The following is a 56,846-nucleotide window of genomic DNA, read 5'->3' as shown; positions in this document are numbered from 1 at the left end:
ACCTCGCCGCAGGCAACCCTGCTGCTGCAGGGCCCGTGCAACGCCGGACAATTCATCGCCCGCACCGACGACGACCGGTTTGAAGACCTCTAGTCCTACGTCCTCCGCCTGGCGGCGTGCGAGTTCCTTCATGCCGCCGGCGGGAGCCCGCTCTCCGAACAAGGGTAGACCGAGATACACCTTCACCGCGGGCACATCATCGAGCGGCAACGCCTCCATCATGGCCGCCTCGCTCGCCGGTGGTCCGAAGCCATGCCAGAGAAGAATGGGCGGCCTGCTCACATGTGCGGGTATGCGAACGATCGCGGGAACGCCGGCCAAGGTTGTTCGCCGGGTTTCCGCCCTGCCAGGGTCGGATGAGGGAGCGCAGAGTCGCGATGCATCGCCTGCCGATGCCACGGTCATAGGCATCAAACCCACAAGAAGCATCAGGAGCATCGCGAAGCTCGCGACCCAGGCTTTCGTTCGTACCAACATGAGTGGCGCGACTCGCATCGAATGACCTGCCTTGGAACGACGTCGGCCCGACGCTACAACGCCTTGCGGTACACCACAAATCCCGACTTCTCGGCCATCTTGTCGTAAAGCTGCATCGCGACGGTGCTGTTGAGGTACGGCTCGCCCCCAATCGCGAGACACGCAGCCTCCTTACCCTGCCGCTGCAGGGTCACTGATCGACGCCTGGCCCGTCTCCATCCGACCGGCGAATCGGTATTCAAATCCTTCAACCCGCGCGGTGAAGTCATACCAGTTCCCATGTTGACCTACGGCCCATTGCAGCCGCTGTTCGTCTCTGGACTCGACCAAGAGCTGCCACTCTCCACCGTCCATGTAAGCATTGGGAACCACCTTGACCACAAGCTTTTCTGCGCTGCCGTTGCGTACGCATAAGAGGAGTCGCTCATTGACCTCGTCATAAGCCACCTCCATGTCCAGGTCACGGCGCTTTGCGGCTCTCAGGTTGCCATGGAATGAGCGGAAGAAGCCGTTCGGTCCATGAATATCCAGTTCGAATCGTCCTTCGTCTTCAGCGGTTGGCTGCCAGTAATCGTCTTCGAGAGACGCACCGGCGGTAACCGTGTAGCGCCTGGGCAGGCGATCGAGATGACGTCGATCGTAGACATGAAACACTGCGCCCTGTGAGCCGGTATTGCCAAACTTCAGCACTAGGCGGTCTTCGGCGGTCCGCGCGCTTACGTGCAAGGCATAGGGCAATGCGTGTGATTTGCGGGTACCCGGCTCCTGGTAAAGCGGTTGGGGCGTCTTTGGCGCAACGGCCATGGGTAACTTTTTCGAGCGACTTTCGATGTCCGCATAGTCCTTCATGTTAGGTAGCGCGATGCGTTCAGAGTCGTTTGGCGTGAGGAAGTCGAACGCAGAGGTCAAGTCGCCGCTGACCGCCCGGTGCCAGGGGCTGATCGCATCAATCCGGATACCGAAACGCTTCTCCAGGAACATGCCAACCGAGGTGTGATCAAACACCTGGGAGTTGACCCAGCCACCACGGCTCCAAGGTGAAATCACGTACAGGGGGACCCGCGGACCCATGCCCCAGGGTCGAAGTTCGCGATAGTCCTTGTCCTCCGGCAACAGATATCTGCCTTCGCCTCCGGAGAAGTACATGCCATTGACGTCGATCGTCGATTTGCCAGCCAGCACACCATTGGCGTCGTATGACGGAACAGCCGGAGGCGGCACATGGTCAAAGAAACCATCGTTCTCGTCGAATGCTAGAAAGAGCGCAGTCTTACTCCAAACCTCAGGATTCGAGGTGAGTGCCTGCAGCACCTGTTCGACGAAGTTGCCGCCCTGCGCTGCGCTTGACGGTGCGCCCGGATGTTCAGACTTGAGCGGCGACGGCAGAATCCACGACACAGAGGGTAGTGTGTCCGCGGATACATCCTTCTTCAGGTCGTCGACGGAGTAATTCGTCATGCCCCTGTCGTAGTAGGGAGAACCTGGTTTCGCGTCGCGAAAAGCACGAAATGCCAGTCCGCCGTGCATCAGGCCGCTCCAATTGTCGTTTGGATCCTGATAGACCTTCCAGCTCACACCCGCCTCTTCGAGAAGCTCTGGAATACTCCGCCAAGGCAAAGGAGGTCCGTTGTACGCGTAACCAGGCATGGGCATGCTCCCGGAAACGCTGGTGCGTAGGTTTATCACCTCGGCCGAACGGTCATCGCTGTTGAGTCCATTACGACGCAAGTCAGGGTCGCTATTGGTACCTGACCAGAACATGATGCGATTTGGTCCTGTCGCCGCCTGCAGCGAACAGTGATAGGCGTCGCAGAGCGTGAATGCATCCGCCAGGGCGTACTGGAATGGAGCCTCCATCCGTGTGTAGTAACCCATTGAAGCGTCCGTCTTGAATTTCGGCCATGCGCTCAGGCGGCCTTGTTCCCAAGCGGCTTGTGCGTCGGGAAACGTATGCGGCATCGACGCGACCAATGCCGCGTTCATGACGCTCCCGTCCAGTCTGAACGGCAATACCTCCTTCTCACCGTTCCACTGATGCCATACCGGTCTGCCACGGCTCGTTGGAATGGGAAATCGGTCTTTGAAGCCACGCACGCCCCTCAACGCACCAAAGTAGTGGTCGAAGGACCGATTTTCCTGCATGAGGATCACGACATGCTGGACATCTTCGATGGTGCCGGTTCGAACGTTGGCGCCAATGGTAAGTGCATGGCGGAGAGTAGACGGTAGTGCCGCGAATCCCGCAGTTGCGGCGGTCAGGCCGCCCATCATCTTGATGAAGTCACGCCGTTTCATCTCGTCGCCCAGCTCCATGGTTGTTGCAATCTCCATCCATCATCGGCGGTCCACTTAACCAGCCGGTGACAATGGCGCAACCATCGACGGCGTCCTGGGTGCAGCGGCTGCCTTGCTGGCGTTCGAATGCGAAAAGCGCTGTTCATTCGGCCGAGTCGAAGACAATACGACTGATCACTTGCACAAGACTGACGACTGACTCGGCTACGCCACCACCCATTGGGCGGTAGATCTGAGTTCGCATACGCCGTTTTGACCAATAAGCGACTGTTTCCTTGCACAGCAGCCCGTCCAGCGTGAGGAGCCTCTCGGCCGGTGGCTGTCCCCGTTGCTTGTCTTGCTTGAATGAGGCTGGAGATGGACTAGGTCGGGCCGCTGCTCGCGACGCCTGACAGCGCGCGCCTAGATCGGTTTGCCATCAAGGAAGTCGTGCCTTGTGGGGTAATGAACCGACCTGTTGTTGCCTGGTGCACGCGCGCGTATGCCTGACAGTCGGCGGCCCATGGGTGCGATACGCCCTGCAGCTACCCCCTGGGTTACCTGCAATCCGATCGCAACGCTGCGACTCGCATCGAATGACCTGCCTTGGAACGACGTCGGTTCGACGCTACAACGGCTTGCGGTACACCACAAATCCCGACTTCTCGGCCACCTTGTCGTACAGCTGCATCGCGGTTGCGTTGCTCTCGTGGGTCTGCCAGTACACGCGCGAGGCGCCGGCCAGTCGTGCGCGTTCGTACACGGCCTCGATCAACGCACGCCCCACGCCCATCCCGCGTGCGGCTTGCACCGTGTACAGATCCTGCAGGTAACAGCTGTTTCCGATGCTGGTGGTGCTGCGGTGGTACAGGTAGTGCGTGAGGCCTAGCAATTGACCATCACGTTCCGCCACCAGCGCATGCACCGGTTCACCCGGATCGAAGAAGCGCGCCCAGGTGGAAAGCGTGATGGCCTCGGGCAAGGCGGTCTCCCCGCTGCGTCCATAGAAGGCGTTGTAGCCATCCCACAGCGGTTTCCATACCTCGAAATCGTCGGCGGTAATGTCGCGTACCACCAACGCGGTCATCAGCGCTGCACCATCAGCGCGAACCAGCGCCACCCACGCACGCGCTCGGCCACGAGCTTGGCGCTGGTAAGCATCGGCACCGCCAGCAACGCGCCGGGAATGCCCCACAACCAGCCCCAGATCAGCAGCCACAGCAGGATGGCGATCGGGCTCAGGCGCATGCGGCGCCCCTGGATCATCGGCGTGATGAGGTTGCCTTCGAAAGCGGTGATACCCGCGAAGGTCAGTGCCGGCAGCAGGGCGGAACCCGCATCATTGAAGTTGATCAGGCCGACCAGCGCGAGCACCGTGGTGGTGGTGATCGCGCCCACGTAGGGAATGAAGTTGGCCAGCATGGCCACCGCACCCCACAGCAGCGGATCGGGCATGTGATAGAGCCACAGCATGCCTGCGGTGATCGTACCCAGCATGAGGTTGATCAGGAACGTGGTGAGGATGTAGCGCGACACCTCGGTCTGGATGCTGCGCACGACCGATACCGCATGCCGCTTGTAGCTGAAGCTGGGTGCTGCCTCCACCAGGCGGCGCAACAGGTGGTCGCCGTAGACGAGGAAGAAGAACACCAGCAGCACCACCGTCAGCACGGCCGCGAGCACCTTGGGCGTGGTGGCGACCACGTCCCACGCATTGATGGCGAGCGAGGCCTGGTTGGGTGCCGGCGCACGCGACCCCTGCACCGCCACCAGGCTCTGCGTAGCGCGGCTGGCAGCTTCCAGCGGCTGCATGAAGGCCTTCATCTTGGGCACGAAGCTGCGGATCGCCGCCGGTGCCTCATGGAACCAGCCCAGTGCGGGCTGCGTGAGCATGCTCAACCCCGAGCCGATGCCGGCGATCAGGCCGATCATCAACACGCTTGCGCACAGCCAGCGCGGCAGTCCGAGGCGGGCGCCGCTCGCTACGATGGGATTGAGCGCGAGGCCGATGAAGGCCGCCAGCACCAGTGGGATCAGCAAAGCCTTGGTGATCGTGACGGTGTAAGCCAGCGCCAGCACCAGCAACAGGTTCAGTGTGATGCGGATGCCGCGCAGGTGGCGGCGTGCGCTGCGCGCGCGCATCAACCGATGCGCCATGAGGCGCGGCTCGTGTGGCGGGGATGCTTCTATGCGCGCCGCGTCACCGGAAGTGGCGGGCGTGCCGGAGGACGGATGCGCGTTCATGAGAAGTCGAAGTTGTCCTGCGCAAACTCGGCCAGCAGCCGCGTCGCTTGCCCGACCAGTTCGGCGGCGGTGCCGCTGAGCAGGGCGCCCAGGCCAGGCACGCGCAGCGGATGCACGTTGAGCTCTCCCAGCACAAAGCCCGCACCGGCGGCCATGCCGACCGTGGTCAGCGGGTAGCGTCGCCCGCGCGACAGCAGGGCCTGCGCCGGCACGGCCAGCTCGTGGCGTGCCTGCTGCGAACGTGCTTGCGCGTTACGTACGGCCTGCAGCTGCTTGAAGAGGCTCATGGCGCATCCTCCGGGCGGGACTCACCCTGCGAATCGGGACGATGCAGGACCTCATGCATCATCGCATTCCATTCGCCTCGCGTCGCGGGCAGGGACATCCAGTGCATGCAGCGCCGGAACAACACGATGGCGCCGGACAGGAAAGCCAGCTCCAGGAACGCCAGCGCGACCAGTGCCCAGGTCCATGAACCGAACCATTGGGCCAGCAGCCAGCCGGCCAACCCCAGCAGGGTGATGCCCAGGCCGACGGCCGCCACGGTAGCGACCAGCGCGGCGGCCAGCAGCCAGTGGACGGCGCTGCGCGCCAGGCCAAGTTCTGCCGCCAGCAGTCTCAGCTGGGCCCCGAACAAAGTGTGGAGGGCGCGGCCAAGCCGCCCCAGATCATCCAGCAGACCGGGCGGCGGTGGCGGCGCCGGTGTTTCCTCGGGTGCCGCAGGTGCACTGCCGCTATCGGTCTGACTCATCCCTCGCCCTCGCCGCTATCAGCGACGAAGTATGCGACCAAGCAGCCAACCGGCGCCAAGCGCGATGGCCACGGACTGTACAGGCTTCTCACGCACATACTCGCGCGCCCGGTCCAGCCACTCATCGGCGCGGTCGACCGCGTCGTCATACGCATCGCGCCCGCGCTGGCGGTATTCGTCGGCCTTGTCGCTGGCACGCGTAGCGGCGCCGGCGGCCTTGTCCGTCGCGCGATGCAAGCTTTCCTCAACATGGTCAGCAGCGCGCTCCACCGCTTCCTTGGTGCTCGATACCGCACTGGAGGTGGCCTGCTTGATGCGCTCGGCACGATCTTCAATGCGTTCGGCGGCGGTGCCGCCGCTTTCCTCGTGCGCCTGGACCTGCTTGTTCATGACGTTCTCCGGTGAGGCGGTAATGCAATGTCACCAGACTGGCATCGAGCGTATCGGGGCCGGCGAGCCCCGATACGCCGTCGATCAGCTGGCGCGGCGAAAGAAGGCAATCACGGCAAGGATCAGGAAGATGATGAACAGGATCTTCGCAATGCCGGCGGCCGTGCCGGCAATACCCGTGAAGCCGAACAAGGCGGCGATGATGGCAATGACCAGAAATACCAGGGCGTAATGCAGCATGGTGCTTTCCTCTAGACAGGGGCAATACTTCGCCCCGCGGTCATTCACCCACAGCGCATGCCTTGTGAGCGTGAAAATCAACGACAGCTTCGGCCGCGTTGGTTCCCGTTCACGCTGTTCAGGCCAGTGCGGGATTGAGTGTATACGTGCCCATCAGCTCCGTTTCGGCCAGCACGTGGCCGTCCATCGCGGCCCTCAGCTCCGCCACGGTGAAGCCGTCGGCGAGCTTCAGGTGCTCCACATCCAGCGCGTACAGGCGGAAGTGATAGTGGTGCACCAGTGAATCGTTCCATGGCGGGCACGGGCCGTCATAGCCCAGGTATTCGCCCTTCATGTCCGCGTCACCGGCGAACCAGCCGGTGTAGTCATTGATGCCCTGCACGCTGCCGGGTGGGCCGTAGGGCGCGCGCTTGCCGCGCGCGACGATGCCGTCGCTGCACGCGCCTTCGGCCAGCTCGCCGCACTCCACCGGGATATTGGCCATCAGCCAGTGCACGAACTCCACGCGCGGAAGGTCGGCCGGCACGGTGCGGCCCTCCTTGTTCACGTCATCGGGCTTGCTGGGCACGTCGAAGTCGATGCAGGTGAGCACGAACGAACGCGTGGCGAGCGGCGCTTCCTTCCATGCCAGGTGCGGGCTCAGGTTGTCCGAGAGCGCCACCGGCTGCCCGATCCGGCAGAACGCGTTGGCCGGCGGGATCGGTTGCCCATGAGTGAAATTGTCGCTGCGCAGTTGCACGGTGGTTCTCCTGCAGATGTTTCGTAAGGTCACATGCCGCGTCCCGTGGGGCGCGGCCTTGCATCAGGGCTGGTAGGTCACGCGATAGACCGCGCCGGCGAGATCGTCACTCACCAGCAGGCTGCCGTCGGGCAGCGGCTGCACGTCGGCCGGACGGCCCCAGGCCGTCTCGTTCTGCTGGAAGCCTTCGATCAGCGGTTCGTAGGACGCCACCTTGTCGCCATTGAGGCGCACCGTCATCACGCGATAGCCGGATTTCTTGGTGCGATTCCACGAACCGTGTTCGGCAATGATGATCGCGCCCTTGTAGCTGGCGGGAAACTGCTTGCCTTCATAGAAGCGCATGCCCAGCGAGGCAACGTGCGCGCCAAGCTTCAGCACGGGCGGCGTGTAGTCCTTGCAGTTCTTGCCCTTGCCGAACTCCGGATCGAGGGTGTCGCCCTGGTGGCAATAGGGATATCCGAAGTGCTCGCCGACGTGCGACAGACGGTTGAGCTCGTCGCTGGGCATGTCGTCGCCCATCAGGTCGCGCCCGTTGTCGGTGAACCACAGCTGCTTCGTGCCCGGCTGCCAGTCGAAGCCGACGGTGTTGCGGATGCCGTAGGCCACGTCTTCCAGGCCGCTGCCATCCGGGTTCATGCGCGTGAGCTTGGCGTAGTCCTTGCCCTTGTCACAGATGTTGCACGGCGCGCCGATCGGCACGTAGAGCTTGCCGTCGGGACCGAAGGCGATGAACTTCCAGCCGTGGTGCGTCTCGGTCGGGAACTTGTCGTAGATGACTTCCGGCTTCGGCGGATCGTCCAGGTGATTCTCGATGTCGCGCAGCACATAGATCTTGCTGACGGCGGAGATGTAGAGATCACCATTGCGGAACGCCACGCCCACCGGCAGCTGCAGCCCGCTGGCGATCACGCGCACCTTGTCGGCGTGGCCGGTGCCCTGGCTGTCGGTCAGCGCATAGACCTTGCCGGCGCTGTTCGAGCCGACGAAAACCGTGCCCTTCGCGCCCAGTGCCAATTCGCGCGCATTCGACACGTCGTCGGCGTACACGGCGATATGGAAACCCTTGGCCAGCGTGAGCTTGTCCAGTTGCGGCGCGGCGCCGGCCGTGTGGACGGCCAGCAGGCCAAACAGTGCGAACATCCAGCGACGCATGGGTCTAGCCTGCCGGGTGGTGGAAAGCCCGAAGCGTAGCGCGAGCGCCGCCCGCCTTCCACGGCCGCATGGGGTCACGCTTGGATGTAGCCCCGCCCGCTGCGGCATGCATCGGTGCTCGCGCGCGCAGAAAAGAGCCTGCGCGCAATCACTTGCCTACGGTATGTCAGGCAGGGAATAGGCCAGTTCGTAGTGATGCAAGCCATCGGCGATGCGGATGGTCAGTGCGCCGGCGATGCCGCTCAGCCCTTCCGTGCCGGAGTCCGGCACGATCGTGATCGCCAGCTGCGGCGTCCCGCGGTTCATGACGCCGTTGTGTTGCAGTGCAAAGCTGCCTTCGCGGCCATGCAGCACGCCGTGCACGCGCTCCATCGCCACATAGCCGGCCGAGCCATCGATGGCCGTGCCCACGGCAAGCATCTGGCCCCGGCCGGTACCCGCAAGGTCGCCCTTGAACTGCTTTTCGAGCGCCATGCGGCCCACGCTGGGATCGCCTACGCCATCCACGGGGGATTGCGGTGTCACCTTCACTTCGAAGGTGCCGGTAGCGCGCAGGGTCATGCTCGATCCTCCTTCATGGAATGTCCGTCCTGCCACGGCACGCTAGCTGCGATACCGCGATGGCGCCACATGAGCCGATCGGCGGTTACGGCACGATCGCGTTGAATCGCGTGGCGATGTACTCGTCCGTGAAGCTGGTCATGTCCCAGCCGCGGATGAAGCCACAATGCCCACCGAAGGTGGAGATATCCAGTTCCACGTTGGCCGGCAGTTCCAGTTTCTCGAACGCATCCACCGGAATGACGGGATCGTCACGCGCGGTGAGGATGGTGGCCGGCACGTGCAAGTCGGCCAGGGCGCGACCCGCGACCGAGTAACCGTCCAGGTAGGCTTCCAGCGAGCCGAAATCCGTATGGCGTGCCACCAACGACGCGGTGAGGCCCCGCAGGTTCTGCTTGAGCTCGGACAGCTCGAAGTATTCGCGCTGTGGAAACGCCGCCTGCTTGGCCTGCAGCGAACGTCGCCACTTGTGCATGAAGTACGCCTGGTAGAACCAGGGCGCGGATGCTTCCAGCGAGAACAGGCCTTCGCTGGGATCGATGATCGGGCACACCGCCAGCGCGTAGCTCAGCGGCAGGCCCGCTGCCGGCGCCTGCAACGCGGCGCGCAGCGCGAAATTGCCGCCCAGCGAGAAGCCCGCCAGCGCCATCGGCCGGTTCGGATAGCGCTGTGATATGTCGATCAGGGCATGCACCACCTCATCGATGCGGCACGAATGGAACAGCGCCTCGTTGAGATGATGGCTGTCGCCATGGTCGCGGAAATTCAGGCGGAAAATGTCCCAGCCGTCCGCAAGCAGGCGGCTGCCGGTCTGCAGCACATAGGTGGAATCGACGCTGCCTTCCCAGCCGTGGAACAGCACCGCCAGGCCACGCGGTTGCGCCCGCTGCTTCTGCGCGGTGTACGCCCCGGTCAGGCGTACGCCATCGCCGCCATTCACGGTCACCTGCTCGGCGCCATCCATGACCGCCTGGGCCGCCTTGGGCAACAGCACGCGCCGCACGCCGCTGGAGGACAGCATGGTCTGGATGTGGCCACTGCGTAGCGGCCACGGCGGCAGGAAATCCTTTCCCCTGGGGAGATTCATGCGCGGCTGTCGCGATTCGGCTGGTCTTCCAGCGCCATGGCAATGCGTTCGCGCGACAGCTCCGCCATGCGACGTCGCGCATCGGGCGTGGCCGGCACGGGTTCGAGGAAATGCACTTCCGCATCCAGCGGCGCTTCGCCGAGCAGGCGCAGGAAGTTCTGCATGAAGTTTTCGTGCTCGCGGAATCCGGCATCGACCACGCGGCGCCCGTCGCGCGCAAAGCGCAGCGCAACCGGCTGCACCGGCACTTCGGCATCCAGCGCGGCCTGGAAGATGCGCGCATGGAACACGCGCAGCACGCCGTTGTGGCCGGTACCCCCTTCCGGGAACACCGCCACCGAGCGACCGCCGCGCAGGCGGTCGACCATCACCTGCATCACCGCCGCCAGCGAGTGGTTGCTGCCCCGGCGATGGAAGATGGTGCCCCCAGAGGCGGCCAGCCAGCCCACCAGCGGCCAGCTGGCGATCTCGGCCTTGGCCACGAAGCAGGCCGCGCGCTGGCTGTGCAGCAGCTCGATGTCGATCCACGAGGTGTGGTTGGCCACGAACAGCACCGGATCGGCCAACGGCTTGCCCACGCGCACGGAGCGCAGGCCGAAGATGCGCAGCAGCGCCGTGGACCACCAGCGGATCATGCGGTGCGCGAACGGCTCGCGACCGTTCTGCATGACCGCATCGCGCTTCCAGGTGAGTACGAACCCACACAGCATGATGCCCAGCACCACGTGCAGCAGCAGCAGCGGTACGCGCCAGGCGTAACGCAGGGGTCGCATCAGGTCTCGGCGGGCCGGGGCGGAAACGGTGTGGGTACTCATCAGTCCAGTTAGTTTAGCGTTAGTCGGGCCGATCCTGTGCCCCGCGCCCATGCTTCAGCGTTCCACAGGATTCAGCGGTAAAGCAGCCGATCGCTTCACGGTACGCAGGACGAAGCTGGAATTGACGTCAGCCACGCCTGCGGCGTTCAGCAACCGGTCGAGCAGGAACCTCGAAAAATCCTGCAGGTCCGCCACGAAGACGTGCAGCAGGTAGTCCATGTCACCCGTGAGCGCATAGCACGCCACGACTTCGTCCCAGCCATTGACCAGCTCCACGAAGCGTTCCACCGCGGCGCTTTCGTGCTTGGTCAGCTGCACGCGCACGAAGGCCTGCAGCCCAAGACCCACCGCCTGGGGATCCACCTGGGCGGTATAGCCGGTGAGGATGCCGTCGGACTCCAGCCGCTGCAGGCGCCGCAGGCAGGCCGACGGCGACAGGCTGACCTTCTCGGCCAGTTCGGCATTGGTGATGCGGCCATCGCTCTGCAGCACCGCGAGAATGCGCAGGTCGGTACGGTCCAGGTTGGGCATGGCAATGAATATCCGAATATCGAGTCTAAGACGCAAGATTATTGCTTAAATGCGTGGTCATGAAGCAATAAAACAATCTTCGTGCGCGGCAACGGCCGTATGCTGAGCCATCCTCCCCTTACCCGGCCCCAGCTGCCAGGAGCCCGCCATGAGCACCACGCCCCGCCGCGTCGAACATCACCAGACCGACCGTGGTTATGTCCCGGTGTACGCCACCGGCGTGGTCGAACAGCCCTGGGCGGACTACACCGAGACCGACCACGAGGTGTGGGACACCCTCTACAAGCGCCAGCGCGAACTACTGCCGGGGCGTGCCTGCCAGGAGTTCCTGGATGGGGTGGAGCGTTTCGGCATGGGTGACGGCGGCATCCCGAAGTTCGCCGACCTCAACAAGGTGTTGGGCGAGACCACCGGCTGGGAACTGGTCGCCGTGGAAGGCCTGCTGCCCGATGAAGTGTTCTTCGACCACCTGGCCAACCGCCGTTTCCCGGTGAGCTGGTGGATCCGCAAGCCCGATCAGCTCGACTACCTCAGCGAGCCCGATCTGTTCCACGACCTGTTCGGCCACGTTCCGCTGCTGCTCAACCCGGTGTTCGCCGACTACATGCAGGCCTACGGCCGCGGCGGCATGAAGGCCTTCGCGATCGGCCCCGAAGCTCTGATGAACCTCACGCGCCTGTACTGGTACACGGTGGAGTTCGGCCTGATCAACACCAAGGACGGCATGCGCATCTATGGCGCGGGCATCGTCAGCTCGAAGGGCGAGTCGATCTACTCGCTGGACTCGCCCTCGCCGAATCGCATCGGCTTCGGCCTGGAACGCGTGATGAGCACGCGCTACCGCATCGACACCTACCAGCAAACCTATTTCGTGATCGACAGCTTCGAGCAGTTGTTCGAAGCCACTCATCCCGACTTCACGCCGATCTACGCCAAGCTGCGCGAAGAAAACCCGCATGCTGCGGGCGACGTGCTGGACAGCGACCGCGTGTTCACGCGCGGCAATCGCGAGGGTTGGGCGACCAACGCCGATACGTAAGCACTCAACGCATCATCAACACGAAAAGCCCGCCGAATGGCGGGCTTTTTCTTTTCGAGGTGCTGCAGGGCATGCGTCCGTATGCCCCAGTTTCGCTTGATGCAAGTCAAAACCGCACAACGAAATTCTCACGAGCATGGGCCCGTTCGAAACGATACCCACACGGATGAGCCCCATGAAAGTTCTGCTTCCCCTCGTCATCGCCGCAGTCCTCGGCGCCGTTGCCGCTCCCGCCGCCCATGCCGACAGCAACGACAACTGGGTCGTGCGCTTCGGTGCGCACGCGGTTGATCCCAAGAGCAACACCGGCAACCTGGCCGGCGCCCGTTCGACCACCAGCACCAGCGTGCGTCCGACCGGCAGCATCGAATACATGATCACGCCGAACCTCGGCGTGGACCTGCTGGCGGCCTGGCCGTTCCAGCACGACGTGAAGCTGTCTGGCGTGGGCAAGGTCGCGCAGACCAAGCAACTGCCGCCGACCCTGGGCATCAACTATCACTTCCTTCCCGATAGCCAGGTGTCACCGTTCGTGGGCGTGGGCGTGAACTACACCAACTTCTTCGACACCAAGGGCACCGGTGCACTCAAGGGCGCCAGCGTCAGCATCGACAACAGCTGGGGCGTGGCCGCACACGCCGGCATCGACGTGAAGCTCTCGCCGAAGTGGCTCTTCACCGCCGACCTGCGCTGGGTCGACATCGAGAGCGATGTGCACGTCAACGGCGCCAAGGTCGGCACCGCCAAGATCGATCCGCTCGTCTACGGCGTGAGCCTCGGCTACCGCTTCTGATTTCCTTGGAAAGGGCTTCCGGCAAGGATGCCGGGTGGGCCTCCCGTCATGGGAGGCCCTTTTTCTTTGTGACGACCCGTTACGAGTTCATCCGCGCTTCCACTCATCCACCGTGAGTACCTGGGCGATGCGCTTGCCGTCCCAGCGATACATCAGGTGCTGTGCCTGCACGCAGGGTGCTACGCGATCCGGGTAGAACACAGCCACGCATTCGCCGCCACGATGGCGCACGCTGTCGTACACGAGGCCGTCCGAACCTTCGTTGCGTAGGCGGCGCGCCAAAGCAACGCCCGCGGCGTAGTGGTCGGGATCGTGCTCGGCTTTCCAGCCACCACGCAGGTCGTGCAGCCTGGCCTGGATGCTGGTGCGATAACAGCGCATTTCGATATCGCAGGGTGGCTCCGCGGTGGCGGCGAGAAAGCGCTCGCGGTGATACACCGTTTCCTCCACCGCCGTGGCAATGCTGTGCCCCGCGTAGAACACGCCCCAGCTGCCGTCGGAGAAACGACTGCCTTCGGGATTGAGGTGGGTGAACGCCGCCATCACCGGCGTACTGCCGGGACCGCTGATGCGTCGCTCCCTCGGAACGAGCGGCAACTGGCCCAGTTCGTCGCGCAGGCGCGGATTGGTCATCGCTTCGATCGCGTAGAGCGCTTCCAGGTCGCCCGGTGCAGCGATGCGATCGAACACGCCCACCGGCGGAAAGCGGCTGGGCACGATGCGATACGCCTGGCTCCAGCGAACGCGTTTGAGTGGTGGAATGTCTGCCATGACGAGTGCTACTCACGCTGTCTGCCAGAGGTGGAAGTATGGCGGGCACCCGTATCGCCAGCTGCGACGTGGGCCGCACGCTGGTTGCCCGTGAGATTCGGCTGACACCCTGCGAGCGAATGCGTCTCGCACAGCGGGCCTCGTCCTTCGCAACGCGAGGCTGCCGCGCAGTCTTCAGTTCCAGCCGCGCTGGGCGTCCAGATACTGGCGAACCACATACAGGTCGGCCACGTTGCCCGACAACATGCGCTGCAAGGCCGACTGTCCGCCGAACAGCGATGCCTGGTTGGCGCGGTGGACCCATTCATCGGCCTGCTTGGGGTCCGGGAACAGGATCTGCAGGTCTTTCCAGATGCCGAGCAGGTAGCTGATGCGCTCGAGCGTGTCGCGGCCGAGCGTGCCTTCCTGCAGACGCTTCCACTTGTAGAAGGTGGATTCCGGCGGATCGCCCAACAGGCGGCGCTGGTCGGCGATGCGCAGGTTCCAGCGTTCGGCGAGGTTGAAGAAGCCGCGCAGGGCGGGGCCGCTCAGATCGGCCGCCGGGATGGCGTCGGACTGGAGATGTGCAGCCATGGCGTACTCTCCGTATAAACCTTGATGTCAATATACTGCATTGGTGAAGTTTTCGCCAGCAGCCTGTACGGCCGGACCGACTCCACCCGGACTCCCCCGCCCGTAACCAACCGTCCGCACCTCCGCCCGACGAAAGCCTCTACGCCAACCAGCCTATATGGGGCACCCAACACCCCGCGCATACTCCTGCCGCCTTCGTTGCGGGAGAACACCATGCGTGCCCTGCCCCTGCTTGTCGTGGCGTCCGTCGCCTGCTCGATCAGCGCGCACGCCGAGGTCAAGGAATCCAGCGCGGACCATCTGCTGATCGTCAATGCGCGGACGATCCAGGCGTCGCCGAACAAGGTATACGCCGCGCTGATCGACATCGGCCGCTGGTGGGACGGCGAACACACCTATTCCGGCGATGCCACGAACCTCAGCATGCAATCCGTGGCGGGTGGCTGTTTCTGCGAACGCTGGGCTACGCAGAGCGTGGCCCACGGGCGCGTGATCTGGGCAAACCCGGGCAAACTGCTGCGATTGGATACGGCACTGGGCCCGCTGCAAAGCATGGCGGTGCAAGGGGTGATGACGTTTGCACTCAAGCCGTCGGGCGATGGCACTGCGCTGCAGTTCGAGTACCGCGTGAATGGCTCAGGCAGCAGCGGGCTGGACAAGCTCGCCCCGTCGATTGACGGCGTACTGATGGCGCAGCTGCAGCGCTTGCAGAGCTATCTGGAAACCGGCAAAGCCCAGCCCGCCAAGCCTTGATCTTCGCCAGGCAAGGCAGGCGTCATGCGGCTACTGGCGGCAACTGCCCAACTGCATCCAGCGTAGGCCGAACCTGCCGGGATGAAGGCGGACGCAAACCATGTCGCCTTGGTTCACGGCGTCGAAGTAGGCGCGTGACACCATGACGCTGTCGTCGTCGATGGTGTCACCCCACGGCGCCAGATAGACCTCGTAGGTGGTGGATCTGCCGTGGCTCACATGCTTGCCGGTGATCGAAGTCTGGAACACCTGGACGGGTGCGTCGTCCCACATCGTATCGACGAGCGCCAGCAGGCCGACCCCATAGGCCGCCATGAAGGGCAACATGACGAGAGGCAGCGCCCACGGCTTTGGGGTCGTGGACGACGCCGCCTTCGGCGCCATCACGACCGCCAGGCAAAGCGGCATCCCCAACAGCGAACCCCACAGCAACAGCTGCTTGATGTCGATGACGTGGACGTCGAACAGCGCGCGCATCGCCAGCACCAGCGGCGGCATGATCAACAGAGTGGCGAGGTTCGGGCGCACATCGCGTTGCTTGCCATCGAGTTGGAACAGGTTCGGCTTTGCCCACGAGAGACCGATCGCCAACCACGGCATCAGTGCGGCACAGGCGATCATCGCGGCATACGGCCTGGGATACACGAAGCCCCACGCCAGCAGGGCCATCGGCAGCAGGTTGAGCACCTTGGCGGTCTGCTTCGCCTTTTCCAGTTTCGACAGGCGCTCCTGCGCGTTGCTGCCCAGCGTGGCGTCCTGCTCGACCATCGCCAGGGTCGACGCCCGCTCCTGCTCGTCTAAGTCAGGCAAGGCGCTGAACCAGGCGTTGAAGCGGTCGTCGAGGCCGAACGTCGCGCGGGTAAGCCTGAGCGGGCGCCCTTGCTTCGGGACGATTACGGGATAGACCACGCTGCGCCCGCTGACCAGGCGACGGCCCACGATGTCCCCCGTTTCCAACCGCCGCGTGCCAAAGGCACCGCGGACTTCGATGGCTCGCGCCTCCAGCGTCACCCGGGCGTTCATGGCGTAAGCGAGGGCGTAGACGGGAATAGCCAGAAGGCACATGGCCACGAAGCCGAGAAAGGCGCCGGAGGCGCCATCGGAGCGTCCGTTCTGCGCCAGATAAAACAGGCCGATGCCCATGGCACCGAACAGCAAGCCCAAAAACCCGCAAGCGATCTTCTGACCGGTCGTTACCCGATAGACCAACGGGTAACGGATGTCCTTGTGCCAGTCCTTGTCCAGCACTCCCTGCATGTCACTCATAACCTCGTTCCCCCTGAAACGGTGTCTGGCGATGGCGTTGGAGCTTAGCTGCTTTTCCGAGGAGGCAGGCGGGCCTCAAAGCTGGTTCAAACGGTGAGTTGCTATGGGTCAGCGATCTTCACTACCCGCACTACACCCCTCCCTCCGCAGGTTGCCTTGGCAGCAACTGCAGGAGAGAGAGGGCGTAGCCACGTGTGATTACGGAGTCTTCGGCTTGTCGCAATCGCAGCCGAAGTCCGGCTCGGGGCCGCCGTCGGCGATGAAGCGGTCGATGCGCTTTTCCAGGACCGGCAGTGGCACGGAGCCGAGCTGCAGGATGGTGTCGTGGAAGTGGCGCACGTCGAACCTGGTGCCCAGCGCCTGCTCGGCCTTCTGGCGCAGCTCGAGCATCTTCAGGTAGCCCAGTTCGTAGGACAGCGCCTGGCCAGGCCAGCTGATGTAGCGATCAACCTCGTTGGCGATCTCGCGATCGGATAGCGCGGTGTTCTGCGTCATGAAGTCGATCGCCTGCTGGCGCGTCCAACCGAGGTGATGGATGCCGGTGTCGACGACGAGACGGCAGGCGCGCCACATCTGGTAGGTGAGATAACCAAAGCGGTCATAGGGCGTCTTGTAGATGCCCATCTCGTTGCCGAGGTATTCGGAATACAGGCCCCAGCCTTCACCGTACGCGGAGATATAGCCTTCACGGCGGAACGCCGGCTGGCCCTTCTGTTCCGCCGCCAGCGCCAGCTGCAGCGAGTGACCCGGCGCCGATTCATGCAGGGTCAGCGCCGGCATGTTGTAGAGCGGGCGGGACGGCAGGTCGTAGGTGTTGACCAGGTAACTCGAGGCGCCGCCGCGGCCGGAGGTGTAGTACGGCGCGATGTCCGCCGGCACCGGCACGATGGCGAAGCGCTGGCGCGGCAGGCGACCGAACTCCTTGCCCAGTTGTGCGTCCACCTGCTTCGCCACCCAGGCGGTGCGCATCAGCAGTTCGTCGGGCGTCTTGGCGTAGAACTGCGGATCGGTGCGCAGGAAGTGCAGGAAGTCGGCGAAGCTTCCCTTGAAGCCCGTCTCCTGCATGGTCTTCACCATCTCGGCGTGGATCTTCGCCACCTGCTCCGTGCCCACCTTGTGGATGGTGTCGGGATCGAGATCGAGCGTGGTGTATTCGATGATCTGCTGGCGATACCACGCCTTGCCGTCTGGCATGGACTCGGCCGCGAGCGTGGTGCGCGCCTTGGGCACGTACTCGTTGCGGAAGAAGGTGAGCAGGGTGCTGTAGGCCGGAATCACCTTGCCGCCGATCACCTGCTTCGCCTCGTCCTGCAGCTTCGCCGCATCAGCGGGCGCGATCGAGGTCGGCATTTTTTCGAACGGCTTGTAGAAGCTGCTCTTGGTCGGATCCTTGAGGTCGGCCACAGCAGCGATCGACACGTCGCGGCCATTGAGCACCTCGCGCGGCACGCTGAAGCCGCGTGCAAGGCCGTCCCGCATGTTGTCGATCTGCTGGTTGAAGTACGACGGCACCTGGCCCAGGCGCTCGATGTAATGCTTGTAGTCCTGCGCGGTGCGCAAGTTGTCGCCTTCGAGCACGTAGCCGAGGTCGCTCCAGAACGCCGAGTCGCTGTTGAACGGCATCTGCCACTGCTTGAACGTCTGCACGGCGAGCAGGTTCTGGATCTGCGCACGGTAGATCGCGTAGTTGACCTGGTCCTCCGGCGACAGCTGCTTCACGTCGACGCCGTCGAGATCCTTCAGCACCTTCTGCCAGTAATCCTGTCGCTTCTGCTGGCTGGCGGCATCCACATTGTCCAGGCGCCCGCCATTGGGCTGCGCCTCGCCGGAAGAGGCAATCCCGGACTGACCGTTACGCCAGGCCCATTCGGTGTCATAGATCTGCTTGAAGCGGGCGGCGGCGTCCTGTGCAGCCAAGGCGGGCGCGGCAACGGCGAGGGCGGCCATGGCCAGCCAGGTCATGCGGATGGATCGGGTCACTACGAATTTCCCTTGTCCGAAGAAGAAGTGGGCGATGGTGCCAACACGGCATCCTCTACGCTCCAGTCGTCCAGCGCCTGTGGCGGAAGCTGGGGTAGCGCCATGCGGATGAGCGCGTCGCGGGCATCATCCTTCAATCGTGCCACGCGCAGCTCGATGCCACGAGCGTCCAGCCAGGTGACGAAATCTCCCAGCGACTCGAGCACGGTGCCGTCGAGATCGGGCGATTCCTCCAGGCTCAGGATCACCCGATGCAGCCCCTGCTTCGCCTCGACGCGATGGCGCGCCTGCGCCAGCACGGTTTCGGCGTTGGCGAAGAACAGCGGTTCCTCGGGACGCACGATCAACATGCCCGGCGGCGGTACCGCCTGGGGATGCTGGGCGATGTCCACGAAATCGTGGCTGTTGGAGAGGCGGCCCAGCACGCACAGCCGCGGCGTCGCCAGTTGGCGCAGCAACATCACCAGGCTGAAAGCGATGGCGAACAGCAGGCCATTGAGGATGCCCAGCGACAGCACGGCCAACACGGCGGCCAGCGCCACCAGCCGATCGCGATGCCAGCGCAGGTAGGGCGCGAAAGTGGACAGGCGCAGCGACTTGCTCACCGCATGAATCACGATCGCCGCCAGCACCGGCTGCGGTATGCGCTCGATCCAGCGCAACGCGAACAGCACCAGCAGCAGTACCGTGCCCGCGGCGATCAGGCCGGACAGGCGCGAACGTGCTCCCGCGGCTTCGTTGGCCGACGTCCCCGAATAACCGGCGCCGACCGGCATGCCATGCAGCGCACCCGACACCACGTTGGCGATGCCCAGCACGATCAGATCGCGGTTGGGCTCGACCTTGTCGCCGTGCTTGAGCGCGAAGCCTCGAATGGAGCTGTACGACTCCGCGTAGAGGATCAGCAGCAAGGCGGCCGCCAATTCCACGCTCGGCAACCATTGACCGCTTTCCGGCCAACGGGGCCAACCCAACGCCTGGGCCAGGTCGATCCGACCGGTGAGCTCGACGCCCTGCCCCTGCAGCCACCCCGATGCCGCCACGCCCAGCACGATCACCGCCAGGCTCCCGGGCACGCGCCGGAAGCGCTCACTGGCGAACAGCAGCAACAACGCGACCACGCCCGTGCCCACGGAAGCGAGCTTCATCTGTGGCGACACCGTGGCCAGTTCGTACAGCAGCTTTGGCACGAAATCACCGTGCAGGCCCGCCACGCCAAACAGGTGCGGCAGCTGCTTCAACGCGATGACGCAGGCGAGTCCGAAGGTGTAGCCACGCAGCACCGGCCGCGCGATCAGGTGCGAGAGGCCGCCCAGGCGCGCAGCGCCGGCAATCAGGAAACACACGCCCGTCAGCAGCACGAGCATGGCGCCTATGGCTGCGCGCGAGACGTTGTCGCCACCTGCCAACGCCAGCGTACCGGCCGCCAGCACGGCGGCCGACGAGGACGTGGCGGAAACGATGGCGTAGCGGCTGCGGCCCAGCAGGCCGTAGATGGCCAGGCCTACGAAGAGTGCAATCACACCCGCCTGTGGCGGCAGATTGGCGATGCCTGAGTAGGCCACCGCCTCTGGAAGCAGGAGGCCGGCGATGGAGAGGCCGGATACGAGGTCCAGATGCCAGGTGGGGGCAGCGTTGGGGTTCTCGGTCGCGGGCATCGGTGGCTCCGGCGCGGGTGGCGGGGTGAGGGTAACTGATGCGGTGGGGTGGGTCTCTTTTCTGTGTGGGGGATGGGATTACTTCTCTCTCGCCCCAGTAGGAGCGCTCTGGGTGCGCCCCTACAACGAGCTCTGCAGCTCCGCTGCTCGATGTGCCGCGCAGCGGCACGAGCCTTGAAACATCCCCTGTGTGGCGGTGAGGGGTGGACGAATAGGCCCCGCAGGGGTGCCCGACAGGACGTCGGGCACTTTTCGTCCGGGCAGGAGCCCGGTCGAAAAGCCCGGCCGCCCCTCACGGACTGGCTGGGCGCAGCCCAGACAGCGCCACGCGGGGTGATCTTTCTTTTGGTTACTTTTCTTTGAGCAAGCAAAGAAAAGTGACCCGGGCCGCGGCAGCGGTCCGGAAGCCCGCGGCAGGCGGGCAAGTCGGCGAGAACGCTAGATCAAAAGCGAAAGTCACTGGACTCCTGCCTGACCAGCCTCCGGCTGTTGAAAAGCGCCTCGCAGGAGTGACGGATCGGAAGGAGCGAGGCGAAAGGTGGTCGCGCACAGGGTGCGCTCCTACAGGGAGAGTGGGCTGGCGTGCATGAAGATTGAGGCGAAACGCGTGACGAAGAACTGTCCACCCATGTCGGCGCCAGCGCCGAAATCCCCTCAGCTCTCCATCCCCTCGTAATACCCCCGCATCGCCTGCAGGTACGCGTCGAGGTTGCGTCCATCCTCGCTGCCGAAGCGTTCCCCGGTAATGGTGCACCCTCGAATGCGATCCGGCCGGAAATTGCGGAAACCCACGCGCAAACGGCACCAGGTGCCTAGCGTCCACGCGCCGCCCCAGAAAGCGAGGCACAACGGTTCCACTTCGCGCATGCTCTCGCGCCCGGCTTCATCGGCGTATTCCAGCCGCAATACCTGGCTGTCAGTGATGGCCGCGTTGAGCCGATCGATGAGGGCCGCGAAATCGGTCTTGGTCTGGTCGCGCCAGATCGGCGCATAGATGCGCGTGCGCGTGGCGCGATCACGCAGTTCGGGTGGCAGCACGGCCTCGATCTTCAGCAACGCGGCCTGTGCGCTTTCGGCCAGCTTCTGCCCGGCGAAGGCGCGCACGAAGCGCGTGCCCACCACCAGCGATTCGAGTTCGTCGGCGGTGAACATCAGCGGCGGGATGTCCGAACCCTTGCGCAGGAGATAACCGACGCCGGCTTCACCTTCGATCGGTACGCCGGAAAGCTGCAGGTCGGCCACGTCGCGATAGACGGTGCGCAGCGATACGCCGAGCGTGCCGGCGAGCTGGCGCGCCTGCAGCGCGGTACGACGCCCGCGCAGGGCGTGGATGATGAGGAAGAGCCGGTCGGCGCGACGCATCGGTGCATGATGGCCGACCGACTGGGCCACGGCCAGCGCCGGGAGTCACGGTTGCGGGAAGTCATGCGGGCGAAGCCTCGACCTTTACCCGCAGCCGTCACCCCTGCGCAAGGAAGAACCCGGCGGCTTTGGCGTCCCTGCGAGAACGACAGCTACCGGGCTCCCGCTTGCACCGGGATGGCGGTGGGGAAAGTACGCGCGAAACATCGGACTCAGGCCGCCTGCGCTGCCGCCAGCTCGGCATCCAGCGCGGCGGCGCGCTGCATCGCCGGACGCGAGCCAACGCGCTCGATATACGAGGTGATCACCGGCAATTCCGGCACCAGCTTGAACATCGTGGTCCAGCGCAACGCGCTTCCCCACAACACGTCGAGCGCGCTGAAGCGTTCGCCCAGCATGTACGGGCCACGTTCGAGCTGCGCCACCAGCGTGTTGAACATGGTGTCCCAATCGCCGTAGGGACACGTCGACGGCTGCACCGGCTCGCGCTTCATCGCGCGATCCACCAACGCGGGCTCGAAGCTCGAACCATAGAACACCATCCAGCGCAGGTATGGCCCGCGCAACGGATCGCCGATGGGTGGGGCGAGTCCCTTCTCCGGATAAAGATCCGCGAGGTACAGGTACACCGCCGGCTGCTCGGTAACGAGGCCACCGTTGTGCCAGATGGCCGGCACCTTGCCCATCGGATTCACGTCCGTATACGGCGGCTGGCGCTGCTCGTTGTGCTTGAGGTTGAGCACGTGCAGGTCGTACTCGACACCGAGTTCTTCGAGCAGCGCACGCGTGCCGCCGGAACGGCTGTTGGGTGCGTGATAGAAGGTGACACGTGGCGTGGTCATGGCAATGCCTCCGCTCAGAGATAGCTGGTAACGGCAGGTGCGTTCCACCAGTTGTTGTCGCGACCGTCGGAGTAGCGGATCGGAGCGGCGGCCCACTCCTCGTCGCTGGCGTCATCCAGGCAGGCAAGATTGACGGACAGGAATTCGCCACCGATCTGCTCCACATAGCCGCGATGGAACGAGTGCACGCCGCAATGCCGGCAGAACAGATTGTGCGTGCTCTGGGTGTTGAACTGGTAATCGACCAGCGCCTCTTCGCCACTGATCAGGCGGAACGTCTCAAGCTTGGCCATGGCGCCCCAGAAGCGTAGCTTGCGGCAGATGGAGCAGTTGCAGCGACCGGTGCCGGCAGCCAGGTCCAGTTCGGCCTCGAAGCGGACGGCGCCGCAATGGCAACTGCCGTGATAGATGCGACTCATGACAGGGCTCCATGAAGGGGCTTGCTGGCGATGACCTTGGGCATGCGTTCGGTCTTCACCTCGGTGCTGGGGGCTTTCTCGCGCTTGCCAGCGACCGGTTCCCGGTTCGTGGCAGGCAGCTTGTACTGGCCGTCCATCAACAGGCCGCGCATGTAGAGCGGACGGTAGGCCATCAGGATCTTTCCAATCGGGAACGGCATGACATCCTCCTTTCGTCAGGCCGCCACGGCGGTGGCGGCATCGCCTGCACACCAGGGCGGCGGCAGGGCGTGCTTGAACAGGCGGAACCAGTGCTCGCGGTCGCTGGGGCTGTAGAGGTCGAGCGTGCGAATCACTTCGCGGGCGAACTCCACGCTGCCGAGCTGGCTGGCAGTGATCGTGCCGCCGTCGCTGACGGCGAGCACAGTCGGGTCGAACTGATCGGCACCTGCATAACCGGGCACGTGGGCGCCGATGTGGCCGGGCCAGCTGCCGGTATGACGGCAGGCATCCAGCAAACCGGCCCGCGCCAGCACCAGCACGCCGCTGTCGACGGCGGCCACCGGCGCACCGGCGGCGTGGATGCGGCGGACGGCTTCCACCGCTTCCTCGCCGTGCCCGTGTTCCCACAGGTAACCGCCCGGCACGATCAGCATCGCCGCGCGCTTCAGGTCCAGCCGCTCCAGGGTCAATTCGGGCACCACCCGCAGCCCACCCATCGAGAGCACCGGCTGCAGGGAAAAACCCACCGTCTTCAACTGCCATTCGCCGGGGCGACGGATCTCGCAGAGCGCATGCGCCGCATGCCAGTCCGCAAAGCCGTCGAACGCCAGGAAATACACCGTGTTGCGCATAAGACTCCCTCCTTCTGACGGCTGTCAGTGTGGGGACCCCCTGCTGCCAACGTATTGTCAGTAGGGGCTCACCCGCCAGTAATGTGGGAGCGCACCCTGTGCGCGACTGGGCTGGCGTGGCCTGAGGGTTTCGCGACAAGCGGCGGACCGAGGTATCGGCGTCGCTACGCGGTCGCGCACAGGGTGCGCTCCCACAGGGGAGCCTTGATGCGACTGGTTCGACCAAAAAGAGTTTCATGACATATAGATGAATGCACTGGTCACATTTTGAGCTGACAAGCGGCCGGTTCTGCCCGGACAATAGGCATCCCTTCGCTTGCGGGTTTGTCATGAAGTCCATCTCGCTGATCCAGTTCCTGATCGAGGAACGACGCGCCGGCCGCATCAATGCCGAGTTGTCCCTGCTGATCGAAGTCGTGGCGCGCGCCTGCAAGCGCATCGCGGTGGCCACCAACAAGGGCGCCCTGGGCGGCGTGCTCGGCGAGGCCGGCACCGGCAACATCCAGGGTGAGGCGCAGAAGAAGCTGGACGTGATCTCCAACGAGATCCTGCTCGAAGCCAACGCCTGGGGTGGCCAGCTCGCCGCCTGCGCGTCGGAGGAGATGGAAGACCCGCAGCCGATCCCCGACATGTACCCGAAAGGCAACCACCTGCTGTTGTTCGATCCGCTCGACGGCAGCTCCAACATCGACGTGAACATCTCGGTCGGCACGATCTTCTCGGTCCTGCGCTGTCCGGATGGCATCACCGAACCCAAGGCCGAACACTTCCTGCAGGCGGGCACCACCCAGCTCGCCGCCGGCTACGTGGTTTACGGCCCGGCCACGGTGCTGGTGCTGACCTTCGGCCACGGTACGCACGAGTTCACGCTGGACCGCGAAGTAGGCAGCTTCACCCTCAGCCGTCGCGACATCAGCATCCCGGAAGAGACTGGTGAGTTCGCCATCAACATGTCGAACCAGCGCCACTGGGAAGCGCCGATGCAGCGCTACATCGGCGAGCTGCTGGCCGGCCAGGAAGGCCCGCGCGGCAGGGACTTCAACATGCGCTGGGTGGCCTCGATGGTGGCCGACGTGCATCGCATCATCACGCGCGGCGGTGTGTTCTTCTATCCGCTGGACGCCAAGATCAAGTCCAAGGGCGGCAAGCTGCGCCTGATGTACGAAGCCAACCCGATGGCCTTCATCATCGAGCAGGCGGGCGGCGCGGCCACCACCGGTCGCGAGCGCATCATGGAGCTCCAGCCGAGCGGCCTGCACCAGCGCGTGCCGGTGTTCCTCGGTTCGAAGAAGGAAGTGGAAGTGGCCACGCACTACCACGTGGAAGCCGACGCGGCTGCCTGACCCCACGAGGGGAGACGGCCTGGCCGTCTCCCCCGGCTGGCGGATTTCTGAGCAGCGCCCAACAAGCGCCCGGCGCCGACAGCACGCCGCCCTTCGGCGGCCGTACACTCGCGCGCCAGTGACCACTTCGTTCAAGGCGGTCGCATTCAACCCACCGCGCCACGAGCCATGTCCACCATCCGCCGCTTTCGCCCGCTCCTGCCCCTGCTCGCCAGCCTCGTGCTGTGCGCCTGCTTCGGCAGCACCAAGCCCACGCCGCCGCCCGCACCGCTGGTGCCGCCGCCGGTGGTGAAGCTGCGTATCGGTCTGGCGCTCGGTGGCGGCGCGGCCAAGGGTTTCGCGCACATCGGCGTGATCAAGATGCTGGAAGCCAACGGCATCCGGCCGGACGTGGTGGCGGGCACCAGCGCGGGCAGCGTGGTGGGTTCGCTGTATGCCAGCGGCATGGATCCGTTCCAGTTGCAGGAGACGGCGTACACGCTGGACCAGGCCAACCTGCGCGACGTGCGCCTGTTCTCCGGCGGCGTGGTGCAGGGCCAGAAGCTGCAGGACTACGTGAACCAGCAGGTGAAGAACCGCACGCTCGACAAGCTCAACCTGCCGTTCGCCGCGGTGGCGACCCAGCTCGAAACCGGCCAGCGCACCGTGTTCGTGCGCGGCAACACCGGCCAGGCGGTACGCGCCTCCAGCAGCGTGCCCGGCGTGTTCGAGCCGGTGGAGATCAACGGCAAGCATTACATCGACGGCGGCGTGGTGAGCCCGGTGCCCGTGGACGCCGCGCGCCAGCTCGGCGCCGACGTGGTCATTGCCGTGGATATCTCCAGCAAGGCCGACGGCACCAACCCGCAGGGCATGTTCAACATCGTGGGCCAGTCGATCAGCATCATGGGCCAGAAGCTCGGCGAGCAGGAGCTGGCGCGCGCGGACATCGTGATACGCCCGAAGGTGAATCAGATCGGCGCGGCGGACTTCGAACAGAAGAATCAGGCGATCCTGGAAGGCGAACGCGCCGCGCTGGCGGCGATGCCGGCGATCAAGGCGAAGATCGCGGCGGTGCAGGCCGCGCACCAGCAGCAGGCGATTGCCGCGCACTGAGTCGCGCCGGCAGCGACATCGCAAGTTCCTGAGCGGCAAGCGGCAGCCGTGGCATGACTAATGGCGGGTTGCCTACACGAGGTGGAAGTGACCTGTTAGCGTTTACGGTTTCCATCGCTACAGGCACGTCCATGCCCCAGCCCACGCGTCTCCTACTGCCCGTGCTCATCGCTGCACTGGCACCCTCCGCGTTCGCCGCACCCACCCAAGTCGATCCGCGCATCGAACAGCTGCTGACCGAGCTCGGCAAGGTGCACCAGATCAGCGCCGTGCAGCTTTCGCCCGACGGCACGCAGCTCGCCTGGGTGGTGCGCAGCGAAGGCAAGGACGGCATCGAGGTGGCGAAGGCTGACGGCAGCGACGTGCACCGCGTCAGCGACAGCAAGCCGGGCAGCTGCAGCTCCAGCAACATGGTGTGGGCACCGGATTCGCATCGCCTGGCCTTCATCTCCAACTGCGCCAGCGGTGGCAAGCAGAAGGACTTGCTGGTGGTCGACGTGGCAGCCAAGGGCACGCCCAAGCGCGTGGTCGAACTGCCCGGCGTGAGCGACGATCTCACCTGGTCGCCGGACGGCAAGTCGCTGGGCTTCCTCTACGTGCCCAACGGCACCCGTCGCGCCAGCGCCGTCTACGCGGCCAAGCCGGCCTCCGGCGAAATCGGCGTGGATGGTCTGGAAGTGCAGCGCGTGGCGACGGTGGACGCCGCGGGCGGCGCGGTGCGCCTGCTCACCGACGCCAACACCTACACCTATGAGTACAGCTGGTCGCCTGACAGCAAGCGCATTGCCTACGTGGGCGCACCGCCGCCGGGCGACAACAACTGGTGGGTGGCCAAGCTCTACGTGCAGGACGCCAAGGTTGATGCCAAGGCGACCATGGTGCTCGATCCGACCACGGTGAAGGGCTCACTGCACGGCCTGCAGATGGCGCTGCCGCGCTTCTCGCCTGACGGCCAGCGCATCGCCTTCATCGGCGGCCTGATGAGCGACCAGGGCTCCACCGGCGGCGACATCTACGCGGTGCCCGCCAACGGCGGTGAGCCGGTCAACCTCACGCCGGACACCAAGGTGACCCTGGTGTGGTTCGCCTGGACGGCCAACGCGAACATGCTGGTCTCGCAGGTACGCAACGGCCAGAGCGAAGTGGCCCAGTACACGGTTACCGGCAACAAGGCCGAGCCGTCGGCCACGCTGTTCACGCTGCCGGCGAGCATCTACGACGGCACCGACTCGATGGCGTTGTCGCTGTCGGCAAACCAGACGAAGGTTGCCTTCATCCAGAGCTCTTACGAAACGGCGCCAGAGGTCCACGCCGGCGAACTCGGCAAGACGCCGCCGCCTGCCGTTACGCGTCTCAATGCCGGCCTGAAGCCGTCGTGGGGCAAGACCGAGTCGGTGGAATGGGACAACGAAGGCCGCCACGTGCAGGGCTGGCTGCTGTACCCGGCCAACTACGATCCGAAGAAGTCGTACCCGATGATCGTCACCGTGCACGGCGGTCCGTCCGCCGCGGTGATGCCGCGCTGGCCGGGCGTGGGCTTCGGCGGCGTGCCGTTCTCGGCGCTGGGCTACTTCGTGTTCATGCCGAACCCGCGCGGCAGTTTCGGCCAGGGCGAAGCCTATGTGCAGGCCAACCGCAAGGACTTCGGCCACGGTGACCTGCGCGACATCCTCGCCGGCATCGACACCATCGAGAAGAAGCTGCCGGTCGACGACAAGCGCCTCGGCCTCACCGGCTGGAGCTACGGCGGCTTCATGAGCATGTTCGTGCCGACGCAGACGCAGCGCTTCCGCGCGGTGGTGGCCGGTGCCGGCATCGCCAACTGGCAGAGCTACTACGGCCAGAACCTGATCGACCAGTGGATGCTGCCGTTCTTCGGCGCCTCGGTGTACGACGATCCGGCGGTATACGCCAAGAGCTCGGCGATCAACTACATCAAGCAGGTGAAGACGCCCACCTTGATTGTGGTCGGCGATCGCGACGCGGAATGCCCGGCGCCGCAGTCGTTCGAGTACTGGCATGCGCTGCGTGCACTGGGCGTGCCGACCTCGCTGGTGGTGTATCCGAACGAAGGCCATCACTTCGTCGATCCGGATCACCAGCGCGATGTGCTGCAGCGCGCACTGATGTGGTTCGACAAGTACCTGCCGGCGAAGGGCTGAGCCTTTCACCAGCTTCAGCAACACCGAGCCGCCGATGGAAACATCGGCGGCTTTTTTTAGCCACTCGTCAGCGCTTGGCCTTGGCTTCGTCGATCAGCAAGGTGCCCAGGCGAAAGCGGCACACGTGTCCGCCGCGCACGATGCATTCCATGTGGTGCACGCGTCGGCCAGTCGCGGCTTCCATATAGGACAGATCGAACTTGCACACCTGCGGGTGCTGCTGCGCCAGCGCATGGAATACGCAATTGAAGGCCTCGACCTGCCACTCCTCGCCATGCCGGGCGGCGACGGCTTCGTAGCCGAGTGCATCGAGTTTCTGCGCGAGCGATCGCACCACTTCCTCAGCGGGTGTATCGGCGCCGGGCGCCACTTCCTGGTTGCCAAGGCTACGACCGAGATCGCGCAACACCTGTTCCATGCCCGCATCACCGAGGCGATCCTGCAGTTGCGCCAGCAACGCCGTCGCGATGCTGCCGTAGTTGCGCGGAAACAAGGCACGCCCCGCTTCGGTGAGGCGATAGCAGGCCACCGGCCTGCCACCGCTCGGTCGCGACTGCGCGCGTTCCACCACATCGCGGGCGATCAGGGCGCTCAGGTGCTGGCGCACGGCGTTATGGCTGATGCGCAGTTGTTCGCACAGTGATTCCACCGTGGCGCCCTCGCTTGCCATCAGCAATTGCCGCAACAGCCGTTGCTGGGTACCACCGAGTTGCCTGAGCGCCGTCATCGTCAGCTTGCCTTGTCCGGGAACTGCTTGGCGATGCCGCTCGCCAGTGCGTCCGCAATGGTGTTCATGTGTGCCTGCATCTGCGTCCAGGTGACCTGCTCGCCCTTGGTGTCACCGCTCATGATCTGGCTGATCTGCGAGGCATGATGCGCCACATGGGCCGCGAACAAGCTCTGCACCGCATTCTCCGGCAGGTTGGGATTGGCACCGGAGAAGAACTTGGCGATCGCGGTGACATTAGTGTTGAGGTCGGCCATGGCCTTCTGTTCACCAGCGGTGTCCTTCGCTGCCGCGGCATCGGTGAGCGCCTTCACGCCCGCCCAGTGCCCCGCCAGCAACTGCAGCGTCTGCTCGCCTGCCGGCTTGCCGTAGAAACCGCCGACGGCATCGGCAATCTGCTTGGCATTCGCCACCACGGCGTCTTCGGCGGCCTTGGCCTTGGCCGTGTCATGCGCATGCACGGCCATCGCGTATTCGCGCGTATGAACCACATGGCCATGCCACAACGAGCGCATCGCGGCCTGCAGCTTGGGAGCGGGAACGGGCGCGGCGGCGGGTGCCGCCTGGGCCATCGCGGCCATGTCGTGCGAGGCCTGGGCTGTCGCGGCGATGCCGGCGGTCGCGCAGGCGCCGGCGAGTGCAAGGAACCACATCCTGGTCTTCATCGAGGTATCTCCGGTAAGTCGCCACAAGCGACACCGGTCAGTCTGGACACCTCTGATTTTCGCGCAACAGACCTATGTGTAAAGGGCTTTTTTGTTGGCTTTACCCAACCCTTTCGGGCGAATGTTCAGAACAATTGGCCCTGCGGCGACGGCTCGCGCGGCGGCACGAACTTCGAGGTGTCGAGCCACAGCTCGCGGGCGCGGCCAAAGCCGTGCTTGCGACAAGCCACATCGAAGCGGCGGCGTATCAATTCGGCGAATACCCCCTGCCCGCGCATGCGGGTGGTGAAGTCGCTGTCGTAATCGCGGCCGCCGTGCATCTGCTGCACCAGGCTCATCACATGAGCCGCACGTTGAGGTACATGCAAGGCCAGCCATTCGCGGAACAGCGCCTTCAGTTCGTACGGCAGGCGCAGCGTGGTGTAACCGGCGCAACGCGCGCCCGCATCGGCGGCCTGCTCAAGCACCGCTTCCAGGTCACGGTCGTTGAGTGCGGGAATGATCGGTGCCACCAGCACGCCTACCGGCACGCCGGCATCGGCCAAGGTGCGAATCGCCTTGATGCGCCGATGCGGCGCGCTCGCCCGCGGCTCAAGCTTTGCGGCGAGGTGATTGTCGAGCGAATTGATCGACACGAACACCTGCACCAGGTTTTCGCGCGCCATGGGCGCGAGGATGTCCAGGTCGCGCTCGACCATCGCGTTCTTGGTGACGATGGTGCACGGATGACGGCACTCGGCCAACACTTCCAACGCCGCGCGCGTCAGTTTCCAACGGCGCTCGATGGGCTGGTAGGGATCGGTGTTGCTGCCGATGTTGATTGGGCTGGCCACGTAGTTGCGACGCGCCAGCTCATGCCGCAGCACCTCGGCCAGGTTGCTCTTCGCGCGCAGCTTGGTTTCGAAATCCAGCCCCGGCGACAGATTGAGGTAGCTATGCGAGGGGCGCGCAAAACAATAAATGCAGCCATGCTCGCAACCCCGATACGGGTTGAGCGCCTGGTTGAAATGGATGTCCGGCGAATCGTTGCGCGTGATGACGCTGCGCGCACGTTCCTCGGTCACTTCCGTGCACGGGCGCGGCGCCGCTTCGTCCAGCAACAGGCTCTGCCAGCCATCGTCCTCGGCGTGGTGCCGGATCGACTCGAAGCGCCCCTCGGGATTGGAAGCGGCGCCCCGGCCCTTGAGAGCCTGCGGTGGAAGGAAGGATTCGGCCATGCCCCAGTGTGCGCCGCCGACGTCTCAGCGAGCGCGACACCTCTTGCTATCGCGTATCGGGCGCCAGTTGCACCTGCAGGGCGTGGACCATCGCCGGCAGCGGGTAATGCTGGTCGAGTTGCCGGTCCAGCTCGGTGAACACCGGCGTGGAAATCGTCCAGCCGAGCGGAATCGGATAGTTGCCGCGACACAGCCGGAAGTGCCAGAGCATGTCGCCCTGCGCGGGATCGGCATCGTTGGTCTTCAGCGCATTCAACAACTGCACGCGTGCGTACTCGCCGCGGGCCGTACGCGTGGCGAGCAATGCGTCAAGCGGCGCAATCGCTTCGCCGCGCACGCCGCCACGCACGGTGCCCGGCAGCGGCGGACAGGCGGTGGAATACAGCGGCAACGGGTTAGCCGGATCATGACGGTCGACGAAGTCGGTCATCTGCGGATCGTTGCTGATGTGGATGACGATGAAGCGCAACGCCAGGTTGCGTTGGTGAGCGCGCGCGCGAAGCAGGCGCATCACCTCCAGCAAGGTAGTGGTGCCCGAGTTCTCGAAATAGCCACCGTCGACGAGTTGCAGGCGAGCCGGTACCGGCGGATTCGGCTGCGCCGTCTCCAATGTTCCCGCCGGGCTCACGTAGGTAAAGCGCGCGCTGTTGAGCACTACCTCGCTCAACGGCACGCGCGGATCCAGCCAGCTCGATCCGTCGAAACCCGCGGTCCACGGCTGGCGCTGCGGCGTGGCAATGGGTTGGAACGGATGCTGGATGAACCGGCGCCCTTCGTTCACCGTGGTGCTGTTGAGGAACAAGGCAGGTACCGTGGGTGCGGCCGTACCGCCCGCCTGTGCATAAAGCGCTGCGAAGGGGTCGGCGAAGGCGGTGACGCCCTGCTTGCGCGCCGCCGATTCCCAGGCGCGGGTGAGTGCGCGCGAGCGGTCGTTCAGCCATGCGCCCGGCAACCATCGTTGGGTGAAATCGGCAAAGAACGCGTTGGCCAGCGTCGGTGCGAGGAAGTCGTGGCTCAACATCTCCTGCGCGCGTCCTTCCAGCGTCACCGTGTTGGTCGGCGAGGGTTGCGCCAGCATGCCCACATAAGTCGCCAAGCCGAGACTGCCACCGGACACGCCACTGGCCGCGAATAGGTAACGGGGAAACTGCGGTTCGCCGGATCCGTGCGATTGTGCATCGAGCGTCGCCGTGAGCCGGCTCAGCACCACCGCCGTCCACGCCGCACCGCGAATGCCGCCACCTTCCGCGGCCACCAGGATCACCGGGCACCGTTGATGTCCTGCACAGCGATCGGTGAGCCATGCATCGGCGTAGGCATCGAAACTCGGGCGCGAATCCGGTGGCGGCTTCATCGGATGCTCGTGCGTGCTCATGCCCGGGTACTGGCGCACCATATGGTTGTCGTTGAGGTGCAGCCAATGCAGCGATGCGCTCACCAACAGCATCGCGCTGAGCAAGGGCACGCCACGCCGGTCGCCGATCATGCACAACAGGCTGCCGCTGAAGCACAGGAACGCGGCGGAGATCAGCAGTTGCGCCAACGGCCCGATACCATCCAGCGCCTCGGGCCGCAGCACGATCAGGAGGGTGGCCAGGATGTTGAGCACCACCACCACCGCGTAGGACACGCATGGCATGACCCCGAGATCGCGCACGCGCCATACGCGCTTCTCGGCGGACGGTCGCGGGGCGGGCGGCGCCAGGGAGGGATTGCGCCGTGACAGCGCACTCCACATCCGGCGGCGGGTGGCGAAGAAGATGATCATCAGCGCCGACACCAGCAACAGTCCCATCGCACGCCAACTGCGCTGCTCGCAGGGATCGGTGGACCCGCACGTCCCGTGCGGCAAGCTGGCGAGTGCAAACACATAGCCCATGCAGACCAACAGCGGCACTGCAGCACCGAGCAGCCGAGGCAGCCAGTCGCGCAGCGGCGCGGCGCGTTCGTCCTGCAGGGCGGGCCAACGCGGATAGCGCAGTCGGTAAGCGTTGCGCGCCGCGTACCAGACCGAAAGGCCCGCCAGCGTGCTGGTGACCAGCAGCGTGAGGTAGCGCCATGGATTGGGATCGGTCCACAACGCGATCAGGAACAGTTCCGCCGCCTGGTCCACGCCAATCGCGACGCCGGCTCCCACCGCCAGTACCAGCAAGGACACGCGCACGGGCTTGAGGTGATCGAGCAGCAACGCCGTCCAGCCGAGCATGCGTCGCCAGTGGCGGCGCAGATGACGGCGTTGCCTGGCAGTGGGGCGGCCGGCTGTCGGCATGCGGTACTCGTGAGTCGCGCGGACGCCGTTATCTTACGTATCTTGCATGCCGCCGTTTTGTGTAGGCGCGCACCGAGTGCGCGATAGGCGCGGCATTTTGCCTGCGTGGCGGGTTGATGCGAGAGCCGCTGATCGAAGCCAGCCAGCGAAGTTGCGGTCGCGCACTGGGTCCGCTCCTACAAGGGAAGGGAAAGAAAAAGGGCGCGGCATAGCGATGCCGCGCCCCCTGCTTCGATCACACCGCGCGATCAGTGGCGGATATCGACGTCCTTGGTTTCGCGCAGGAACAACAGGCCGATGAAGAACGTGGCGATGGCCACGATGATCGGATACCACAGGCCGTAGTAGATATCGCCCTTCCACGCCACCAGCATGAAGCCGATGGTGGGCACGAAGCCGCCGAACCAGCCGTTGCCGATGTGATACGGCAGGCTCATCGAGGTGTAGCGGATGCGCGTGGGGAACATCTCAACCAGCCACGCCGCGATCGGTCCGTAGACCATCGTCACGTAGATCACCAGGATGGCTAGCAGCACGATCAGCATGACGTTGTTGGTCTGCTCCGGATTGGCCTTCTCCGGATAACCCGCCGTCTTCAGCGCGGCACCCAGCTGCGAGCCGAATGCCTTGCTCTGGTCGGCAAATGCCTTGCCTTCGAGCGAACCACCTTCGAAGGAACTGATGTTGGTATCGCCGATCTTCACTTCGGCGATCGCGCCACGCTCGGCGGTCACATTGGTATACGGAATACCCTTCTTCGCCAGCGCGCTCTTGGCAACGTCGCATGAGCTGGTGAACTTGCTCTTGCCCACCGGATCGAACTGGAAGCTGCACGCCTGCGGGTCGGCCACCACCTTCACCGGCGACGTCGCCGCCGCCTGCTCGATGGCCGGATTGCCGTAGTGCGTAAGGCCCTTGAAGATCGGGAAGTAGGTCAGCGCGGCCAGCAGGCAACCCGCCAGCACGATGGGCTTGCGACCGACGCGATCGGACAGCCAGCCGAACAGCACGAAGAACGGCGTGCCGATGGCGAGCGCCGCGGCGATCAGCAGGTTCGCCGTGGTGCCGTCGATCTTCAGGCTCTGGGTAAGGAAGTACAGCGCGTAGAACTGGCCCGTGTACCACACGACGGCCTGGCCGGCGGTGGCACCAAGCAGTGCAAGGATCACCAGCTTGAGGTTCTTCCACTGGCCGAACGCTTCGGTGAGCGGCGCCTTAGAGTGCTTGCCCTCGGCCTTCATCTGCTGGAACACCGGCGACTCGGACAGCTGCATGCGGATATAGACCGACACGATCAGCAGCAGCGAGGAGATCAGGAACGGAATGCGCCAGCCCCAGGCCTCGAAGCCTTCCGTGCCCATGCCCAGGCGGGTGCCGAGGATCACCAGCAGCGACAGGAACAGGCCGAACGTCGCCGTGATCTGGATGAAACTGGTGTACAGGCCGCGCTTGCCCTGTGGCGCATGTTCCGCCACGTAGGTTGCGGCACCACCGTATTCGCCACCCAGCGCCAGGCCCTGCAGCAGGCGCAGCGCGATCAGGATGGTGGGCGCGGCGACACCGATGGTGGCGTAGCCGGGCAGCACGCCGACGAAGAACGTCGAGAGGCCCATGATCACGATGGTGATGAGGAAGGTGTACTTGCGCCCGATCATGTCGCCCAGGCGGCCAAACACGATGGCGCCGAACGGACGCACCGCAAAGCCCGCCGCGAACGCGAGCAACGCGAAGATGAACTGGCTGGTCTCGTTGAGGCCGCTGAAGAAGTGCTTGCCGATGAGTGCGGCGAGCGAACCATAAAGATAGAAGTCGTACCACTCGAACACCGTGCCGAGGCTGGACGCCAGGATGACGCGGCGATGGTTGGTGTCGAGCGACCCGCGCATGTCGACTGCGGTCGTTGCCATGTTGTTGCCCTCGAGTTTGAGCTGTCCGGTCGGGACGCTGGATGGAAAACGCAGGGTGCAGCTGGCCGGAGCGGCCACGCCGCCCTTGCTCTCTCTCTCTCCGTTGTCGGGGCGAGCCCTCTCCCTTAGCCCGTTCCCGGCCGATGAGGCGGCGACGCCTCCTGCGTCGCCGCCGCGTTGCGTCAGAACTTGTACAGGCCGTTCAAGCTGACCTGGTTGCCGTTGATGTTCTGCATGTCGCCATGGATGCCGGGCTGGTACTTCAGCTTGTCGTACATCCATTCCACGCCAAGCTCGTAGGCACCGGACGCGTACTGCAGGCTGAGTGCACCCTGCTGCGTCCTCATCAGTCCATTAGCCGTGGTGCTGCTGCCGATCACCCAACGCCTGACATCACTCTGGCTCGGATTGGCCTGCGAATAGAATGCGTTGACGCTCCACTTCGGCGTGAAGTTATAGCCCGCCTGCACGAAGCCACCGGCCTCGCTGATGTCGCCGAACTGCGACATGGCGCCGAAGATCTGGCCCAACGCGTTACCCGTGTAGAGCAGGCCCTTGAACGTCCAGGGGCCGGGCTTCCACTGGCCGCCCAACTCGTAGCCGTAGCTGTTGATCGTGTCCTTGATGGGATCCGGCGCCTGGTCGTTCACGCCCTTGAGGTTGAGCGAGGCGTAATGCACCACGAAGTACGCCAGCCAATCCTTGTCGGCCACTCGCACGCGCGCTTCGATCTGTGGTCGGAAGTTCGCGTTGCCTGCCGTGAGGTAGTTGATGGTGGCCGTACCGCCCGCATTCTGGGGACCGCTCCAGTTGCCCGAGAACGCAGCCACATCCAACCGCCACTTGGCTCCGTCGGAACCGTGGTTGAGATCCTGCATCCACACGGCGCCCGGGAAGCGCCAGCCCACGAAGCCGCCTCCGAAGCCGAGCGGGAAGGCGATGTGCGAGAGCGAGGTGGGCGTGTTGTCCAGCGGGAACATCAGGTTCCACTGCTGGCCGATGCGAATCGTGCTGCCCGAGTCTGCGTTGGCGATATCCATGTAGGCCTGGCGCAGGCGTGGCGTCGGCTGCTGCTGTGCATACGCGCCGGTGCCGTTGAAGCCGCCGAAGAAGTCCATCTCGATACGGCCACCACCACCCCAGTTCTCATTGAACTTGGCACCGGTGAAGTCGAGCCAGAAGCGCGTGTTGCGCACGTCCACGCCGCTGAGTGCACCCGAGTTGGGCCCGGCAGGTACCGCGGGAATCTCGGCGTTCTGGCCGTTGCCGTAGGTGAAGTTCTTGTCCTGGCCGAACGCGCTGGCGCTTATAAACCCATGCAGCGCGACCGACATGCCCGGCGCGGTAGAGAACGTCGGCTTGCCGTTCGGTGCCACCGCTTCGACCTTGGTGGATGTCGCCTGAGCCGTGGTCGCGGCCTGCGTGGCCGTGGCCTGCGCCTGCTGCGCGGTCTGCGAAGCCTGCGTGGTTTCCTGCTTCTGTTCCTGGATCATGGCCTTCAATTCGGCCAGTTCCTGTTCCAGCTGGTTCACTCGTTGCTCGAGCTGCTGTTCCCGCGTGTTGCTCTTTCCCGTGCTCTTGGTCGTGCTTTGTGCGTGCACCCCAATCGGCAGGGCCAGCGCGCAGGCGATACTGATCGCCAGCAGCCGGGTGCCTCGGGTGGTGGTAGGAAATGTCATGGCAGGCCTCCCCAGGTCGATGACCGGCTCGAGCATGTCCATGCTGCAACGCGGGCGCCTATTCCCCATTGGTCGAACCTAGACCAAAGTCGAAAGCGTGGCGAAACGCCTCAATCACCGGGCAACCGCTACACTCGGGCGCTACCGCCGGCCATGGTGCGCTGCGGCGGATTCCACGCATGAGGAGGCCGGACCGCCGGCCGCAGGAGCCCCACGATGACCAAGCTCTACCCCGTCAAGCCCGATTTCGCCGCCAAGGCACGCATCCGCAAGGACGATTACGAGCGGCTGTACGCCGAGTCGGTGAAGGACCCGGAGGGCTTCTGGGGCAAGGTGGGCCAGCGCCTGGATTGGTCGAAGGCGCCGACGAAGATCAAGAACGTCTCCTACGACCCCAACAACCTGCACATCCGCTGGTATGAGGACGGCGAACTCAACGTCTCGGCCAACTGCCTGGACCGCCACCTGGCCGAGCGCGGAGACAAGACCGCCATCATCTTCGAGGGCGACGACCCGGGCGAGTCGCGCCACATCACCTACAAGGAACTGCACGCGGAAGTGTGCAAGTTCGCCAACACGCTGAAGCACTTGGGCGTCACCAAGGGTGACCGCGTGGCCGTCTATATGCCGATGGTGCCGGAAGCCGCCGTGGCCATGCTGGCCTGTGCGCGCATCGGCGCCATTCACTCGGTGGTGTTCGGTGGCTTCTCGCCCGATTCGCTGGCCGGCCGCATCGCCGACTCCACCTGCAAGGTGGTGGTCACCGCCGACGAAGGCGTGCGCGGCGGCAAGAAGATCCCGCTGAAGGCCAACGTGGACGCGGCGCTGGAGCGCCCCGGCACCAACAGCGTGGAGACCGTGATCGTGGTGCGCCGTACCGGCAGCGCCGTGCCGATGCAGTCGCCGCGCGACCGCTACTACCACACGCTGATGGACGGCCAGTCGACCGACTGCCCGCCGACCCCGGTGGACGCCGAGCATCCGCTGTTCATCCTCTACACCTCCGGTTCCACCGGCAAGCCGAAGGGCGTGCTGCACACTTCCGGCGGCTATCTCGTCTACACCAGCTACACGCACGAGCTGGTGTTCGACCTGCGTGAAGACGATGTGTACTGGTGCACCGCCGACGTGGGCTGGGTCACCGGCCACAGCTACGTGGTGTATGGCCCGCTGGCCAATGGCGCCACCACCGTGATGTTCGACGGCGTGCCGAACTACCCGGACACCAGCCGCTTCTGGAACGTGGTGGACAAGCACAAGGTCACCTTGTTCTATACCGCGCCGACTGCCATCCGCGCACTGATGCGCGAAGGCGAAGGTCCGGTGAAGAAGGCTTCGCGCGCCTCGCTGCGCCTGCTCGGTTCGGTGGGCGAGCCGATCAATCCGGAAGCGTGGGAGTGGTACTACCGCGTGGTGGGCGACGAGCGTTGCCCGATCGTGGATACCTGGTGGCAGACCGAGACGGGCGGCATCCTGATCACGCCGCTCGCCGGCGCCATCGACGCCAAGCCCGGTTCGGCGACCAAACCGTTCTTCGGCATCATCCCCGCCGTGGTGGACGCCTCTGGCACCGTGCTCGAAGGCGCTACCGAGGGCAACCTGGTGATCACCGATTCCTGGCCGGGCCAGATGCGCACGGTGTATGGCGACCACCAGCGCTTCATCGATACCTACTTCAGCGCCTATCCGGGCAATTACTTCACCGGCGACGGCGTGCGCCGCGACGAGGACGGTTACTACTGGATCACCGGCCGCGTCGACGACGTGATCAACGTGAGCGGCCACCGCATCGGCACCGCCGAAGTGGAGAGCGCATTGGTCTCACATCCCAAGGTGGCCGAAGCCGCCGTGGTCGGCGCGCCGCACGACATCAAGGGCCAGGGCATCTACGCCTTCGTCACGCTGATCGCCGGCGAGCAGGGCAACGACGAACTGCGCAAGGAGCTCGTCGCCTGGGTACGCAAGGAGATCGGTCCCATCGCCACGCCGGATTTCCTGCAGTGGGCGCCGGGCCTGCCGAAGACGCGATCGGGCAAGATCATGCGCCGCATCCTGCGCAAGATCGGCGAGAACCAACCCGACCAGCTCGGTGACATCTCCACGCTGGCCGATCCGGGCGTGGTGAAGAACCTGGTGGACGAGCGAATCATCAAGTAACCGAGAACGCCCCTGTAGGAGCGCACCCAGTGCGCGACCCGCAGAGATTCGCCCTACGCCAGTCTCCGCCTGTCGCGGAACAACCAACGTTTCGTTGCTTGTTCGCGTACTGGGTGCGCTCCTACAGGAAAGAATGAATCACCATGCCTGACGTCCTGATTGCCGACGACCACCCGCTGTTCCGCGACGCTCTGCAACGCGCAGTGGTGGCCGCCGTGCCTCACGCCAACGTGCACTGTGCGGACAGCGTGTACACCTTGCTCAGCCTGATCGAGCAGTATCCGGACGCCGAACTGCTGCTGCTCGATCTGCATATGCCAGGCGCGCGCGGCTACTCGGCGCTGGCGCATATCCGCGGGCAGTTCCCCGGGCTGCCCACCATCGTGGTGTCCGGCCATGAGGACGTGCAGGTGGCGCGCCGTGCGCTGGCACATGGAGCGTCGGCGTACATTCCGAAATCCACGCCGGGTGAAGACATCATCACCGCGATTCGCAAGGTGCTGGACGGCGACGTGTGGCTACCGCACCAGTTCGTCGGCGGTGGCACGGAGTTGAAGCCCGACGAAGCCGCCGTGGCCGATCGCATCGCCACGCTGACGCCGCAGCAGTTCCGCGTGCTCACCATGATCGCCGAAGGCCTGCTCAACAAGCAGATCGCCTATGACCTCGGTGTTTCCGAAGCCACGGTGAAGGCACACATGACGGCGATCATGCGCAAGCTGGGCGTGAACAACCGCACCCAGGTCGCACTGGCGGCCAGTCATCTGGCAATCGACCAGGAAGCGTTGCCGCCATTGCCGGCCGACGACGAATAACCTCGGCAGGCTTGCCGTAGCAGCGCACCCAGTGCGCGATCAAGCTACCCCGGCCCAACTACGCCGGCGTCTGCCTACGCACCAACGCCGTCAGCAACGCCCGCAATGCCGCGGGCCGCACCGGCTTGTGCAGGATGGGATAGCCCAACGCACGTGCGCGCTGTTTCAGTTCGCTGCTGCCGTCCGCGGTGATCATCGCCACCGGTGGCAGTTCTTCGACGCTGCTGCGCAGTTGCTGCAAGGCCTGCAGGCCATCCATGTCGTCGCTGAGGTGATAGTCGGCGAGTATGAGGTCGATATGCCCGCGCTGCAGTTCCTGCTGTGCCTGCGTCACGTCGAGTGCGGTGCGGCAATCCACGCCCCAGCGCTGCAGCAATGCACGCATGCCGTCGAGGATCGAAGGATCGTTGTCGAGGCACAACACGGTGAGTGGCAACTGCTCGTTGGGCAACGGATGCACCGAGGCACGACGACGCGACACTGCGCTTTCCGCACGCGGTACACGCACGGCAAACCGGCTCCCCTTGCCCTCGCGCGATTCGAGTTCCAGCGTGTGGTGGAGAATGCCGGCAATGCGTTCGCAGATCGACAAGCCCAGGCCCAGGCCCTTCTCACCCCACGGTGACGGACGATCGAGGCGCTGGAACTCGCCGAAGATGCGCGCGCGTTGCTCCTCCGCGATGCCCGGTCCGGTGTCCCACACTTCGATGCGAACTTCTTTGCCCATGCGTCGAGCGCCCAGCAGGATGCTGCCCGTGCGTGTGTAGCGCAGCGCGTTGGAAATGAAATTCTGCAGGATGCGCCTCAACAGCTGCGGATCGCTGCGCACGGCAAGCTTCGTCGGCACCACGCGCAGGCGCAGGCCACGCTGTTCGGACAACACCGCGAACTGCGCCTTCAGGGAATCGAACAGGTCGGACAATGCGATGTTGCTGATGTCGGCACGATAGCTACCCGCATCCAGACGCGACGTGTCGAGCAGCGCGTCGAGAAGATCTTCAGCCGCGCGGAATGAAGCATCGATGCGTTCGGCGAGCTGGCCTGCTTCCGCGTCCAGCCCTGGGTGCTGGCGCAAGGCGGCGGTGAACAGGCGTGCCGCATTCAGGGGCTGCAACAGATCATGGCTAGCCGCGGCCAGGAAGCGCGTCTTCGACGCGTTGGCCGTCTCGGCATCGCGCTGCGCATTGGCCGTGGCGTTGAGTGCTTCGCTCAATTCCGCGGTGCGCTGGTCCACGCGCTGCTCTAGGTTCTCGTTCGCCTCGATCAATGCCTGCTCGGCATGCTTGTAGGCGGTGACGTCGGTGTAGGTGGTGACATAGCCGCCACCGGGCAGTGCGCGCCCACGCATCTCGATCACCGTGCCATCGGGACGAACGCGTTGGAACAGATGCGGCGAGCCGGCGCGCATGTGGCCGATGCGCTTGGCCACGTGGGCTTCCACTTCGCCGGGGCCGCATTCGCCATGTTCGGCGTTCCAGCGGATCAGGTCGGCCACCGGCACCCCGACGTACACCATGCCGTCGGGATAATCGAACAATTCGAGGTAGCGCCTGTTCCATGCCACCAGGCGCATGTTCGCATCGACCACGCTGATGCCTTGCGACACGTTTTCCAGCGTGGTGGAGAGCAGTTCGCGATTGAAGCGTAGCTCCTGCGAAGCTTCGTCCATCAGCGCCATCGCTTCGGCGATATCGAGACCCGAACCGGACAGCGCGCCCATCAGGATGCGCCGCGCACTCGCCGCACCCACGGCGGAAGCGAGCAGGCGTTCGGTGTATTGGATCAACGCACGGTCGGCGGCTTCGCCAGGTTGCAATGGCTTGCCGCGGCGCTCGGCATAGTCATCGAACGCGCGCTGGCTGGTGCGCTCACCCACGATGCGCTCGGCAATCGTGCGCAGGTCGGCCACTGCAACGCGACCGCGCCAGTCGCCCGCACCGCGACTGTCGATCGCGTAGGGATCGATGAACATCGCCGCATGCAGGCGCTCCTCCAGGTTTGGCCGGAAGCGCAGTGACACGAAGATCAGGCAGGCCACATTCACCAGCAGCGACCAGAACGTGCCGTGCATCACCGGGTCCCAACCGCTGAGGTGGAACAGCGCTTGCGGCTGCAGCCAGCTGAGTCCCATCGGGCCCGTTTCCAGCCAGGTAGCTGGCCGGTTCATGGCGGGAACAAGCAGCGTGTAGACCCACACCAGGAAGCCCGCTGCCAAACCTACCGCCACGCCCTTGCGACTGGCACTGCGCCAGTACAGCGCCGCCACGATGCCCGGCGCAAACTGCGCGACCGCGGCAAAGGCGAGCAAACCGGTGTCGGCAAGGCTGGTGGTATCGGCGACCAGCCGGTAATAGAGATACGCCATCGCTGACAGGGCGATGATCGCGATGCGGCGCACCAGCAGGACGAGTTGCGAGAGATCGGTGCGCTGTTCAAGCTTGAAGCGCCGGACGCGCAACAGCATCGGCATGACCAGGTCGTTGCTGATCATCGTCGACAGCGCCACCGATGCCACGATCACCATGCCCGTGGCTGCAGAGAAGCCACCGATGAAGGCGAGCAGCGCCATGCCGCGATCGCCGTAGCTCATCGGCAGGGTCAGTACCCATGCATCCTTGTTGCCGCCCATCACCTGGGGCAGGTGCAGGCCCGCCGCCACGATGGGCAGCACCGCGAGGCTGACGATCGCCATGTAGAGGGGAAACAGCCAGCGCGCCCGCGACAGATCCGCAGGGTCTTCGCATTCCACCACGCCGATCTGGAACTGGCGCGGCAGACAGAACATGGCGCAGAAGGCCAGCAGCGTCTGTGCCAGGAAACCGGGCGACACGCCTGCCGAAATCTGCTGCAGCGGCAACTGGGCGGTGGCCTGCAGCCCAGGGCCGCGCCACAGGGCATAGCCGGCGAGCACGACGAAGGCCACCAGCTTGATCAGCGACTCGACTGCAATCGCCAGCATCATGCCGTGATGGTGCTCGGTGGCATCAATGGTGCGTGTGCCGAATAGAATGGCGAACGTCGCCAGCAGGATCGCGCACCACATGGCGCTGTCGCCGAACTGAGTCGCGCCCGGGATGCCGGCCGTCCCAAGCACCGCGTATGACATCGCCACGGCTTTGAACTGCAGCGCGAGATAGGGCACCACGGCGATTACCGCGATGATCGCCACCAGCGCCGCCAGTCCATGTGATTTGCCGAAGCGCGCGCCGATGAAGTCGGCGATCGAAGTGATGTTGCGCTGGCGCGCGAGCAGCACCAGTCGGCGCAACAGGCCAAAGCCGAACACGAACAGCACGATCGGCCCGAGATAGATCGGCAGGTAGCTCAGCCCTTCGCGCGCGGCGGTACCCACTGCGCCGTAGAACGTCCACGAAGAGCAGTACACCGCGAGAGCGAGGCTGTAGACCAGCGGGCGCAAGCGGGGCTGCCGCGGGTACAGCGGCCGCCGATCGCCCGCATAGGCCACCACGAACAAGAGGCCCACGTAGAGCAGTGACACCAGCAGCAGCAGCCATCCGGCGATCAAACGGTGGTTCTCCGTGAAGGGGCTTCCGTGCCGTGGCCAGGCCAGGCGGCGTACATCGCGAGGGCCGTCATGCTTGTAAGTATCGCCATACACCCGGCAACATGAGGGGATGATGACGACGGACGGCCAGACGCCAGCGAAAGTAGCAGAGCGGCTGGGCGATGACGAGATTCACGTTTGGCGGCTTGCCTACGACCATCACCAGGGCCGTGCGCCGCTGATCACCATGCTGGCTGCCTATCTGGGCGTACCGGTGGAAGCCGTGCAGCTGGAGGAATCCCAGCACGGCCGACCAGCCCTGGCGGGAGCGCACCGTGATGCCTTCGCCTTCAACTGGTCCCACAGCCACGACCAGGCGTTGATTGCCATTGCGCGTGGCATATCGCCCGGCGTCGACCTGGAACGGATGCGTCCGCATCCGAAGGCCCTGCCCATCGCCCGCCGTTATTTCAGCCAGGACGAGGCGACGTTGCTGGAGTCCGTGCCCGAAGCGCAACGCGACCGTACTTTCCTGGAGCTGTGGACAGCCAAGGAGGCGGTGCTCAAGGCGCTGGGGCGCGGCCTGGCTTTCGGCCTGGACCGGTTGAGCATCGGCGGCTCCTCCGAACTGCCCTTGCTCGGGCGCCTCGAGGGTTACGAAGCCGGCGAGTGGCAGTTGCATCGCCTCGCGCTCGACCATGACCACATCGGCTCGCTGGCCTGGCAGGGCGAGCCACGACACATCCGGCTGTGGACACTTGCCGGCACCGGTTGATCGGCGCACTGTTTCCAACCCGCCGCTGCCGCGGCGTACCGCTTGGCCTTTTCTGCGAGTAACGCACCTCCCATGACCTTGCTCAGCGTCAACCTCAACAAGATCGCGGTCCTGCGCAATTCGCGCGGCGACACCGAACCCGACATCCTTCGCGCAGCACATACCTGCATCGACGCCGGCTGCGGCGGCATCACCGTGCACCCGCGCCCGGACCAGCGCCACGTGCGCCCAGACGACGTGCGTGCCCTTGCCGGCATGTTGCGCGGCCGTGTCGAGTACAACATCGAAGGCAATCCATTCGCACCCGCGCGCGGTGCTTATCCCGGCCTGATTGCGCTTGCGCGCGAAGTGAGGCCCGCGCAGGTGACGCTGGTGCCCGACAGCGATGGCCAGATCACCTCCGACCATGGCTTCGACCTCGAGCGCGACATCGACATGCTTCGTCCCATCGTTGCCGAGCTTTCCGATATCGGCTGTCGCGTGAGCCTGTTCGTGGATGCCGGCGCCACCGGCTTCGAGGCGGCTGCGGCAATCGGCGTCCAACGCATCGAGATCTACACCGGCCCGTATGCGCACGCGTTCGCCTCGGGTGACGTACAGGACGAACTTGAGCGATGCGCCGATACCGCACGTCGTGCGCAGCATGCAGGCCTTGCCGTCAACGCTGGCCACGACCTGAGCCAGGCCAACCTCGGCACCTTCAAGGCTGCGATTCCAGGCCTGGCCGAAGTATCGATCGGTCATGCCCTGATCGGCGAGGCGCTGTACGAAGGCCTGGCGACCACGGTGCGCAACTACCTGCAGATCCTGCGCTGAGATTTTCTCGGGATGCTGTGTTGATCGCGCACTGGGTGCGCTCCTACAAGAGCTACGCGGCCCTGTAGGGGCGCACCCAGTGCACGATCGGCCTGCAGAACCTTTGGACGTCTAAACGCCCAAGCCAGACTTCCCCACGACACCTCAAAAAAAACCCCCGCACAAGGCGGGGGTTTTAAGGGTAGTGTTACTGCGTTTTACTGCGAAATCACTGACCTTCGGTGAAGCCGATCTTGGTCAAGCCGTAGCTCTTCGCATCGGCCAGAACGCGGGCGACGTGCTCGTAGGCAACGCCATCGTCCGCATTGATCTGCACTTCCGGCTGCTTGGCCGGATCGCCCAGACCACCGATCACCGCGAGCTGTGCCTTGAGGCCCAGCTCATCGACCGGCGTATCGTTCCAGTACAGCGCACCGGACTGGTCGATCTTCAAGCGAACGGGTTCCGGCGGGTTTTCCGGCTGGACCACGTTCGGGTTCGGCTGCGGCAGATCGATCTTCACTTTATGGGTAAGCATCGGCGCCGTGATCATGAAGATGATCAGCAGCACCAGCATCACGTCGACCAGCGGCGTGACGTTGATGTCAGCCATCGGCCCCTTACCACTTCCAGAACTGAATGCCATGACTCTTACTCCTTGCCGGTCGTAATGAAACCGACATGGACCATGCCTGCTTCCTTGGCGTCGGCCAGGACCTTCTTCACGATCTTGTATTCCGTGGTCTTGTCCGCGCGGATCTGCAGTTCCGGTTGCGGGCTCTTCGACGCCGCAACCGCAAACTGCGCCTTCAGCTCGCCCTCGGTGACTTCGACGTCACTGAGGTACAGGGTGCCATCCGGCTTCACGGCCAAGTCCATCGGTTCCACCGGCTCGTTATCCGAGACTTTCGGATTCGCGGTCGGCAGATCCACCGTGATTCGATGGGACATCAGCGGTGCCGTGATCATGAAGATGATCAGGAGAACCAGCATCACGTCGACGAGCGGCGTAACGTTGATTTCCGACATCGGGCCGCCGGAATTATCTCCAGTGCTCATCGCCATGGGTCAGATCCTCACTTGCCTTCGACGCGAGCGCCGGTGGCAAAGAAGTCGTGCAGGTCGTGCGCAAACTCGTCGAACTGAGCGTACGTCAGACGGTTGGAGCGGTTGAAGAAGTTGTAAGCCAGCACGGCCGGGATAGCGGTGAACAGACCGAAGGCGGTCATGATCAGAGCTTCACCCACCGGACCTGCCACCGCTTCCATCGAAGCGTTGCCGGATGCCGAGATCGAGATCAGGGCGTGGTAGATGCCCCACACGGTACCGAGCAGACCGATGAACGGCGCCGACGAACCGACCGTGGCAAGCAGGGTCAGGCCGCCTTCCAGACGCAGGCTCTCGCGAGCAACGGCCTGGCGCAGGGCGCGGTCAATGAACTCGGAGCGGCTGAGCGACTCGGCGAGGCGACCACCGCCGGCCGAAGCCTGCTGATGGTGAGCAACGGCCGAGGCGGCGTCGAGGGCGATCTTCGAGAACGGTTCGCCCTTGGGCTGCGCTTCCAGTTCGCGAATAGCGTCCTGGGTCGAGCCGTTGGACCAAAAACCGTTGATGACCTTGTCAGCGCGACCGCGAACCATGGCGTTGCGGATCGCGTTGGCAATGATGAAGTACCAGGAGGAGAAGGACATCACCACCAGCACCACGAACACGATCCAGCCAAGGAAATCGAAGTGGTGAATGAGGTGGTCGAAGCCCATCGACTTCATGGCTTCGGCGTTGGTGGTACCGCCCGCGGGGGCCGGAGAAGTTTGCAGGAACATAACGCTACCCTTGGAAAGTCAAGCGTGAACTGATTGACCGTAACCGGAGTTACAGCTGATTGAGATTAAAGTTAACCGGGACTCGGACATAGCCTTCCGTCTTCTGTCCGTTCCTGATGTTCGGATTGAAGCGCCACTTGCGTGCCGTTTCAATCGCGGCCTGATCCAGCTCGCGGTAACCGCTGGATACTTCCACCTTGATGTCCTTGGGCGAACCATCCACGCCGACCAAGATCATCAGCGTAACCGTGCCCTCGTGACGCTGGCGAATCGCCTGCGGCGGATACTTGGGCTGAATACGGCTGTTGTAGCTGATGTCCTGACTGGCCGTGATGTCCGACGGCGGAGCCGGGGGAGCAGGCGGAGCCGGCGGCGGAGCCGGGATAGCGTTGGTCGACGCTTCCTCGACAGCCGGCGGCGGAGCCGGCGGCGGCGGTGTCGGCGGCGGCTTAACCTGCTGAATGATCTTCGGCGGCGGCTGCTTCGGCGGCTCCGGCGGCGGCGGCGGCGGGGGCGGCGGCGGCGGCGGGGGCTCGATGAAGTTCACCTGGACGGTGCGTTCCTTTTCCTTTTGGACCTGCTTCGGCGGTGCCATAGGCGCCACCAGCAACAGGAACGCGAACGCATGCAGCGCGATGGCTACGGCCAGCGCCCAGGTACGCCTCCAATTGAACGGCCCTTGGCCGGTTGCTTCGTTACTTGAGGCCATCTGTCACTATCTGGAGCTAATCAATCGGTGAGCCGTGGTCGCAGAATCCGCTGGCAATATCGATCCAAAAGGGATGACATTTGCCACTGGACGAGAGCACGGAAAGGTTTCAACGGTACAACAGCACATGGCATTTGTATAGCTCTTGCGGGGTAGACAAATGGACGTCTATCCGCCCCTCAATGGCGATACCTATGCCTTACTTGCTCACTGTCGGCGACTTCAGCCAAGCCTTGGCTTTTGCTGAGGTTTCCGGGTCCTGTGCCGCCTTCTCCATGGCTGCGATCGTGCCCGGCTTGTCCTTCAAGCCACGGCACGCTTCGGCCAGCAACATATAAGCAGTGCCCTTGTGCTGCACGCCCTTGTCGATGCCCTGTTGGATGAGGCCCTTGGCCTCGCTGTACTTGTTGTCCTGGATGAGCAGCTGGCCGGCGCGGATGTTCGCCTCGCCGTCCTTCGCCAGCGGGATCGCCTTCTGATAGGCGGCCAGCGCAGCCGAGGTGTTGTCGGACATGAAGGCGGCAGTGCCCAGCAGCTCGTAGTTCTCGGCGGTCTGGGTCACCACGCCCTTGCTGAAGCCATCCTGCAGGGTGGCGGCGGCCTTGGCTGCCGGTCCCTTCTGGTCATCGCTGTTCTGGCCGGTGATCAGGTAGAGCTTGGCGAGATTGACGTAGTCCTTCTCGCTCTTCATCTGGCCGCTGGCCTTGGCCTTCTCCATCAGCGTGATCGCTTCCGGATACTTCTGGGCCTGCATCAGCACGGCCACGGCGTTGTTCAGGGCGTTGGGATCGTTCGGGTTGGCAGCGAGCTGCTGCTGGGCCACCTGGGCGGCCTGGTCACCCTGGCCGGATTCCGAGTAGCTGGCCATCAGGATCTGGTTCCAGCTGTCGTTCGGCTTGTCGGTCATCGACTGCGCCTTCTTGATGGCGGCAATCGCTTCCGGGTACTTCTCGAGACGGTAGTAGGCGTTGCCTTCCAGGGCGTACGACTCGGCGGTTTCCTTCTTGCCCTCGGCGCGCCACTTGGTGATGGTGTCCAGCGCCGGCTGGTACTGCTCGTCGGCCAGGTAGAACTGGGCGAGCATGTACTCGAGCTGGAAGAAGGTGTCGTTCGGCATGACGCCGTTGTCGAGCGCGCGCTTCAGCAGGTCGATGGCGCCCTTAACGTCGCCGTCGTTGTAGTGCACGCTGGCCAGGCCCTGCAGGGCGAGTGCCTGGGCGTACTTGCTCTTGCTGTTGTCCACGATGGGCTGCAGCAGCTCGATGGCCTTGGCCTTGTCCTGCTCATTGACCGCGTCAAGACCGGCGTTGATTGCCTTCTGGTCCTTGTCGCTGGTCAGGTCGAGCTTGGGTTCCGCACGGGTAGCGTTCGGATACAGCGCTTCCTTCTTGTCCTTGGTGCTGCTGCTGCCCGCAATGACCGGGGTACTCACCACGGCCAGGGCCAGCGCCGTACCGGCAAGCAACTTGATCAGGGGAACACGCTTCATGGCAGTCCTCGGTGTAAGGTTTTTCACGCGCCAGCGACGCGGGGGGATCGCTGAGCGTAACCTGACTCGGCGGCAGATAACAAGTCGCAACGCGACAACAAAGATTGTTAAGAATCAATAAGTTGAACCATACGCCAGCGACTGGACATTATTTTCAAGTCGGCGAACCCCGTAAGTCCTGACTTTTTGCCCTGGAAAACCGCAGGTTACTCCCGCCTGTGGCGCGCATTAACGTGCTAATGCGCTAATACAACGCGGCAAAAACAATGCCGGTGTGACAGCCATCGCATGATGACTGCCAACACCGGCATGGGCGTCAGATGTCCAGGTTGGCCACCTTCAGGGCGTTCGCTTCGATGAAGTCGCGACGCGGCTCCACCGCCTCGCCCATCAGCATGGAGAACATCTGGTCGGCCGCGAAGGCGTCTTCGATGCCGACCTGCAGCATGCGGCGGGTTTCCGGATTCACCGTGGTTTCCCACAGCTGCTCCGGGTTCATTTCGCCCAGACCCTTGAAGCGCTGGATCATGCGGCCCTTCTTGCCCTCTTCCAGCAGCCAGCTGCGCGCTTCGGCGAAGCTCTGCACGCCGCGCGAACCGTTACCGCGGCGGACGACGGCATCGGCCTGCACCAGGCCGGCGAGCTGCTGGCTCACCTGCAGGACCGGACGGAACTCGCTGCCGGCGAAGAACGGCTGGGGCAGCAGCCAGGTGTGGCTGAGGCCGTGCTGGTCCTTCACCACCTCGATCGCGGCAGGCTGCTCATCGGCCGCAGGACGCAGCGCCAGGCGGTAACGCGGCTTGCCCAGCCCGGAAGCCGCCAGGCGCTTCTCCACGCCCGCCAGCCACGCCTGCATGGCCGCCGCATCGCCCCACAGCGCGGCGTCCAGCGGCGCGTGCTCGAGCATCGCCGTCAGCACGCTGGCGTCGAAGCGATGGCCCAGGCGCTCGATCTGGTCGAGGGCGACCTGGTAGTCGCGCAGCAGCTTTTCCAATGCTTCGCCGGAGATGCCCGGCGCATCGGCCGAGTACTGCAGTTCGGCGCCGTCGACGGCGCTGGACACCAGGTAGGCGTTCAGCGCGGCATCGTCCTTCAGGTACATCTCGTTCTTGCCCTGCTTGATCTTGTACAGCGGCGGCAGGCCGATGTAGACGTGGCCGCGCTCGATCAGCTCGGGCATCTGGCGGTAGAAGAAGGTCAGCAGCAGGGTGCGGATGTGCGAGCCGTCCACGTCCGCGTCGGTCATGATGACGATGCGGTGGTAGCGCAGCTTGTCCGGGTTGTACTCCTCCTTGCCGATGCCCGTGCCGAGCGCGGTGATCAGCGTGCCGACTTCGGCGGAGGACAGCATCTTGTCGAAGCGGGCCTTCTCCACGTTGAGGATCTTGCCCTTCAACGGCAGCACGGCCTGGGTCTTGCGGTTACGGCCCTGCTTGGCCGAGCCGCCTGCGGAGTCACCCTCGACCAGGAACAGTTCGCACAGCGCCGGATCCTTTTCCTGGCAGTCGGCGAGCTTGCCCGGCAAGCCGGCGATATCCAGCGCTCCCTTGCGGCGGGTCATCTCGCGAGCCTTGCGGGCCGCCTCGCGGGCACGTGCGGCGTCGACCACCTTGGAAGCGATGGCCTTAGCTTCGTTCGGGTGCTCCAGCAGGAACTCACCCAGCTTCTCGTTGACGGCCTGCTCCACCGCGGTCTTCACCTCGGAGGAAACCAGCTTGTCCTTGGTCTGCGAAGAGAACTTCGGGTCGGGCACCTTCACCGACAGCACGGCGATCAGGCCTTCGCGCATGTCGTCGCCGGACAGGGCGACCTTGGCGTTCTTGGCCAGGCCTTCCTTCTCGATGTAGCCCTGCAGCGAGCGCGTCAGCGCCGCGCGGAAGCCGGTCAGATGGGTGCCGCCGTCGCGCTGCGGGATGTTGTTGGTGAAGCAGTACATCGTTTCCTGGTACGCGTCGGTCCACTGCATCGCCAGTTCGACCGAGATGCCGTCCTGGTTCGCGTTGAGGCTGATCACGTTGGGGTGCAGCGCGGTCTTCAGCTGGGCCAGGTGCTGCACGAAGGACTTGATGCCGCCCTCGTAGGCGAAACGGTCGCTACGCCCTTCCCCACGCTCGTCCTTCAGGTCGATGGTGACGCCGGAGTTCAGGAACGCCAGCTCGCGCAGACGCTTCGCCAGGATGTCGTAGTGGAACTCGACGTTGGTGAAGGTCCCGGTACTGGGCAGGAAGCGCACCGTAGTGCCGCGCTTGGTGGAGTCACCTACCGGCTTGATGGGGTACTGCGGTTCGCCATGGGCGTATTCCTGCTGGTACTCCTTGCCTTCGCGGTAGATGGTCAGCCACAGGTGCGAGCTGAGTGCGTTCACCACGGACACGCCCACACCGTGCAGGCCGCCGGACACCTTGTAGGAGTTCGCGTCGAACTTGCCGCCGGCATGCAGCACCGTCATCACCACTTCGGCGGTGGAACGGCCCTCTTCCGGGTGCACATCGACCGGGATACCGCGCCCGTTGTCGCTGACGCTGACCGAGCCGTCTTCGAGGATGGTGACCGTGACATGGTCGCAGTAGCCAGCCAAAGCTTCGTCGATGGAGTTGTCGACGACTTCGAACACCATGTGATGAAGGCCGGTGCCGTCATCGGTGTCACCGATGTACATACCCGGGCGCTTGCGCACCGCTTCCAGACCTTTCAGAACCTTGATGTTGCTCGAATCGTAGGATGCGTTCATTCGTCGACCGTTTCCTGGGCGCCAGTTCCCGCCCGGTTTGGCGCCATGAAAGGCCGGGCGGAATACACAATTCGTTGATTATAGCAGGGGCCTGAGACCACCTTGTTCCACGTGGAACACGTGGGTCGAACCGTCCTGCAGGGCCTCCGGAACCTCGGTTCCGGTGACCAGTACTTGGGCTCCAACGTCCTTGAGCTGGCCGACCAGAGCCGCTTGATGAGCCTTGTCCAGCTCGGAGGCCAGGTCGTCCAGGCAGACGATAGGCCACTCCCCCCGCCGCTCGGCGTACAGCGCTGCCTGCGACAGGACGCAACCCAGCGCGGTCAGCTTCTCCTGCCCACGGGACAGATGTTCTCGCTGAGGTGCATGCTCGAATACCACCGCCCAGTCAGCGCGGTGGGATCCCAGCGTTGTATGCCCACGGGCCAAGTCCCGGCCGCGTTGCGCTGCATACAGATCACCAAGTTCCGCGTCATCGGCCCACCCGCGCTTGTATCGAAGCTCAAGCGATCCCAGCTCGGGCAGCAGCGCTCCCATCGCTTGTTCGATATGGGGGCGAAGTGCCGACAGATAAACCCGTCTCTGGCTGTCGATGACCGCGGCCGTTGACGCCAGCTCGGCCTCCCAAGGCAGGAACAGGGCATCGGAAACAGGGCCGGAAGCCCTGAGCAGACTGTTTCGCTGCTTGAGTGCCCGCTGATAGCGACGCCAGGCCAGAAAGAACTCATGTTCCACGTGGAACACGCCCCAATCCAGATAGCGACGTCGCTCCTCGGCCCCACCGGCGATCAGTGCGTGGGATCCGGGCTCGAAGCAGACGACGGCGCACTCCCCCACCAGTTCACTGAGGGTGACCGCCTGCCCGTCCATGCGGGCTTCCCAACGCACGCCTTGTCGACCCAGGCCCAATCGGCGGGACTGTCCATCCTCGTGGCGCAGTTCGGCGAACACCGAAAGCAGATCAGCCCCGCGTTGAAGCAAGGCATCCTTGGCGCCGGCCCTGAAAGACCGCGCATGCGAAAGAAGAAAAGCGGCCTCAAGCAGGCTGGTCTTGCCTGCTCCGTTGGGGCCCGCGAACACCGTCACGCCCGGCGACAAGGGCACGGTGATGTCCGCCAGGCACCGCAAGCCCTGGATACGGAGACTTTCCAACCGCATTCAGCGGGCCCTCGACGCAAGAACGCCGGGGTGTCTTGCGACAACCCCGGCGTTCATATGCGGCTTGCCCGATATCGGCAAACGCTTATCCGACATCAGAGGCGCAGCGGCATGATCACGTGGCGAGCCTGGTCGCTGTCGTCTTCCTGCACCAGACAGCTGGACTGCGCATCGCGAAGGTTGAGGCGAGCGCGATCACCACGCAGCGCACCCAGCGCATCGAGCAGATAACCGACGTTGAAGCCGACCGCGAGATCCGACACTACGGTCTCTGCCTCGACTTCTTCCACGGCTTCTTCCTGCTCCGGGTTGTGCGCCACGATGCGCAGCTTGCCCGGGGACAGTTCCAGCTTCACGCCGCGGTACTTCTCGTTGGAAAGAATCGCTGCACGTTGCAGGGCACCACGCAGCACTTCGCGATCCAGCGTAGCCTGCTTGTCGGCACCAAGCGGAATCACCGCTTCGTAATCCGGGAAACGGCCGTCGATCAGCTTCGAGGTGAAGACGACATCGCCACGACGGACGCGGAGGTGATTACGGCCAAACTCCAGCTCAACCTGCCCTTCGCCGGTTTCGAACAAACCGACCAGCTCATTCACGCCCTTACGCGGAATGATGATCTGACGGCGTGCGGCCACCTTGCTGTCCAGCTTGGTTTCCTTCAGGGCGAGGCGATGGCCGTCGGTGGCTACGCAGCGCAGCGTGTGCTCCTGCAGATCCAGCAGCATGCCGTTCAAGTAGTAGCGCACGTCCTGATTCGCCATCGCGAACGAAGTGCGCTCCATCAGGTCACGTAGAACTTCTTCCGGAAGCGAGACCCGCTCGACCAACTCGATTTCATCGATGGTCGGGAATTCGGTGGCAGGCAGCGTGGCCAGGGTGAACCGGCTACGGCCCGCATTCATGGCTACGCGGTCGCCATTGAGCTTCAGTTCGATCTGCGCGCCGTCGGGCAGCGCACGAACGATGTCGAACAGCTTGCGGGCGGGAATGGTGATTTCACCGTCGACCAGCTTATCGGCCGCCGTGGTAGCCACCATTTCGACTTCGAGGTCGGTGCCCGTCATCGACACTTTGCCGTCGGCGACTTTCACCAGCAGGTTGGCGAGAACCGGCAGCGTCTGGCGGCGTTCGACGACGCCTACGACCTGCTGCAACGGTTTGAGCAGAGCTTCTCTTTGAATGCTGAATTGCATGTATGCGCTTCCCCTAAACCTGCTTTTCTGTTTTTAAAAGAAGTTCTGTAGTGGTGGTAGGCGGCGTGGATAACTTTGAAAACGAAAAAAAACATTGAGAATCAAACATTTGCGCGATTCTCACCTTGTGTTCCCAAAAGCTGGATGACTGTGGGCCAGATGTGGATAACTTTGCCGGCCAAATCGTCCACCTATTATCCACAGGTTGCCACAGTACTTTTCAAGCACTTAGTGCACAGCCGCCTCAGCCGGTAAGGATGCGGATCAGCTGTTCCCAATCCTGCCGCATCCTCGTGTCCGTTTCGCACAGCTTCTTGATGGTGCGGCAGGCGTGCAGCACCGTCGTGTGGTCACGGCCACCGAACGCCTCGCCAATCTCCGGCAGGCTGTGTTCGGTCAATTCCTTGGACAGCGCCATGGCGATCTGGCGCGGACGCGCCAGCGAACGCACGCGACGCTTGGACAACAGGTCCTGCAGGCGCACCTGGTAGTAGTCGGCCACCGTCTTCTGGATGTTGGGCACGGTCACCGCCTGGGCGTGCGTGGCCAACAGGTCGCGCAGCGTCTCCTCGGCGAAGTCGATGGTGATCGGCTTGCCGTAGAAGTTGGCGCGCGCGGCCAGCGTGTTGAGCGCGCCCTCGAGGTCGCGCACGTTGGAGCGGATGCGCTTGGCCAGCAGCATCGCCACGTTCTCCCCCACCGCGACGCCCTTGTCGTGCGCCTTGGAGAGCAGGATCGCCGCGCGCGTCTCGAAGTCCGGCGGCTCGATCGCCACCGACAGGCCCCAGCCCAGGCGCGACTTCAGCCGTGGCTCGAGCTTGTCCACTTCCTTCGGATAGCGGTCGCAGGTCAGGATGATCTGTTGCTTGGACTCGAACAGCGCATTGAAGGTGTGGAAAAACTCTTCCTGCGTGGTGTCCTTGCCAGCGAAGAACTGGATGTCGTCGATCAGCAGCGCGTCCACCGAGCGGAAGCGGCGCTTGAACTCGTCCATGCTCTTGGTGCGCAGCGCCTCGATCATCGAGCCGACGAACTGCTCCGAACGCAGGTACAGCACCTTGAAGTCCGGATTGCGCTCGCGCATCAGGTTGCCGGTGGCGTGCATCAGGTGGGTCTTGCCCAGGCCGGTGCCGCCGTACAGCAGCAGCGGGTTGTAGGCGCGGCCCGGGTTCATCGCCACCTGCATGGCGGCGGCCTTGCCCAGCTGGTTGGACTTGCCCTCGACGAAGGTCTCGAAGGTGTAGTGCGGGTCCAGGTTGTGGGTAAAGCTGGGGGCCACCGGTTCCACCGCCACCGGGGCGGGCGCCGGCGCAGCCTTGGGCTGTGCACTGGCGGCCCTGCCACTGGCCGTGGCGCGGGGCGAGCTGGAGCCGACCTCGAGCTTTACGGTCAGCTCATGGCCGGTCAGCTGGCTGATCACCGTCTCGATGCGCGCCAGGTAGCGCTCGCGGACCGTGTCCAGGGTGTACGGATTGGGGGCGAACAGCTGCAGACCGTGGGTGTCGTCGCGCGCCTGCAGCGGCATCAGCCAGGTGTGCAGGTCTTCGGCGTTCAATTCGCCCTCGAGACGCTCGAGACAGCGCCGCCACAGGTCACTCATGGATACTTTTCAACCACTGGAAGGAGCGCTTTCGCGCGGGGTGGACCGGCAAGTCTAGCAGCACGAACCCTCCTTCATGGGAGGGATATCCACATGGATATCCACAGGAAGCCAACAGGCTTCTGTCAACCCTTTTCAGCAGGGATTTGACAGCACCCTTTGTAACCCCGCATAATTTCCAACCTTTTTATCACTTTAACTTCGGACTAAGCCATGTCGAAGCGAACCTTCCAGCCCAGCAAGCTCAAGCGCGCCCGTACCCACGGCTTCCGCGCCCGCATGGCGACGGCCGACGGCCGCAAGATCCTGAACGCGCGTCGCGCCAAGGGTCGCAAGCGTCTCATCCCGTAAGCGGCGCGCTCATCATGCGTGCCGCCGGCCTGCCGCGCGAGGCGCGGCTTCGCCGCGCCGGTGACTTCGCTGCCCTGCGTCATGTCAGCGGCCGCTTCGGCGGCCGCTGTTTTTCTGTGCGCTATCGTCCGAACGGCCTGGATCAACCCCGCATGGGGCTGGCCATTTCCAAGCGCGTGTCCAAGCGCGCGGTCGATCGCAACCGCATCAAGCGCCTGGTGCGCGAATCTTTCCGGCGCCACCGCCTTGAGCTTCCGCCCATCGACCTCATGGTGATGGCGCGCGAGCAGGCCGTTCACCTGCCGGGCCCCGAGCTGCTCGATGAATTGCAGCTGCTCTGGAAGAAACTGCGTTCCGTGAGGCTCGAGGCCACATTGAAGCCTGGCTATGCGGCCGGCACAATCGTGCGTTGACCTTTTCCACCCTCTTCCGCGGCCAAGCGTCGTGGCATGCACCGGATCTGCTCCGCGATGAATCAAACGCGCACGTTCCTCATCTTCGCCCTGCTGGCCGTGGCCTACTTGCTGTTCATGGCCTGGGAGAAGGATTACGGCCCGCAGCCGCAGCCTGCCGTTGCCTCCTCCTCCAGCGCAGCCGTACCCGCCGCTGACGCCAGCGTCCCAGGTGCCGCCGCACCGGCCGCGACCGCCGCCGTGCCGGGCACGACGACCGAAGCGTCCGCGCAACTCATCACCCTCAGCACCGACGTGCTGCGCCTCACCGTGGATACCCGCGGCGGCACGGTGGTGCGTTCGGAACTGCTCAACTATCCCTCGGTGCCGCGCACCAAGAAGGACCCGGACCCGGCGCCGGTGCGCCTGCTCGATGACGAGCGTTCGCAGTACTTCGTCGCGCAGACCGGCCTGGTGAGCAATCAGGGCACGGCGCCCGATCACCGCGCCGTGTTCCAGGCCGCGCAGACCAGCTATGCGCTGGCGCAGGGCCAGGACGAACTCAAGGTCGACCTGACCTGGACCGATGCCTCGGGCCTGAAGGTCACCAAGACCTTCGCGCTCAAGCGCGGCAGCTATGTGGTCAACCTCGACCAGAAGATCGAGAACGGCGGCAGCACCGCATGGCAGGGCAACGCCTACGAGCAGCTGCAGCGCGTGGCCCCCGTCCAGC

Annotated in this window: 53 protein-coding genes (2 of these 53 running past the window's edge); 13 read left to right on the top strand and 40 right to left on the bottom strand. The window is 64.4% G+C overall.

The genetic code is table 11. The features are described from left to right. From EPB08_RS19835 to EPB08_RS19770, 14 genes are all read right to left on the bottom strand, one after another. Positions 1–222, bottom strand: partial view of an alpha/beta hydrolase family protein gene (locus EPB08_RS19835; protein WP_165418552.1) — the start only. 456 nt of this gene lie to the left of the window's left edge; the window shows 222 of its 678 coding nt (coding positions 1–222); the start codon lies at positions 220–222; its stop codon lies beyond the left edge, outside the window. Between the two features lie 426 nt (positions 223–648). Beyond that, on the bottom strand, positions 649–2,790 hold the full coding sequence (locus tag EPB08_RS19830; RefSeq protein WP_205746416.1) for a phosphocholine-specific phospholipase C: 2,142 nt from the start codon (positions 2,788–2,790) through the stop codon (positions 649–651). A gap of 589 nt (positions 2,791–3,379) precedes the next feature. Beyond that, complete coding sequence (locus tag EPB08_RS19825) at positions 3,380–3,838, bottom strand: GNAT family N-acetyltransferase (RefSeq protein WP_130620855.1); 459 nt, start codon at positions 3,836–3,838, stop codon at positions 3,380–3,382. Beyond that, positions 3,838–4,908 (bottom strand): AI-2E family transporter, encoded by a 1,071-nt coding sequence (locus EPB08_RS19820; RefSeq protein WP_205746415.1) that lies wholly within the window; start codon positions 4,906–4,908, stop codon positions 3,838–3,840. Before EPB08_RS19820 ends, EPB08_RS19825 begins: the two co-directional genes overlap by 1 nt. An 83-nt stretch (positions 4,909–4,991) precedes the next feature. Beyond that, entirely contained in the window at positions 4,992–5,282 is a 291-nt protein-coding gene (locus tag EPB08_RS19815) for a hypothetical protein (RefSeq protein ID WP_130620853.1), read from the bottom strand. Further along, on the bottom strand, positions 5,279–5,746 hold the full coding sequence (locus EPB08_RS19810) for an ABC transporter ATP-binding protein (RefSeq protein WP_130620852.1): 468 nt from the start codon (positions 5,744–5,746) through the stop codon (positions 5,279–5,281). The genes EPB08_RS19815 and EPB08_RS19810 overlap by 4 nt, the downstream gene beginning before the upstream one ends. 18 nt (positions 5,747–5,764) lie before the next feature. Continuing rightward, positions 5,765–6,136: an ElaB/YgaM/YqjD family protein gene (locus EPB08_RS19805; RefSeq protein ID WP_130620851.1), complete on the bottom strand. Its 372-nt coding sequence runs from the start codon at positions 6,134–6,136 to the stop codon at positions 5,765–5,767. Between the two features lie 84 nt (positions 6,137–6,220). Further along, complete coding sequence (locus EPB08_RS19800) at positions 6,221–6,376, bottom strand: DUF1328 domain-containing protein (protein WP_114240942.1); 156 nt, start codon at positions 6,374–6,376, stop codon at positions 6,221–6,223. A gap of 118 nt (positions 6,377–6,494) precedes the next feature. After that, positions 6,495–7,115 carry a YbhB/YbcL family Raf kinase inhibitor-like protein gene (locus EPB08_RS19795; RefSeq protein WP_130620850.1) on the bottom strand — a complete coding sequence of 207 codons (621 nt, stop codon included), beginning with the start codon at positions 7,113–7,115 and terminating at the stop codon, positions 6,495–6,497. Between the two features lie 63 nt (positions 7,116–7,178). Beyond that, positions 7,179–8,270 (bottom strand): PQQ-dependent sugar dehydrogenase, encoded by a 1,092-nt coding sequence (locus tag EPB08_RS19790; RefSeq protein ID WP_130620849.1) that lies wholly within the window; start codon positions 8,268–8,270, stop codon positions 7,179–7,181. Positions 8,271–8,426: 156 nt separating this feature from the next. Continuing rightward, positions 8,427–8,831, bottom strand: coding sequence for a DUF3224 domain-containing protein (locus tag EPB08_RS19785; protein WP_130620848.1), 405 nt, complete (start codon positions 8,829–8,831; stop codon positions 8,427–8,429). Positions 8,832–8,916: 85 nt separating this feature from the next. After that, on the bottom strand, positions 8,917–9,918 hold the full coding sequence (locus EPB08_RS19780; protein ID WP_130620847.1) for a YheT family hydrolase: 1,002 nt from the start codon (positions 9,916–9,918) through the stop codon (positions 8,917–8,919). Further along, positions 9,915–10,691: a lysophospholipid acyltransferase family protein gene (locus EPB08_RS19775; RefSeq protein ID WP_425598268.1), complete on the bottom strand. Its 777-nt coding sequence runs from the start codon at positions 10,689–10,691 to the stop codon at positions 9,915–9,917. The genes EPB08_RS19780 and EPB08_RS19775 overlap by 4 nt, the downstream gene beginning before the upstream one ends. Positions 10,692–10,787: 96 nt before the next feature. Next, positions 10,788–11,264 (bottom strand): Lrp/AsnC family transcriptional regulator, encoded by a 477-nt coding sequence (locus EPB08_RS19770; RefSeq protein WP_130620845.1) that lies wholly within the window; start codon positions 11,262–11,264, stop codon positions 10,788–10,790. Positions 11,265–11,412: 148 nt separating this feature from the next. Between EPB08_RS19770 and phhA the strand changes: the two genes are divergently transcribed. Both phhA and EPB08_RS19760 read left to right on the top strand, forming a co-directional pair. Beyond that, complete coding sequence (gene phhA / locus EPB08_RS19765) at positions 11,413–12,303, top strand: phenylalanine 4-monooxygenase (protein ID WP_130620844.1); 891 nt, start codon at positions 11,413–11,415, stop codon at positions 12,301–12,303. Positions 12,304–12,478: 175 nt separating this feature from the next. Further along, positions 12,479–13,096: an OmpW/AlkL family protein gene (locus EPB08_RS19760; RefSeq protein ID WP_130620843.1), complete on the top strand. Its 618-nt coding sequence runs from the start codon at positions 12,479–12,481 to the stop codon at positions 13,094–13,096. Positions 13,097–13,183: 87 nt separating this feature from the next. Here EPB08_RS19760 and EPB08_RS19755 read toward each other — a convergent pair whose 3' ends face one another. Further along, a complete protein-coding gene (locus EPB08_RS19755) occupies positions 13,184–13,867 on the bottom strand; it encodes an RES family NAD+ phosphorylase (RefSeq protein ID WP_130620842.1) in 684 nt (227 codons plus the stop codon). Between the two features lie 174 nt (positions 13,868–14,041). Next, positions 14,042–14,440 (bottom strand): MbcA/ParS/Xre antitoxin family protein, encoded by a 399-nt coding sequence (locus tag EPB08_RS19750; protein ID WP_130620841.1) that lies wholly within the window; start codon positions 14,438–14,440, stop codon positions 14,042–14,044. A gap of 213 nt (positions 14,441–14,653) precedes the next feature. On the opposite strand from EPB08_RS19750, the gene EPB08_RS19745 reads away from it, so the two are divergent. Further along, on the top strand, positions 14,654–15,193 hold the full coding sequence (locus EPB08_RS19745; protein WP_130620840.1) for an SRPBCC family protein: 540 nt from the start codon (positions 14,654–14,656) through the stop codon (positions 15,191–15,193). A gap of 30 nt (positions 15,194–15,223) precedes the next feature. On the opposite strand, the gene EPB08_RS19740 is transcribed toward EPB08_RS19745, so the two are convergent. The 8 genes from EPB08_RS19740 to EPB08_RS19705 form a co-directional block, all read right to left on the bottom strand. Then, on the bottom strand, positions 15,224–16,459 hold the full coding sequence (locus EPB08_RS19740; protein ID WP_130620839.1) for a PH domain-containing protein: 1,236 nt from the start codon (positions 16,457–16,459) through the stop codon (positions 15,224–15,226). A 198-nt stretch (positions 16,460–16,657) separates the two neighbouring features. Beyond that, positions 16,658–18,421: a DUF885 domain-containing protein gene (locus EPB08_RS19735; RefSeq protein WP_130620882.1), complete on the bottom strand. Its 1,764-nt coding sequence runs from the start codon at positions 18,419–18,421 to the stop codon at positions 16,658–16,660. A 17-nt stretch (positions 18,422–18,438) separates the two neighbouring features. Further along, a complete protein-coding gene (locus EPB08_RS19730) occupies positions 18,439–20,097 on the bottom strand; it encodes a SulP family inorganic anion transporter (RefSeq protein ID WP_130620838.1) in 1,659 nt (552 codons plus the stop codon). 654 nt (positions 20,098–20,751) lie between these two features. Then, positions 20,752–21,459: a helix-turn-helix transcriptional regulator gene (locus EPB08_RS19725; RefSeq protein ID WP_130620881.1), complete on the bottom strand. Its 708-nt coding sequence runs from the start codon at positions 21,457–21,459 to the stop codon at positions 20,752–20,754. 212 nt (positions 21,460–21,671) lie between these two features. Beyond that, positions 21,672–22,301, bottom strand: coding sequence for a glutathione S-transferase family protein (locus tag EPB08_RS19720; protein WP_130620837.1), 630 nt, complete (start codon positions 22,299–22,301; stop codon positions 21,672–21,674). Between the two features lie 14 nt (positions 22,302–22,315). Next, the gene (locus tag EPB08_RS19715; protein ID WP_130620836.1) at positions 22,316–22,720 is read right to left on the bottom strand and encodes a GFA family protein; all 405 of its coding nucleotides are present in this window, start codon (positions 22,718–22,720) and stop codon (positions 22,316–22,318) included. After that, the gene (locus EPB08_RS19710; RefSeq protein WP_130620835.1) at positions 22,717–22,920 is read right to left on the bottom strand and encodes a hypothetical protein; all 204 of its coding nucleotides are present in this window, start codon (positions 22,918–22,920) and stop codon (positions 22,717–22,719) included. The genes EPB08_RS19715 and EPB08_RS19710 overlap by 4 nt, the downstream gene beginning before the upstream one ends. A gap of 15 nt (positions 22,921–22,935) precedes the next feature. Further along, a complete protein-coding gene (locus EPB08_RS19705; RefSeq protein ID WP_130620834.1) occupies positions 22,936–23,553 on the bottom strand; it encodes a DJ-1/PfpI family protein in 618 nt (205 codons plus the stop codon). 329 nt (positions 23,554–23,882) lie between these two features. Here EPB08_RS19705 and EPB08_RS19700 point away from each other — a divergent pair, with 329 nt between their 5' ends. From EPB08_RS19700 to EPB08_RS19690, 3 genes are all read left to right on the top strand, one after another. After that, entirely contained in the window at positions 23,883–24,896 is a 1,014-nt protein-coding gene (locus EPB08_RS19700) for a class 1 fructose-bisphosphatase (protein WP_130620833.1), read from the top strand. Positions 24,897–25,064: 168 nt separating this feature from the next. Beyond that, on the top strand, positions 25,065–25,991 hold the full coding sequence (locus EPB08_RS19695; protein WP_130620832.1) for a patatin-like phospholipase family protein: 927 nt from the start codon (positions 25,065–25,067) through the stop codon (positions 25,989–25,991). Between the two features lie 131 nt (positions 25,992–26,122). After that, positions 26,123–28,153, top strand: a complete 2,031-nt coding sequence (locus tag EPB08_RS19690) for a S9 family peptidase (protein ID WP_130620831.1) — start codon at positions 26,123–26,125, stop codon at positions 28,151–28,153. Between the two features lie 67 nt (positions 28,154–28,220). Here the strand turns inward: EPB08_RS19690 and EPB08_RS19685 are convergent, their stop codons facing one another. From EPB08_RS19685 to EPB08_RS19660, 6 genes are all read right to left on the bottom strand, one after another. Next, the gene (locus EPB08_RS19685; RefSeq protein WP_130620830.1) at positions 28,221–28,880 is read right to left on the bottom strand and encodes a helix-turn-helix transcriptional regulator; all 660 of its coding nucleotides are present in this window, start codon (positions 28,878–28,880) and stop codon (positions 28,221–28,223) included. A gap of 2 nt (positions 28,881–28,882) precedes the next feature. Next, positions 28,883–29,545: a hypothetical protein gene (locus EPB08_RS19680; protein WP_130620829.1), complete on the bottom strand. Its 663-nt coding sequence runs from the start codon at positions 29,543–29,545 to the stop codon at positions 28,883–28,885. Positions 29,546–29,670: 125 nt separating this feature from the next. Further along, complete coding sequence (locus EPB08_RS19675; protein WP_130620828.1) at positions 29,671–30,762, bottom strand: PA0069 family radical SAM protein; 1,092 nt, start codon at positions 30,760–30,762, stop codon at positions 29,671–29,673. A 46-nt stretch (positions 30,763–30,808) separates the two neighbouring features. After that, positions 30,809–33,031, bottom strand: coding sequence for a hypothetical protein (locus EPB08_RS19670; protein ID WP_130620827.1), 2,223 nt, complete (start codon positions 33,029–33,031; stop codon positions 30,809–30,811). A gap of 248 nt (positions 33,032–33,279) precedes the next feature. Beyond that, positions 33,280–34,938, bottom strand: coding sequence for an MFS transporter (locus EPB08_RS19665; protein WP_130620826.1), 1,659 nt, complete (start codon positions 34,936–34,938; stop codon positions 33,280–33,282). A 182-nt stretch (positions 34,939–35,120) separates the two neighbouring features. Next, positions 35,121–36,617, bottom strand: a complete 1,497-nt coding sequence (locus tag EPB08_RS19660) for a carbohydrate porin (protein WP_130620825.1) — start codon at positions 36,615–36,617, stop codon at positions 35,121–35,123. A 216-nt stretch (positions 36,618–36,833) separates the two neighbouring features. Between EPB08_RS19660 and acs the strand changes: the two genes are divergently transcribed. Continuing rightward, positions 36,834–38,774: an acetate--CoA ligase gene (gene acs, locus EPB08_RS19655; protein WP_130620824.1), complete on the top strand. Its 1,941-nt coding sequence runs from the start codon at positions 36,834–36,836 to the stop codon at positions 38,772–38,774. 143 nt (positions 38,775–38,917) lie between these two features. Beyond that, on the top strand, positions 38,918–39,589 hold the full coding sequence (locus EPB08_RS19650; protein WP_130620823.1) for a response regulator transcription factor: 672 nt from the start codon (positions 38,918–38,920) through the stop codon (positions 39,587–39,589). A 58-nt stretch (positions 39,590–39,647) separates the two neighbouring features. On the opposite strand, the gene EPB08_RS19645 is transcribed toward EPB08_RS19650, so the two are convergent. Beyond that, positions 39,648–43,115, bottom strand: a complete 3,468-nt coding sequence (locus EPB08_RS19645) for a hybrid sensor histidine kinase/response regulator (RefSeq protein ID WP_205746414.1) — start codon at positions 43,113–43,115, stop codon at positions 39,648–39,650. A gap of 112 nt (positions 43,116–43,227) precedes the next feature. Here EPB08_RS19645 and EPB08_RS19640 point away from each other — a divergent pair, with 112 nt between their 5' ends. Both EPB08_RS19640 and EPB08_RS19635 read left to right on the top strand, forming a co-directional pair. After that, on the top strand, positions 43,228–43,869 hold the full coding sequence (locus tag EPB08_RS19640; protein WP_324615320.1) for a 4'-phosphopantetheinyl transferase family protein: 642 nt from the start codon (positions 43,228–43,230) through the stop codon (positions 43,867–43,869). A 72-nt stretch (positions 43,870–43,941) separates the two neighbouring features. Then, positions 43,942–44,685 carry a pyridoxine 5'-phosphate synthase gene (locus EPB08_RS19635; protein WP_130620821.1) on the top strand — a complete coding sequence of 248 codons (744 nt, stop codon included), beginning with the start codon at positions 43,942–43,944 and terminating at the stop codon, positions 44,683–44,685. Between the two features lie 208 nt (positions 44,686–44,893). On the opposite strand, the gene EPB08_RS19630 is transcribed toward EPB08_RS19635, so the two are convergent. From EPB08_RS19630 to dnaA, 9 genes are all read right to left on the bottom strand, one after another. After that, on the bottom strand, positions 44,894–45,310 hold the full coding sequence (locus tag EPB08_RS19630; protein WP_038622740.1) for an ExbD/TolR family protein: 417 nt from the start codon (positions 45,308–45,310) through the stop codon (positions 44,894–44,896). Between the two features lie 5 nt (positions 45,311–45,315). Further along, positions 45,316–45,729, bottom strand: a complete 414-nt coding sequence (locus tag EPB08_RS19625; RefSeq protein WP_130620820.1) for an ExbD/TolR family protein — start codon at positions 45,727–45,729, stop codon at positions 45,316–45,318. Between the two features lie 11 nt (positions 45,730–45,740). Continuing rightward, positions 45,741–46,487, bottom strand: a complete 747-nt coding sequence (locus tag EPB08_RS19620) for a MotA/TolQ/ExbB proton channel family protein (protein ID WP_038622735.1) — start codon at positions 46,485–46,487, stop codon at positions 45,741–45,743. Positions 46,488–46,536: 49 nt separating this feature from the next. After that, positions 46,537–47,196 (bottom strand): energy transducer TonB, encoded by a 660-nt coding sequence (locus EPB08_RS19615; RefSeq protein WP_130620819.1) that lies wholly within the window; start codon positions 47,194–47,196, stop codon positions 46,537–46,539. A 199-nt stretch (positions 47,197–47,395) separates the two neighbouring features. After that, positions 47,396–48,685 carry a tetratricopeptide repeat protein gene (locus tag EPB08_RS19610; RefSeq protein WP_205746413.1) on the bottom strand — a complete coding sequence of 430 codons (1,290 nt, stop codon included), beginning with the start codon at positions 48,683–48,685 and terminating at the stop codon, positions 47,396–47,398. Between the two features lie 316 nt (positions 48,686–49,001). Next, positions 49,002–51,416: a DNA topoisomerase (ATP-hydrolyzing) subunit B gene (gene gyrB / locus EPB08_RS19605; RefSeq protein WP_130620818.1), complete on the bottom strand. Its 2,415-nt coding sequence runs from the start codon at positions 51,414–51,416 to the stop codon at positions 49,002–49,004. A gap of 78 nt (positions 51,417–51,494) precedes the next feature. Continuing rightward, positions 51,495–52,574, bottom strand: coding sequence for a DNA replication/repair protein RecF (gene recF, locus EPB08_RS19600; RefSeq protein WP_130620817.1), 1,080 nt, complete (start codon positions 52,572–52,574; stop codon positions 51,495–51,497). 95 nt (positions 52,575–52,669) lie between these two features. After that, positions 52,670–53,770, bottom strand: a complete 1,101-nt coding sequence (gene dnaN, locus EPB08_RS19595) for a DNA polymerase III subunit beta (protein WP_130620816.1) — start codon at positions 53,768–53,770, stop codon at positions 52,670–52,672. Between the two features lie 244 nt (positions 53,771–54,014). Continuing rightward, positions 54,015–55,370, bottom strand: coding sequence for a chromosomal replication initiator protein DnaA (dnaA, locus tag EPB08_RS19590; RefSeq protein ID WP_130620815.1), 1,356 nt, complete (start codon positions 55,368–55,370; stop codon positions 54,015–54,017). Between the two features lie 213 nt (positions 55,371–55,583). Between dnaA and rpmH the strand changes: the two genes are divergently transcribed. The 3 genes in view from rpmH to yidC are tightly spaced (at most 57 nt apart) and all read left to right on the top strand, a layout consistent with a single transcriptional unit that may run on beyond the window. After that, positions 55,584–55,721 (top strand): 50S ribosomal protein L34, encoded by a 138-nt coding sequence (gene rpmH, locus EPB08_RS19585; protein WP_019464789.1) that lies wholly within the window; start codon positions 55,584–55,586, stop codon positions 55,719–55,721. A 14-nt stretch (positions 55,722–55,735) separates the two neighbouring features. Further along, positions 55,736–56,134, top strand: a complete 399-nt coding sequence (gene rnpA, locus EPB08_RS19580) for a ribonuclease P protein component (RefSeq protein WP_130620814.1) — start codon at positions 55,736–55,738, stop codon at positions 56,132–56,134. 57 nt (positions 56,135–56,191) lie between these two features. Next, positions 56,192–56,846: the beginning of a membrane protein insertase YidC gene (gene yidC / locus EPB08_RS19575; protein ID WP_130620813.1), read on the top strand. 1,040 nt of this gene lie beyond the right edge of the window; 655 of the gene's 1,695 nt are visible here — the first part of the coding sequence; the start codon lies at positions 56,192–56,194; its stop codon lies beyond the right edge, outside the window.

The organism is Dyella amyloliquefaciens (genome assembly GCF_004296575.1).
Lineage (GTDB): Bacteria > Pseudomonadota > Gammaproteobacteria > Xanthomonadales > Rhodanobacteraceae > Dyella > Dyella amyloliquefaciens.
This window is presented reverse-complemented; position numbering and strand designations above follow the sequence as displayed.

Bases quoted from the DNA above. Each gene is read 5' to 3' on its own strand.
- EPB08_RS19690 (WP_130620831.1), top strand. From the start codon at position 26,123: ATGCCCCAGCCCACGCGTCTCCTACTGCCCGTGCTCATCGCTGCACTG.
- EPB08_RS19635 (WP_130620821.1), top strand. From the start codon at position 43,942: ATGACCTTGCTCAGCGTCAACCTCAACAAGATCGCGGTCCTGCGCAAT.
- EPB08_RS19675 (WP_130620828.1), bottom strand. From the start codon at position 30,762: ATGGCCGAATCCTTCCTTCCACCGCAGGCTCTCAAGGGCCGGGGCGCC.
- EPB08_RS19715 (WP_130620836.1), bottom strand. From the start codon at position 22,720: ATGAGTCGCATCTATCACGGCAGTTGCCATTGCGGCGCCGTCCGCTTC.
- EPB08_RS19705 (WP_130620834.1), bottom strand. From the start codon at position 23,553: ATGCGCAACACGGTGTATTTCCTGGCGTTCGACGGCTTTGCGGACTGG.
- EPB08_RS19695 (WP_130620832.1), top strand. From the start codon at position 25,065: ATGTCCACCATCCGCCGCTTTCGCCCGCTCCTGCCCCTGCTCGCCAGC.
- EPB08_RS19610 (WP_205746413.1), bottom strand. From the start codon at position 48,685: ATGAAGCGTGTTCCCCTGATCAAGTTGCTTGCCGGTACGGCGCTGGCC.
- EPB08_RS19615 (WP_130620819.1), bottom strand. From the start codon at position 47,196: ATGGCCTCAAGTAACGAAGCAACCGGCCAAGGGCCGTTCAATTGGAGG.
- EPB08_RS19785 (WP_130620848.1), bottom strand. From the start codon at position 8,831: ATGACCCTGCGCGCTACCGGCACCTTCGAAGTGAAGGTGACACCGCAA.
- EPB08_RS19680 (WP_130620829.1), bottom strand. From the start codon at position 29,545: ATGAAGACCAGGATGTGGTTCCTTGCACTCGCCGGCGCCTGCGCGACC.
- EPB08_RS19735 (WP_130620882.1), bottom strand. From the start codon at position 18,421: ATGACCTGGCTGGCCATGGCCGCCCTCGCCGTTGCCGCGCCCGCCTTG.
- EPB08_RS19815 (WP_130620853.1), bottom strand. From the start codon at position 5,282: ATGAGCCTCTTCAAGCAGCTGCAGGCCGTACGTAACGCGCAAGCACGT.
- acs (WP_130620824.1), top strand. From the start codon at position 36,834: ATGACCAAGCTCTACCCCGTCAAGCCCGATTTCGCCGCCAAGGCACGC.
- EPB08_RS19685 (WP_130620830.1), bottom strand. From the start codon at position 28,880: ATGACGGCGCTCAGGCAACTCGGTGGTACCCAGCAACGGCTGTTGCGG.
- EPB08_RS19650 (WP_130620823.1), top strand. From the start codon at position 38,918: ATGCCTGACGTCCTGATTGCCGACGACCACCCGCTGTTCCGCGACGCT.
- EPB08_RS19720 (WP_130620837.1), bottom strand. From the start codon at position 22,301: ATGACCACGCCACGTGTCACCTTCTATCACGCACCCAACAGCCGTTCC.
- EPB08_RS19625 (WP_130620820.1), bottom strand. From the start codon at position 45,729: ATGGCGATGAGCACTGGAGATAATTCCGGCGGCCCGATGTCGGAAATC.
- phhA (WP_130620844.1), top strand. From the start codon at position 11,413: ATGAGCACCACGCCCCGCCGCGTCGAACATCACCAGACCGACCGTGGT.
- EPB08_RS19800 (WP_114240942.1), bottom strand. From the start codon at position 6,376: ATGCTGCATTACGCCCTGGTATTTCTGGTCATTGCCATCATCGCCGCC.
- EPB08_RS19700 (WP_130620833.1), top strand. From the start codon at position 23,883: ATGAAGTCCATCTCGCTGATCCAGTTCCTGATCGAGGAACGACGCGCC.
- EPB08_RS19630 (WP_038622740.1), bottom strand. From the start codon at position 45,310: ATGGCATTCAGTTCTGGAAGTGGTAAGGGGCCGATGGCTGACATCAAC.
- EPB08_RS19810 (WP_130620852.1), bottom strand. From the start codon at position 5,746: ATGAGTCAGACCGATAGCGGCAGTGCACCTGCGGCACCCGAGGAAACA.
- EPB08_RS19790 (WP_130620849.1), bottom strand. From the start codon at position 8,270: ATGCGTCGCTGGATGTTCGCACTGTTTGGCCTGCTGGCCGTCCACACG.
- EPB08_RS19620 (WP_038622735.1), bottom strand. From the start codon at position 46,487: ATGTTCCTGCAAACTTCTCCGGCCCCCGCGGGCGGTACCACCAACGCC.
- EPB08_RS19770 (WP_130620845.1), bottom strand. From the start codon at position 11,264: ATGCCCAACCTGGACCGTACCGACCTGCGCATTCTCGCGGTGCTGCAG.
- EPB08_RS19730 (WP_130620838.1), bottom strand. From the start codon at position 20,097: ATGCCCGCGACCGAGAACCCCAACGCTGCCCCCACCTGGCATCTGGAC.
- EPB08_RS19640 (WP_324615320.1), top strand. From the start codon at position 43,228: ATGACGACGGACGGCCAGACGCCAGCGAAAGTAGCAGAGCGGCTGGGC.
- EPB08_RS19775 (WP_425598268.1), bottom strand. From the start codon at position 10,691: ATGCGACCCCTGCGTTACGCCTGGCGCGTACCGCTGCTGCTGCTGCAC.
- dnaN (WP_130620816.1), bottom strand. From the start codon at position 53,770: ATGCAATTCAGCATTCAAAGAGAAGCTCTGCTCAAACCGTTGCAGCAG.
- EPB08_RS19825 (WP_130620855.1), bottom strand. From the start codon at position 3,838: ATGACCGCGTTGGTGGTACGCGACATTACCGCCGACGATTTCGAGGTA.
- EPB08_RS19830 (WP_205746416.1), bottom strand. From the start codon at position 2,790: ATGGAGCTGGGCGACGAGATGAAACGGCGTGACTTCATCAAGATGATG.
- EPB08_RS19725 (WP_130620881.1), bottom strand. From the start codon at position 21,459: ATGCGTCGCGCCGACCGGCTCTTCCTCATCATCCACGCCCTGCGCGGG.
- EPB08_RS19750 (WP_130620841.1), bottom strand. From the start codon at position 14,440: ATGGCTGCACATCTCCAGTCCGACGCCATCCCGGCGGCCGATCTGAGC.
- EPB08_RS19745 (WP_130620840.1), top strand. From the start codon at position 14,654: ATGCGTGCCCTGCCCCTGCTTGTCGTGGCGTCCGTCGCCTGCTCGATC.
- EPB08_RS19755 (WP_130620842.1), bottom strand. From the start codon at position 13,867: ATGGCAGACATTCCACCACTCAAACGCGTTCGCTGGAGCCAGGCGTAT.
- EPB08_RS19760 (WP_130620843.1), top strand. From the start codon at position 12,479: ATGAAAGTTCTGCTTCCCCTCGTCATCGCCGCAGTCCTCGGCGCCGTT.
- EPB08_RS19805 (WP_130620851.1), bottom strand. From the start codon at position 6,136: ATGAACAAGCAGGTCCAGGCGCACGAGGAAAGCGGCGGCACCGCCGCC.
- gyrB (WP_130620818.1), bottom strand. From the start codon at position 51,416: ATGAACGCATCCTACGATTCGAGCAACATCAAGGTTCTGAAAGGTCTG.
- EPB08_RS19660 (WP_130620825.1), bottom strand. From the start codon at position 36,617: ATGACATTTCCTACCACCACCCGAGGCACCCGGCTGCTGGCGATCAGT.
- EPB08_RS19665 (WP_130620826.1), bottom strand. From the start codon at position 34,938: ATGGCAACGACCGCAGTCGACATGCGCGGGTCGCTCGACACCAACCAT.
- EPB08_RS19670 (WP_130620827.1), bottom strand. From the start codon at position 33,031: ATGCCGACAGCCGGCCGCCCCACTGCCAGGCAACGCCGTCATCTGCGC.
- EPB08_RS19710 (WP_130620835.1), bottom strand. From the start codon at position 22,920: ATGCCGTTCCCGATTGGAAAGATCCTGATGGCCTACCGTCCGCTCTAC.
- rpmH (WP_019464789.1), top strand. From the start codon at position 55,584: ATGTCGAAGCGAACCTTCCAGCCCAGCAAGCTCAAGCGCGCCCGTACC.
- EPB08_RS19740 (WP_130620839.1), bottom strand. From the start codon at position 16,459: ATGAGTGACATGCAGGGAGTGCTGGACAAGGACTGGCACAAGGACATC.
- EPB08_RS19780 (WP_130620847.1), bottom strand. From the start codon at position 9,918: ATGAATCTCCCCAGGGGAAAGGATTTCCTGCCGCCGTGGCCGCTACGC.
- rnpA (WP_130620814.1), top strand. From the start codon at position 55,736: ATGCGTGCCGCCGGCCTGCCGCGCGAGGCGCGGCTTCGCCGCGCCGGT.
- dnaA (WP_130620815.1), bottom strand. From the start codon at position 55,370: ATGAGTGACCTGTGGCGGCGCTGTCTCGAGCGTCTCGAGGGCGAATTG.
- EPB08_RS19820 (WP_205746415.1), bottom strand. From the start codon at position 4,908: ATGGCGCATCGGTTGATGCGCGCGCGCAGCGCACGCCGCCACCTGCGC.
- recF (WP_130620817.1), bottom strand. From the start codon at position 52,574: ATGCGGTTGGAAAGTCTCCGTATCCAGGGCTTGCGGTGCCTGGCGGAC.